At 42.8% G+C, this 51,855-nt stretch carries 35 protein-coding genes; 12 read left to right on the top strand and 23 right to left on the bottom strand.

The window, feature by feature from the left end:
* Window positions 1-169 precede the first annotated feature (169 nt).
* A complete protein-coding gene (locus H5185_RS05575; protein WP_259396175.1) occupies window positions 170-1,633 on the top strand; it encodes a DEAD/DEAH box helicase in 1,464 nt (487 codons plus the stop codon).
* A gap of 96 nt (window positions 1,634-1,729) precedes the next feature.
* Here the strand turns inward: H5185_RS05575 and syd are convergent, their stop codons facing one another.
* Window positions 1,730-2,380, bottom strand: a complete 651-nt coding sequence (gene syd / locus H5185_RS05570) for a SecY-interacting protein (protein ID WP_182741567.1) — start codon at window positions 2,378-2,380, stop codon at window positions 1,730-1,732.
* Between the two features lie 54 nt (window positions 2,381-2,434).
* Between syd and queF the strand changes: the two genes are divergently transcribed.
* Entirely contained in the window at window positions 2,435-3,292 is an 858-nt protein-coding gene (gene queF / locus H5185_RS05565) for an NADPH-dependent 7-cyano-7-deazaguanine reductase QueF (protein WP_124016962.1), read from the top strand.
* A 383-nt stretch (window positions 3,293-3,675) separates the two neighbouring features.
* Window positions 3,676-5,199, top strand: coding sequence for a S10 family peptidase (locus H5185_RS05560; RefSeq protein WP_182741566.1), 1,524 nt, complete (start codon window positions 3,676-3,678; stop codon window positions 5,197-5,199).
* Here the strand turns inward: H5185_RS05560 and H5185_RS23275 are convergent.
* The gene (locus tag H5185_RS23275; RefSeq protein ID WP_273059385.1) at window positions 5,196-6,056 is read right to left on the bottom strand and encodes a 4'-phosphopantetheinyl transferase superfamily protein; all 861 of its coding nucleotides are present in this window, start codon (window positions 6,054-6,056) and stop codon (window positions 5,196-5,198) included. The genes H5185_RS05560 and H5185_RS23275 overlap by 4 nt on opposite strands.
* An 804-nt stretch (window positions 6,057-6,860) precedes the next feature.
* Between H5185_RS23275 and H5185_RS05550 the strand changes: the two genes are divergently transcribed.
* The 6 genes from H5185_RS05550 to H5185_RS05525 are packed head-to-tail and all read left to right on the top strand — an operon-like array spanning window position 6,861 to window position 25,612.
* On the top strand, window positions 6,861-7,742 hold the full coding sequence (locus tag H5185_RS05550; protein ID WP_182741565.1) for a helix-turn-helix domain-containing protein: 882 nt from the start codon (window positions 6,861-6,863) through the stop codon (window positions 7,740-7,742).
* A complete protein-coding gene (locus H5185_RS05545; protein WP_182741564.1) occupies window positions 7,726-15,561 on the top strand; it encodes a type I polyketide synthase in 7,836 nt (2,611 codons plus the stop codon). Before H5185_RS05550 ends, H5185_RS05545 begins: the two co-directional genes overlap by 17 nt.
* The gene (locus tag H5185_RS05540; RefSeq protein WP_182741563.1) at window positions 15,558-17,744 is read left to right on the top strand and encodes a PfaB family protein; all 2,187 of its coding nucleotides are present in this window, start codon (window positions 15,558-15,560) and stop codon (window positions 17,742-17,744) included. The genes H5185_RS05545 and H5185_RS05540 overlap by 4 nt, the downstream gene beginning before the upstream one ends.
* A complete protein-coding gene (locus H5185_RS05535; protein ID WP_220494414.1) occupies window positions 17,741-23,650 on the top strand; it encodes a beta-ketoacyl synthase N-terminal-like domain-containing protein in 5,910 nt (1,969 codons plus the stop codon). Before H5185_RS05540 ends, H5185_RS05535 begins: the two co-directional genes overlap by 4 nt.
* 20 nt (window positions 23,651-23,670) lie before the next feature.
* Window positions 23,671-25,299, top strand: a complete 1,629-nt coding sequence (gene pfaD, locus H5185_RS05530; RefSeq protein WP_182741562.1) for an eicosapentaenoate synthase subunit PfaD — start codon at window positions 23,671-23,673, stop codon at window positions 25,297-25,299.
* A gap of 55 nt (window positions 25,300-25,354) precedes the next feature.
* Window positions 25,355-25,612 (top strand): hypothetical protein, encoded by a 258-nt coding sequence (locus H5185_RS05525; RefSeq protein WP_124016955.1) that lies wholly within the window; start codon window positions 25,355-25,357, stop codon window positions 25,610-25,612.
* A gap of 149 nt (window positions 25,613-25,761) precedes the next feature.
* On the opposite strand, the gene H5185_RS05520 is transcribed toward H5185_RS05525, so the two are convergent.
* Entirely contained in the window at window positions 25,762-26,454 is a 693-nt protein-coding gene (locus tag H5185_RS05520; RefSeq protein ID WP_182741561.1) for a fumarylacetoacetate hydrolase family protein, read from the bottom strand.
* Between the two features lie 400 nt (window positions 26,455-26,854).
* Between H5185_RS05520 and H5185_RS05515 the strand changes: the two genes are divergently transcribed.
* Complete coding sequence (locus tag H5185_RS05515) at window positions 26,855-28,891, top strand: methyl-accepting chemotaxis protein (RefSeq protein WP_259396171.1); 2,037 nt, start codon at window positions 26,855-26,857, stop codon at window positions 28,889-28,891.
* Window positions 28,892-29,346: 455 nt separating this feature from the next.
* On the opposite strand, the gene H5185_RS05510 is transcribed toward H5185_RS05515, so the two are convergent.
* The 4 genes from H5185_RS05510 to H5185_RS05495 form a co-directional block, all read right to left on the bottom strand.
* Complete coding sequence (locus H5185_RS05510) at window positions 29,347-30,930, bottom strand: PAS domain-containing methyl-accepting chemotaxis protein (protein ID WP_182741560.1); 1,584 nt, start codon at window positions 30,928-30,930, stop codon at window positions 29,347-29,349.
* A gap of 507 nt (window positions 30,931-31,437) precedes the next feature.
* On the bottom strand, window positions 31,438-32,454 hold the full coding sequence (locus H5185_RS05505; protein ID WP_124016952.1) for a succinylglutamate desuccinylase/aspartoacylase family protein: 1,017 nt from the start codon (window positions 32,452-32,454) through the stop codon (window positions 31,438-31,440).
* The gene (gene rimK / locus H5185_RS05500; protein WP_182741559.1) at window positions 32,454-33,359 is read right to left on the bottom strand and encodes a 30S ribosomal protein S6--L-glutamate ligase; all 906 of its coding nucleotides are present in this window, start codon (window positions 33,357-33,359) and stop codon (window positions 32,454-32,456) included. The genes H5185_RS05505 and rimK overlap by 1 nt, the downstream gene beginning before the upstream one ends.
* 3 nt (window positions 33,360-33,362) lie before the next feature.
* Window positions 33,363-33,794, bottom strand: a complete 432-nt coding sequence (locus tag H5185_RS05495) for a RimK/LysX family protein (RefSeq protein WP_124016950.1) — start codon at window positions 33,792-33,794, stop codon at window positions 33,363-33,365.
* Window positions 33,795-34,260: 466 nt separating this feature from the next.
* On the opposite strand from H5185_RS05495, the gene H5185_RS05490 reads away from it, so the two are divergent.
* Together H5185_RS05490 and H5185_RS05485 are read left to right on the top strand one after the other, a co-directional pair.
* Window positions 34,261-34,932: a DUF2461 domain-containing protein gene (locus H5185_RS05490; protein ID WP_182741558.1), complete on the top strand. Its 672-nt coding sequence runs from the start codon at window positions 34,261-34,263 to the stop codon at window positions 34,930-34,932.
* Between the two features lie 169 nt (window positions 34,933-35,101).
* Complete coding sequence (locus H5185_RS05485; protein ID WP_182741557.1) at window positions 35,102-36,478, top strand: RsmB/NOP family class I SAM-dependent RNA methyltransferase; 1,377 nt, start codon at window positions 35,102-35,104, stop codon at window positions 36,476-36,478.
* 95 nt (window positions 36,479-36,573) lie between these two features.
* Here H5185_RS05485 and H5185_RS05480 read toward each other — a convergent pair whose 3' ends face one another.
* The 16 genes from H5185_RS05480 to H5185_RS05405 form a co-directional block, all read right to left on the bottom strand.
* A complete protein-coding gene (locus H5185_RS05480; protein WP_124016947.1) occupies window positions 36,574-36,972 on the bottom strand; it encodes a DUF2802 domain-containing protein in 399 nt (132 codons plus the stop codon).
* An 88-nt stretch (window positions 36,973-37,060) separates the two neighbouring features.
* Complete coding sequence (locus H5185_RS05475; RefSeq protein WP_124016946.1) at window positions 37,061-37,555, bottom strand: chemotaxis protein CheW; 495 nt, start codon at window positions 37,553-37,555, stop codon at window positions 37,061-37,063.
* A gap of 2 nt (window positions 37,556-37,557) precedes the next feature.
* The gene (locus tag H5185_RS05470) at window positions 37,558-38,616 is read right to left on the bottom strand and encodes a chemotaxis protein CheW (RefSeq protein ID WP_124016945.1); all 1,059 of its coding nucleotides are present in this window, start codon (window positions 38,614-38,616) and stop codon (window positions 37,558-37,560) included.
* On the bottom strand, window positions 38,600-39,394 hold the full coding sequence (locus tag H5185_RS05465) for a ParA family protein (protein WP_124016944.1): 795 nt from the start codon (window positions 39,392-39,394) through the stop codon (window positions 38,600-38,602). The genes H5185_RS05470 and H5185_RS05465 overlap by 17 nt, the downstream gene beginning before the upstream one ends.
* Window positions 39,395-39,440: 46 nt before the next feature.
* Window positions 39,441-39,893 carry a membrane anchored protein in chemotaxis locus gene (locus H5185_RS05460; protein WP_310741658.1) on the bottom strand — a complete coding sequence of 151 codons (453 nt, stop codon included), beginning with the start codon at window positions 39,891-39,893 and terminating at the stop codon, window positions 39,441-39,443.
* On the bottom strand, window positions 39,886-41,079 hold the full coding sequence (locus tag H5185_RS05455; protein ID WP_124016943.1) for a chemotaxis response regulator protein-glutamate methylesterase: 1,194 nt from the start codon (window positions 41,077-41,079) through the stop codon (window positions 39,886-39,888). The genes H5185_RS05460 and H5185_RS05455 overlap by 8 nt, the downstream gene beginning before the upstream one ends.
* Window positions 41,080-41,106: 27 nt before the next feature.
* A complete protein-coding gene (locus H5185_RS05450; protein ID WP_182741556.1) occupies window positions 41,107-43,320 on the bottom strand; it encodes a chemotaxis protein CheA in 2,214 nt (737 codons plus the stop codon).
* A gap of 15 nt (window positions 43,321-43,335) precedes the next feature.
* Window positions 43,336-44,073 carry a protein phosphatase CheZ gene (locus H5185_RS05445; RefSeq protein ID WP_124016941.1) on the bottom strand — a complete coding sequence of 246 codons (738 nt, stop codon included), beginning with the start codon at window positions 44,071-44,073 and terminating at the stop codon, window positions 43,336-43,338.
* A 13-nt stretch (window positions 44,074-44,086) separates the two neighbouring features.
* Window positions 44,087-44,470, bottom strand: a complete 384-nt coding sequence (gene cheY / locus H5185_RS05440; protein WP_011919599.1) for a chemotaxis response regulator CheY — start codon at window positions 44,468-44,470, stop codon at window positions 44,087-44,089.
* A gap of 44 nt (window positions 44,471-44,514) precedes the next feature.
* Entirely contained in the window at window positions 44,515-45,234 is a 720-nt protein-coding gene (locus H5185_RS05435) for an RNA polymerase sigma factor FliA (protein ID WP_182698022.1), read from the bottom strand.
* Window positions 45,227-46,108, bottom strand: a complete 882-nt coding sequence (locus tag H5185_RS05430) for a MinD/ParA family protein (RefSeq protein WP_259396172.1) — start codon at window positions 46,106-46,108, stop codon at window positions 45,227-45,229. Before H5185_RS05430 ends, H5185_RS05435 begins: the two co-directional genes overlap by 8 nt.
* Before the next feature lie 4 nt (window positions 46,109-46,112).
* Window positions 46,113-47,498: a flagellar biosynthesis protein FlhF gene (gene flhF, locus H5185_RS05425; RefSeq protein ID WP_182741555.1), complete on the bottom strand. Its 1,386-nt coding sequence runs from the start codon at window positions 47,496-47,498 to the stop codon at window positions 46,113-46,115.
* Between the two features lie 29 nt (window positions 47,499-47,527).
* Window positions 47,528-49,627, bottom strand: coding sequence for a flagellar biosynthesis protein FlhA (flhA, locus tag H5185_RS05420; protein ID WP_124016938.1), 2,100 nt, complete (start codon window positions 49,625-49,627; stop codon window positions 47,528-47,530).
* A 137-nt stretch (window positions 49,628-49,764) separates the two neighbouring features.
* Window positions 49,765-50,898 (bottom strand): flagellar biosynthesis protein FlhB, encoded by a 1,134-nt coding sequence (gene flhB / locus H5185_RS05415; RefSeq protein WP_182698020.1) that lies wholly within the window; start codon window positions 50,896-50,898, stop codon window positions 49,765-49,767.
* A gap of 9 nt (window positions 50,899-50,907) precedes the next feature.
* On the bottom strand, window positions 50,908-51,711 hold the full coding sequence (gene fliR, locus H5185_RS05410; RefSeq protein WP_182698019.1) for a flagellar biosynthetic protein FliR: 804 nt from the start codon (window positions 51,709-51,711) through the stop codon (window positions 50,908-50,910).
* Between the two features lie 3 nt (window positions 51,712-51,714).
* Window positions 51,715-51,855 (bottom strand): flagellar biosynthetic protein FliQ (locus tag H5185_RS05405; protein ID WP_182741554.1); only part of this gene is annotated, 141 nt, incomplete at its 5' end.

Here is a 51,855-nt window from a genome sequence, read left to right as displayed (position 1 = left end):
CCATGACCAATCTTCGTTACATTGTTAGGCTCGCTACTTTATTCAGAGCCCTAGGTTCATCTGGTGATACAGATGGTTCACTCAAAAGCGGTGAACAGCGCTTCATACGACCTCACGTCGCACGCACCAACTTGAGTTACAACAATCGAAGTGGTTAAAGCGCGCTTATCTGTTTTTTATTCAAGGATCAATAAACCAATGGCACCATCAATGGCATGCATTAGATACCATTAACAAACGCACCATTGAACGTGAAACACTTGCTTCTGACTATCTCAATGCACTTAAAAAAAACAACTTAAAAACATTAGTCAGCCAACACCGAAAGTCTCTTCAAGCATTTAACCAAGCAATACGCAGTCGAACCTCCAGTAAACAACTCGCCCAGTTTGCGAAGATTGAATATGCCAAGTTATTTGCTGCATTTCCCATCTGGTTGGTGAGCTTAAATAGCCTGCACAAAGTATTACCGCTTAACAGTGAAATGTTTGACTTAGTGATTATTGATGAAGCCACGCAATGCAATATTAGCAGCTGTTTACCGGCCTTATATCGTGCAAAACGGGCACTAATTGTTGGCGATACCAAACAATTAAAACACTATTCATTTTTAGCCAGAGCTAAGCAGAATCAATTATTAAGTAAAAATAATGTGCCTGAAAACAACCAGAGCGCCATCAGTTATCGAGATAATTCTATCTTAGATTTAGCCCTAAAAACCTTAAACACCGATAAAGAGCTGGCCTTTCTAGATGAACATTTTAGAAGTAAACCTGAACTCATCCATTTTAGTAATCAGTCTTTTTATCATTCAAGATTAAAAGTCATGCAACACCGACCTTGTACTAGCTCAGGCCATTTGCACCTTCATCGACTAAAGGGGATCCGCGACACATCCGGCGTAAATCATCAAGAAGCACAATGCATCCTAGCTGATATTCAAGCTCAAATAACAACCGACAATAACACTGGCATAGCCCACAGTATCGGAGTCATCTCACCTTTCAGCGCTCAAGCAGAACAGATTGCCGCACTGATTGAAAAGCATATTCCTCAAGCCGATATCATTAAACACAATATTCGCGCTGCTACGCCGTTTGGTTTTCAAGGTGAAGAACGAGATATTATGTTGATTTCGTTTGCAATTGATAATAACAGTAAACATGCAGCAGCCTACCTAAACAAGGCCGATGTATTTAATGTCACCATTACCAGAGCACGTCAAAAACAGTCGTTATACCTGTCAATTGATGACTCACAATTGCCAGAAAATAATCTACTGCGGTGCTATATAGCATCAATGACCACTTTTCATGCCGAGCATAGCGTCACCTCAGAAATAGACGCATTTCAACAACAAATCATTGCAGCATTACAAGAGCAACAAATAGAAACATGGCCGGGTTATGCCATTGTTGGCACAGAAATAGATATTTTATGCCGTTATGCTAACAAGTACCTTGCCATCGATCTTATTGGCTTTCCTGGACCATGGGCTAATTTTTTCGAACTGACAACCTACAGGTTATTTGAAAGAGCAGGAGTTGAAATATTGCCATTAAGCTATGGTCTGTGGGTTGTCGATAAGCAAGCATGTATTGATAAAATAAAGTCTACGCTGTTATTACCATGATAAGAAAAGCTAAGCGGGGATGATTTATAAGATTAAACCACTGTGGATGCATTAAGTATTGAAACACTCAAAAGAGCATTTCAATACTGCTGATGGTTATTTTTTACGTAAAAAATGTCGTCCCATGGTTTTGATCCGCAGCCAGATCCCAGGATGCTCAGCAACAATCTCAACTTCTTCTATGGGTTTAACTGGTGGGGTTATTAACGGAGAGAGTTGCTGCAGAAATTCTGTTAATGATGGTGCAATCTGAGTAGTTTGTTTTTCGCCTGGTATTTCTATCCATACGCTGCCATCATCATTGTTTACAGTTAGCATTTCGTCACCATCACCTAACACGCCGATAAACCAAGTTGCTGGTTGTTTAAGCTTTTGCTTCATGATCAAATGACCAATTACATTTTGTTGCAAATTTTCAAAGTCAGCTTGATTCCACGCTTGGATTAATTCACCTTCGCCAAACGATGCAGTAAACGCCAATGGCGCTGAAAAATATTGCCCATAAAATGCATGAATATCTTGGTGTAACTGAATATTTAATGCATGCTCTACATTACTAAAGTCGCCTGTATCATCCCGTTTAACAGGTTGCCAGAATACGATTTTATCGTTATTCGCATCAAATGCACCTTGAATACATACCGAATCCTCGCCCAAAGGATAATAGCGCGGAAATTCAGATAGGGTATCTTGATAAGAATTAAGATATTTTTTAATGAAGCAATCTAATGCAGATGAACAAGACACTTAAGCCACTCGTAGTTTATAATAAAACCATATTTTGACACGGAAACCGATTAGATGACACACAATCACGACCCTTATAGTGACGCTGCAGCATTAAAAGGCCTAACATTAGGCCGTGCAACTGCTTATCAAGCTGAGTATGACGCGTCACTGCTGCAAGGGGTTCCTCGTAAACTTAACCGAGATGCTATTGAATTAAGCGGTGAACTGCCTTTTCATGGTACCGATATTTGGACAGGGTATGAATTGTCTTGGCTTAATGCCAAAGGCAAGCCTATTGTTGCTATTTTGGAAGTTCAGTTAGATATCAACAGTGTCAATTTGATTGAATCTAAGTCTTTTAAACTGTACTTGAATAGTTTTAACCAAACTAAATTTGACAGTGTAGAAGCCGTACAAGAAACCTTAAGCCGTGACCTAAGCACTTGCGCCCAAGGTGAGCTAAGCGTAAAAGTCATTGAGCCTAAGTTTTTTAATCTTGAACGTATCATTGATTTACCGGGTAGCTGTATTGATGAGCTAGACATTGAAGTTAATGAGTACGCCTTTAACCCAGATCATTTATTAGACAGCACAGATGCAGATAAGAATGTCGCTGAGACACTAAATTCTAATCTATTAAAATCTAATTGTTTAATCACCTCACAGCCTGATTGGGGCAGCGTGATGATCCGTTATCAAGGCCCTAAAATTGACCGTGAAAAACTGCTGCGCTACTTAATTTCTTTCCGTCAGCATAATGAATTTCATGAACAATGCGTTGAACGTATCTTTGTCGACTTAAAGAAATATTGCCAATGCACTAAGCTAACCGTATATGCACGCTATACCCGCCGTGGCGGCTTAGACATCAATCCTTATCGCAGTGATTTTGAAAATCCACCAGAGTCGAACCGTCTAGCAAGACAGTAATTGCTTTTGAACTGACTGCAAAAAAGCCTTTATCTTTGATAAAGGCTTTTTTAATTAATCTACCGATCTTTTTAAGCCATACGATCATTCTTCGCCATTCTCAGTGAGGTATTAATACTTGCACTAGGTTCTTTTTAATAACACTTTTCGAGCAGTACTCAATGTCATTAAGCCTAGGTTTAAATGAATATAAGGCCTAAATCGATCGGTATATCATGAGCATAATACCTTCTACACACATTGATAATACACATCACAAACATCACTTAATATGGCACAAACTTTTACAATATAGCCTTGTTGTTCGCAACACATTTGAACAATCGCTATGCTAATCTGCAGTCTACTCGACCACAAATGACTAACATAACCAGAGAGTTCTTATGCTCAAATCACTTTTACATACAGGTTTAATCGTGCTTTTTTTACAAAGCGCCTGCATCTCATCAAACGCTTTTGCTAACGATATCAGACAAATACCCATTGATGAAAAAGTAGTGACCGAGCATAAAGCGAAGATCAATGGTAAAACCATCCCCTATAAAGCCACGACAGGAACTCAACCCGTATGGGATGAAGAAGGTCATCCGACCGCGACCTTGTTTTACACTTATTACCAACGTACTGACGTTAAAGACGACACTAAAAGACCGTTAATTATTTCATTTAATGGTGGCCCAGGATCTGCCTCGGTGTGGATGCACATTGCCTATACTGGACCTAGAGTATTAAATGTGGATGACGAAGGTTACCCACTACAACCTTATGGCGTCAAAAATAACGACAGCTCAATACTGGATATTGCCGATATCGTTTACGTTAATCCTGTTAACACCGGTTACTCAAGAGTATTGCCAAATGATGAAGGCAAAATGCCTTCAAAAGATGAGCAACAAAAAATGTTTTTTGGAGTAAAAGCCGATATAAAATACTTAGCAGAATGGGTCACCACATTTGTGTCTAGAAATGAACGCTGGCGCTCACCTAAGTATTTAATTGGTGAAAGTTATGGTACTGCAAGGGTTTCCGGTTTAGCCCTTGAACTGCAGAACAATCAATGGATGTATCCTAATGGGGTTATCTTAGTCTCACCCACAGATCTTGGTATTGAGCGAAATGGCCCTGTAAAGGCAGCTAATCGCTTACCCTATTTTGCCGCTGCAGCTTGGTACCACAAAGCACTTGATACTGATTTACAGCAACAAGATTTAACACCGATTTTAGCTGAGGTAGAGCAATTTACCTTAAATCAATATCTACCAGCACTCGCCAAAGGCAGTTTTATTGATCCAGATGAAAAGCTGCGGATTGCCCAACAAGTTGCTCATTATTCAGGGCTTAGCCTAACGGATGTACTGCAAAGTAATTTAGATATCGACACTGATTACTTTTGGAAATCCTTATTGCGTGACCGCAAGCAAACCATAGGCCGTTTAGATTCACGTTATACCGGTATCGATGAAAAAGTCGTTGGCGCAAGTCCTGACTATAATGCAGAGCTTACCTCTTGGCTTCATAGTTTTACTCCAGCAATTAATGATTACCTGCGTACCGAACTGAACTATAAAACTGATATAAAATACAATATGTTCGGACCAGTTCATCCGTGGGATAGAAGCGGTAATAAAACCGGTGAAAATTTACGCTTGGCAATGGCGCAAAACCCATACCTCAATGTGATGATCCAATCCGGTTATTATGATGGTGCAACTAATTATTTTGATGCTAAATACACCATGTGGCAGCTTGACCGCAGTGGCTTAATGAAAGACAGGTTATCATTTAAAGGCTATCGCAGTGGCCACATGATGTATCTTCGTCACGATGACTTAAAGCAATCAAATCAAGATTTACGCCAATTTATTAACTCCACATTACCAACAGAACAACAAGCGGCAAAATACTAGTCGTGTGAAGAAGGTATTAATTGCGCCAACGAAATTATCGACATCGTTGGCGCTTTTATGTGCAGCAAAGACTGAGATTGCATATCACCAATACACACGCTGAAGCGGTAATATGGGCTCAATCGGCCAAAGTAAAACTGCCATTGCGGCTCGTGATAATCGAGCGCTGAAAAATGGATATAATCACTGGCTGCGATAGTAGGATATTGATCATTAACAGCTTCAAACACGCTATTAGCAGCAAATGTAAACCCAAAAGAGGTTAACGACTGCGCCAGCCCTTTGCCTGTTGCTTTAATAAAGGCCTCTTTCAACGCCCATAAATCAAAAAAACGTTGGCGTTGTAACTCAAGCGGCAATGCCATCAAATCTTCTATTTCAACAGCAGAAAAGTAGTGATTCAAAATAGCTTCTATTTTGGTACTACTGCGTTCACGCTCAATATCAACACCAAATGACAAGGCTGTTTCAGCGGCATATGCTTGCTTATTACTGACAATGCCGATCATTAGCCAATCGCCGCTATGGCTCAAATTAAAATGCAGCCCAGTTTGAACCAATAAGTCTTCGCTAAGCGCCGGTTTACCCTTAGCACCATAGCTAAAACGCCACTCAAAAGGTTTTAGATCACTATGAAGTGACATAATAGCCCGAAGCGCTAAACGCACTTGTAAACCAGTATTGCGCGCCGATTCACTTCTGTAACGACTAACCTTAGCAACCTCGTCATCGGTTAACCAATTTAAGGCTAAACCAGCCTCGTAATCTGCAGCACAAAGCGCACCATCCAGTGGCACAAAATAAATATGTGGCTGAAAAAGCGGCTGAGATGAGTTTATAGGAGATGAAACAGACATTAAAACAAACAAGGCTCTATTAAAGGTTAATACCGTTAAATTACCTCAATAAGCTCGATTCAGCGAGGAATTTGTCAAACTCCTTGTATCACGGCGGTTACAAGTCAGCATAGTTAACCTGATAATCGTTATGTTAACTTTTACTGTTGATGATTAGTGCTAATTCATCAACAATCATCACCATAACCACACCATCGAAAGCTTGAACATTTATGCGCATAGTCAGCCTAGTCATTATATTACTGTTATCGTTATTCAGCTCAAACGCTGCATTTGCCCAATGGCACCATCAGCAAAGTGGCGATTAAATCAAGCGAACTCAATAACCCCAAGTTAGAGCGTCAATTAACCTTAGTGTTGCGTTCAATTAACTTCCCTGCCGAAAGTATCGCTGTAATGACCACCATCTGAGCCATTGATTTCTTTCCAAGTTAATTGGCTTTAAAAACCGATAAAATTGTTCCAAAGCCGGTAATGGGACTGCTCGTTAGCGGCTTTTTACTCAAATAATATACCGTTTAATTGACGGCTAAATAATTGCCAAAATAACGCGGTTTCAGGGCAATTACAGCGACGATGTAAGCATTGAAACATAGCCTTAATAATCGTTTTTACCGCTCAGATCTTGTTTTTAGTCTCGGGTGATTGTATCGGAGTGAAACCTCAGGTAATCTGCTTTGTGCTAAAAAAAGCATAAATGGATATTTGGACTCATTTTTTAGCTTATTTAAGTATGAATTAAGTAAGTATGGGTAAGTTTAAATGCGCTAAAGTCCCAATAGATTATTTGGAATACCGGTCTAGATGACAAAAAAGATAACCACACATTTAGCACCTGAACTATTGAAGAGTAAGCCTCGTCCAAAATCGGTTTATCACCGTAATGCGACTACGACGCCGGAAATGCGTCAATTTATTCAGCAATCCGATTATAGTGTCAGTCAATTATCCAAAATCCTCAATATTAGCGAAGCCACCGTTCGTAAGTGGCGTAAACGTGAATCCATCGATAACACGCCAAATACCCCGCACAAACTCAACACAACACTCTCTCCGATGGAAGAGTACGTGATGCTGGGCTTGCGTTATCAATTAAAAATGCCTTTAGACAGGTTATTAAAAGTTACCCAAGAATTTATCAACCCTAATGTATCCCGGTCTGGCCTAGCTCGCTGTTTAAAGCGCTTTGGAGTATCAAAACTCGACGAGTTTGATACTCCTTTTGTGCCAGAAAAATTTTTCAATCAGCTGCCTATCACTCAGGGAGCCGATATTCAAACCTATACCGTTAACCCGCAAACCTTAGCCGACACTTTAGCCCTGCCAAGTCCAGATCCGGACAACGTCGTGCAAGTGGTGTCGTTAAGTATTCCGCCTCAATTAACAAAGCAGCAAGCCTATTCTGTTTTGCTTGGCGTTGATTTTAAGTCTGACTGGGTTTACCTCGATATTTATCAAGACAGCCATACCCAAGCGAGTAATCGCTATATAACCCATGTCTTAAAGCACGGGCCATTTCATTTACGTAAGTTATTGGTTCGCAACTATCACACTTTTCTTGCTCGTTTTCCTGGAGCAAGTCAACCAGCCGCAGTATCTACTAGCACCATTGATGCAGCTGGATCCCAACACCAGATAACTGAACCTCAGTTATCAAACGGAGACTCATATGAGCCAATCCAGTAATAAAGATAAGCGTTTAAACAAACGCTTAAAAGATATGCCAGTCGCTATTGTCGGCATGGCGAGTATTTTTGCTAACTCACGTTACCTAAACAAGTTTTGGGATTTAATCAGCGAAAAAATTGATGCCATTATCGACGTTCCAGAAACCCATTGGAACGCTGAAGATTACTACAATGCCGATAAATCAATGGCCGATAAAACCTACTGTAAACGCGGTGGTTTTTTACCCGAAGTCGATTTCAATCCAATGGAATTTGGCTTGCCACCGAATATCCTCGAACTGACAGACACCTCACAACTCTTATCTTTAGTGGTCGCCAAAGAAGTGCTGGCCGATGCAGGTATTGATGCGCAGTACGATACCGATCGCATCGGTATTACATTAGGCGTCGGCGGTGGTCAAAAAATCAATCACAGTCTCAGCGGTCGTTTACAGTACCCTATACTCAAAAAAGTATTTAAAAATAGTGGTCTAAGCGACGCAGACACTGAGATGTTGATCAAAAAGTTTCAAGATCAATATATCCACTGGGAAGAAAACTCATTTCCAGGCTCACTTGGTAACGTGATTGCTGGGCGTATTGCTAATCGCTTTGATTTAGGCGGCATGAATTGCGTGGTTGACGCAGCATGTGCAGGTTCTTTAGCGGCGATGCGCATGGCGATAACCGAATTAGTTGAAGGCCGCAGTGACATGATGATCACCGGTGGTGTGTGTACCGATAACTCGCCATCTATGTACATGAGCTTTTCAAAAACACCGGCATTTACCACTAATGACACCATTCAACCTTTCGATATCGATTCTAAAGGCATGATGATAGGTGAAGGCATTGGCATGATGGCGCTTAAACGTCTTGACGATGCTGAGCGCGATGGTGACCGAATTTATGCTGTTATTAAAGGGATTGGCTCATCATCTGATGGCAAGTTTAAAAGTATTTATGCCCCGCGCCCAGAAGGCCAGGCTAAAGCATTAAGACGCGCTTATGATGATGCGGGTTTTGCACCGCACACGGTTGGCTTAATTGAAGCCCATGGAACAGGCACTGCCGCTGGCGATGTGGCAGAGTTCAATGGTCTAAAATCGGTGTTTACCGAAGATAATGATACCCAACAGCACATTGCTCTTGGATCAGTAAAATCACAAGTCGGCCACACTAAATCGACCGCTGGAACCGCTGGGGTCATTAAAGTTGCTTTGGCTTTGCATCATAAAGTGTTGCCACCGACCATTAACGTCAGTAAGCCCAATCCTAAATTAAACATTCAGGACTCGCCGTTTTATTTAAACACCGAAACCCGTCCATGGTTACCTCGTACAGACAATACGCCGCGCCGCGCGGGTATTAGTGCCTTTGGTTTTGGTGGCACCAACTTCCACATTGTGTTGGAAGAATACCGCCAAGAACATGTTCGAGGCGATAAATATCGTCAACGTTCCGTGCCGCAAAGTCTACTAATCCATGCTGAAAATAAAGCTGCATTACAGGCTCAATTAACAGCCCTGCAAACTGAAGTTAAGGCTGTTGATACCACACAGCAAAATCGTCAAGAAATTGTGTTGGCTGATTTTGGTAAACGTTTTGCCTTAACGACCATAGCCCCCAAAGCCGCGCGCATAGGCTTAGTGGTGGCATCATTAGCTGACTTAACCATTCAGCTGACTCAAGCGCTGGCGCAATTGAGTTCGAATACTGCCGACAGCTGGCAATTGCCTTCTGGCACCAGTTATCGCTCAGCAGCATTAATTCATCCTGAATCGGCAAGCCATAAAGTGGCGGCATTATTTGCCGGACAAGGGGCGCAGTATCTGAACATGGGCGTCGATTTAGCCTGTTTTTATCCAGAAATGCGTCAACAATTGATGCAAGCAGATAAGGTATTTGCGCAACATAAACAAATGCCACTATCGCAAATAATGTACCCTACCCCGGCTTTTGAAGCCGAAGATATTGCCGCACAACACGCAGCATTAACCAATACTGCCAATGCCCAAAGTGCTATTGGTGCAGTGAGCATGGGCCAATATGCATTATTGACTCAAGCAGGTTTTAAAGCAGATATGGTGGCCGGTCATAGTTTTGGTGAACTGTCAGCATTATGTGCTGCGGGGGTCATTAGCCAAGCTGATTACTATCAATTGGCCTTTGCTCGTGGCCAAGCAATGGCGGCAACGCCTAAAGATCAAGATGCTGGCGTGATGTACGCCATTATTGTCCCCGCTCAAGCTGCTGACCAAGGTGTTGAAAAGCTTGAACAGTGCATTAGTGCTTTTGAGGGCGTCAAAGTGGCTAATTACAATGCACCAACCCAACTGGTTATTGCAGGTCCAACAGCATCATGTACCTTAGCGGCACAAGCAATCACCGCTGAACTTGGTTTTAAAGCAATCGCCCTGCCGGTTTCTGGCGCATTCCACACGCCATTAGTGGCCCATGCGCAACAACCCTTTGCTGCGGCCATCGATAAGGTTAAATTTGCTAAGCCAAAACTAAGCCTTTATGCCAATGGCACAGGTAAAGCACATCCAAATGATCCTAAAGCAATCAAGGCAGCATTTACTGATCATATGCTGCAGTCAGTTCGTTTTAGCGAGCAATTAACCGCTATGTATGACGCTGGCGCACGAGTATTTGTTGAGTTTGGTCCTAAAAACATCCTCCATAAATTGGTTGAGGCGACCTTAGGTAACAAAGCCGAATCAGTCAGCATAGTGAGCTTGAACCCAAATCCTAAAGGCAATAGCGACACTCAACTGCGTCAAGCAGCGTGTCAGCTTGCGGTATTAGGGCTGGCATTAACCGAGGTTGATCCTTATCAAGCGCCCATCGCTGAACTTGCAAAAGTGTCACCGATGAACGTCAAGTTAACTGCGAGTAATTATATTAGCGCCACCACCCAAGCCAAAATGAACAAGTCGCTGCAAACTGGCACAGTTACCAGCAAAACAGTAGAAGTACCGGTCGAGAAAATTGTGGAAAAAATTGTGGAAAAAGAAGTGATTAAAACTGAATACATTGAAGTGCCTGCAACATCAGCACAAGCGCCAGCCTCTGCGGTTGCCGCACCTTTGGCGGCAACGACGGCTGTAGCGGCTAAACCAGTTAGCGCAAATGTGCCTGCGTCGGCCGATAGTATCGGTGCATTTTTTGCTGCACAGCAACAAACGGCGCAATTACATCAGCAATTTCTAGCCATACCACAGCAATATGGCGACACGTTTGCTCATTTGATGACAGCGCAAGCACAAATGGCATCATCGGGATTAGCCATTCCTGAAAGCTTGCAACGTTCTATGGAGCTGTTCCACCAGCATCAAGCACAAACATTGCAAAGTCACAGTCAATTTTTAACGCTGCAAGCGCAAGCAAGTCAAGCTGCATTAGCCATGTTACAAGGGCAAACACCAATGCCAGCAGCGACGTCAGCACCAGTAGCTGCCGCATCGATGCAGCCTGCATTTGTGCCCCAAAGCCAAGTTGCTCAGGCCACGACGACGCCTTCGACTGTGGTAGCTCCTGTTGCTACTCAAGTTCAACCAGCTCAAGCGGTTCAATCTCAACAGACTGCCAGTAAACCAGTCCAGGCTCCTGTAGCTCAGCAAGTGAGTTCGCTTGCAGTTTCAGCCCCAACAGCAGGACTATCGCAGCAACAAGTGTTAGACACTATGCTCAATGTGGTCGCAGATAAAACCGGTTACCCAACTGAAATGCTTGAACTTGGCATGGACATGGAAGCCGATTTAGGTATCGACTCTATCAAACGCGTCGAAATTCTCGGCACAGTACAAGATGAGCTGCCAGGCTTACCTGAGCTGAGCCCAGAAGATTTAGCCGAGTGTCGCACCTTAGGTGAAATCGTTAGCTACATGCAAACTAAATTACCTGCTGCTAATGCAGTTAGTGTTGCGTCTGCTGCACCAGTTGCGGCAAACACTGCAACTGCATCAACTGGCTTAACAGCTGAAAACGTCCAACGCACCATGCTCGCTGTGGTTGCCGATAAAACCGGTTACCCTACTGAAATGCTCGAACTTGGCATGGACATGGAAGCCGATTTAGGTATCGACTCTATCAAACGCGTCGAAATTCTCGGCACAGTACAAGATGAGCTACCAGGCTTACCTGAATTAAGCCCAGAAGATTTAGCCGAGTGTCGCACCTTGGGCGAAATCGTTAGCTACATGCAAACTAAATTACCTGCAACCTCTGCGTTGCCAACAGTTGCGGCTGCAACGGTTAACTCAACGGGCTTAAGCGCAGAAAGCGTCCAGCGCACCATGCTCGCCGTAGTTGCCGATAAAACTGGCTACCCTACTGAAATGCTTGAACTTGGCATGGACATGGAAGCTGACCTCGGTATCGACTCCATCAAACGCGTCGAAATTTTAGGCACAGTGCAAGATGAGCTGCCAGGTTTACCTGAACTCAGCCCAGAAGATTTAGCTGAGTGTCGCACTTTGGGCGAAATCGTCAGCTACATGCAAACCAAACTGCCTGCAGCCATTACAGTGGCACCAGTAGCAACCGTCTCTTCATCTTCATCTACAGCACCAACAACGGGCTTAAGTGCTGATACGGTATTAAGCACTATGATGTCAGTCGTCGCCGACAAAACCGGTTACCCTGCTGAAATGCTTGAACTGAGCATGGACATGGAAGCCGATTTAGGTATCGACTCAATCAAACGTGTTGAAATTCTAGGTACAGTGCAAGATGAGCTGCCAGGCTTACCTGAACTCAGCCCAGAAGATTTAGCTGAGTGTCGCACTTTGGGCGAAATCGTCAGCTATATGCAAACCAAACTGCCTGCAGCCATTACCGTGGCACCAGTAGCAACCGTCTCTTCATCTACAGCACCGACAACGGGCTTGAGTGCTGATACAGTATTAAGCACCATGATGTCAGTTGTCGCCGACAAAACCGGTTACCCAGCTGAAATGCTTGAACTGAGCATGGACATGGAAGCGGATTTAGGTATCGACTCAATCAAACGGGTCGAGATTTTAGGCACAGTACAAGATGAGTTGCCTGGCTTACCTGAGCTTAACCCAGAAGATTTAGCCGAATGTCGCACCTTAGGTGAAATCGTCAGCTACATGCAAACCAAATTGCCTGCAGCGACCTCAACCGCGATTGCGGCTGTCGCCCCAGCATCAACGGCAAATAAGGTTGAGGTTAACACCGCAGCATTACCGCCACACAGCGAGGTAGCGCTAAAAAAGTTACCCGCGGCGGATAAACTCGTAGATTGTTATTCAGCGAAAAACTGTATTGTCATCACAGATGATGGCCATAACGCCGGTTTACTCGCTGAAAAACTCACTGCAAAGGGATTAACCGTCGCCGTTATTCGTAACCCACAAACCATCAGCGTAGCGCATTCACCATTAAGCAGTGATATTAAAAGCTACACCTTGAGCAGCATTGATGATGCGAACATTGCTCAGGTGATTGCCGATATTAAAGCCGACTTGGGCGCTGAACATGCCATTGCAGGTTTTGTTCATTTACAGCCGCAAACGCTAGTAAATAATCACCCATTAATGTCGTGTACTCTTGCTGCAAAAGCCGCTGTCGACAACGCGTTCTTATGGGCTAAGCATCTTCACCCAGAATTTGCTAAACCAACGTCTTCGCGTCTGTGCTACTTTACCGTGAGTCGTTTAGACGGCGGGTTTGGCTACTTAGATAATGACCAATTAGCCACAGCGGAACTGAATCAAGCGGCCTTGTCTGGGCTGAGCAAAACCTTAAGCCATGAGTGGCCACAAGTATTTTGCCGCGCCTTAGACATTAGCAATAATATTGATGCTACAAGCTTTGCCGATGCCATCGTTGCTGAGTTGTTTGATATCGATGGTGCCAATGCAAGCGGAGATCGCATTAATGAAGTGGGGATTAGTCAGCAAGGTAGAGTAACCTTAGTCGCCGCCAATGCCAGTGAGCAGTTTGCACCAGCAACGCTTGATGGTAATGACACTATTTTGGTCACCGGCGGCGCAAAAGGGGTAACGTTTGAATGCGCCCTCACCTTAGCCAAACAATGCCAATCGCATTTTGTGTTAGCAGGTCGTAGCCAATATTTTGGCAGCGACTTACCGGCTTGGGCACAAGGCAAGCAAGCCGCTGAGTTAAAAGCCGCGGCCATTGCTTATATTCAATCGCAAGGCAATAAACCCACGCCAAAACAAATTGATGCATTAGTGTGGCCAATTAGCAGCAGCCTAGAAATCGATGCTGCGTTAGCCGCTTTCAGTAAGGTCGGCGCCAGCGCGCAATATGTCTCAATGGATGTCAGCGACGCCACAGCGGTAGCCGCCAGCCTTAACAGCCTGACGAATGCTAAGGGCGACTCGTTAACCATTAATGGCGTTATTCACGGCGCCGGGGTGTTAGCCGACAAGCATATTCAAGACAAAACCTTGGATGAACTTAACCGCGTTTATCACACTAAAGTGACCGGGCTTGCAAGTATAATTAATGCACTCGACCCACAACAGATCAAGCTGATTGCCTTGTTTTCATCGGCTGCTGGTTTCTACGGAAATACCGGACAAAGCGATTATGCTATGTCGAATGAAATCCTCAATAAAACCGCCCTTAAACTGGCACACACCTTAGCGCATGCTAAAGTAATGAGTTTTAACTGGGGCCCTTGGGATGGCGGAATGGTCAGTTCGGCATTAAAGAAAATGTTTGTTGATCGCGGTGTTTACGTGATTCCATTACAAGCAGGTGCCGAGTTATTTGCCCACAGTTTATTAAGTCAGCAAGGCGCACAATTGCTTATTGGCTCTGATATGCAAGGTTCATCAGAACAGGGTAATGCTGTAAAAAAGCTTAATGCGGACGCTTTGCTTATCGCCAAGGGTTCGCTGACGTTTGCAGCTAAGACACAGTTCTCTGATCTTATCAGTATGACGGTGACTCGAGTCTTAACCCCGGCTGAAATGCCTTTTGTTAGCGATCATTGTATTGCTGGTAATCCGGTATTGCCGACAGTATGTGCCATGCAATGGATGCGTGATGCAGCACAAACCTTATGTCATGTGCCTGTCAGTATTGCTGAATATAAATTGCTTAAAGGGGTTATTTTTGACACCAATGAGCCACATTTGCTGCAACTGGAACTAACGCAAACTGTCGCTGGGATCAACGCGCTGATCTCATCTCGTTTGTTAAATGAGCCAAGTGCAGCGATGAAACCGCAATATCAAGCAACATTAGTGATCAATAGCGCCGTCTTGACTGATGATATTGCCAAGCCCGTGATTGATACAGCGAGCCTGACAAAGTGGTCGCATATAGCGCCATTGAGCTCAGGGGTTGAACTGTATCAAAACGGAACCTTGTTTCATGGCCCGCGTTTGCAAGGCATTAAGCAAGTCTTGGCATTTGATGATGCTCAGCTCTTGTGCCAAGTGCAATTACCGCAGATTAATACCGCTGACTGTCAACATTTTATCCCGTCATCGGCATTAGGTGGCAGCCAAGTTTTCGCGGAAGATTTACTGCTACAAGCCATGCTGGTATGGGCCAGACTTAAATACGGTGCAGCAAGCTTACCGTCATCTACGGCTGAATGCGTTACCGCTTGGCCATTTGCCAGTGGTGATAAAGGCTATATTCAACTGGATGTTGTTAAACACAGCGGCAGAATGTTAATCGCTAACGTGAGTTTATACCATCAAGATGGTCGCTTGAGTTGCCAAATGCTCAACGCTAAAGTGACTATCAGTAAAAGTTTGAATGGGGCCTTTATTCCACATCAAGCGGCTACTGGTGTGTCTCACCACAGCAAGGAAACAGTGTGACGGTATTAAGCAACATGGCGCTAAACACGATGAGTGAGCGTATTGCAAAGCAACAAACTAAGCCTATGCGATTAGCTTTGTTGCTTTGCAAGCCTAATATTGCCTCGATTAATGAACACCTGATCACTGTCGACACTCATAGTGTCGACGGCTTTGCGTTGGCGTTATTGCACGCTTGCGAACACCTATCGTCCACCAGCAATGATATGGTCAACATTAGCGATCGATTGTGGATTATGTCTGGGTTAATTGCGGCTAAAAACGGTATTCATGCGCATGCTTATATCAATGGTATTGCGCTGAGTAACAACCAAACTGAAGCGGTAACACTTGCCCTTAAGCATGCAAAACGTCTGCATGCTCAGCCACAGATAGTCGCGCTAGATGGCTGTTATAATTTTAGTGCAAGTTCTGATGGCAATGCCACTAATGATGCAGTGACGGATCTAGCTAATGATTCTAGATCTGAGTCAGCTCCTCATGCAAGTGCGCCCCATACGAATGAGACGGCACAAACAGCACTGACGGCAATGGCCAACCTAGTCGAGTCTATCGCGAGTCGCTGTATACCAGCCCAAGACAAGGCTAACGGTCAATATTGGTTTAGCGCATTTCACCAAAGCCGAGTCGCAGCTTTATGTTATCCAACCGCATCAGGTATTCAGGCAATCATCCTTACCCAAGGTCGTGCACTTATCGCCGCCAAGCCGTTAATCAGTACTCAACGTTTATGGCTGCCGCTTAGCGCCGCTTCATTGGCGCAATTGCACACTAAGCTGATGGGCCTTTCTTCGCAGTTACACTCAGCCATTAACGACATAAGCTTACTCGAGCTTATCAAAACCAGTTTGTCAGATTATCAAACAGATGCACCGCTAGCCCTAGTCTTAATGGCAGCCGATCGCCGCGCATTAGTACAAGAAGTCAGCGCGATGATGACCATAATCGCCACTCATCAGCAGCATGATGTGAATAGTCATACGCCGATAGAATATAAAACGCCTGCGGGCAGTTGCTTATATTCAGCGCCGCTGGGTCATAATGGCTTGAGCTTTGTTTATCCTGGCGTTGGTACAGTGTACCCAAACATGCTTAGTCAAATAGGGCTGGTTTTCCCAGATTTGTATGCTGAACTTGAAAACCAAGGTGACATGCAATCGATGTTACAAACGGATTTTATCTATGCGGCAGATAAAAATAGTGCCGCACAGATGAGCCTGAGCCAATTAGCCATTGCCGGTGTTGGCGCCAGTTATCTGTTAACCAAGCTGTTGCAGCAAGAATTTGCCGTTGAGCCTCGTTTTGCTTTGGGTTACTCCATGGGTGAAGCGGCCATGTGGGCGAGTTTAAACGTATGGCAAACACCGCATAGCATGATTGCAGCCACGCAAAACAGCAGTATTTTTACCCAAGATATTTCTGGTGAGCTCCGCTGTGTTCGCCAACAATGGCAATTAGCCGATGACGAAAACATTGTATGGAATAGCTTCGTTACTCGAGCCAGCATTGACGAACTCGCGCCCCATTTAGCCAATTACCCTCGGGCTTATATTGCTATTATTCAGGGTGATACCTGTGTTGTTGCCGGCTGTGAAAACAGTTGTAAAGCCTTACTAAAACAAGCTGGTAAACGCGGCATTGCCGCTAATCGCGTCACCGCAATGCACACGCCTGCGGCATTGAACATCAGCGAATCAGTAAGGCAATTTTATCAACAACCATTAGTAGAAAACTTACCAAGCCAATTGCAGTTTATCTCCGCAGCAGAGACTCAGCCTGTTGTATTAACCTCACAAGCCATTGCAAAATCGATTGCCGATACTTTTTGTCATCAGCTCAATTTTACTCAGTTAATTCTTAATGCTCGAGAGCAAGGCTGTCGACTATTTGTTGAAGTAGGTGCCGATCGGCAAACTACCACCCTAATTGACAAAATCAATGCGCAGAGTAGCAATAGCGTCTCAGCGATGGCTATTGCCGTCAATGCTAAAGGTGGCGATGACGTCACCAGTTTACTTAAATGCCTAGGGCAACTAATTGCTCATCGAGTGCCCATGTCATTAAGCCCTTTTATTCGCAGCCTTGACGCTAGCATTAATAAATTATCCCAGCAGGCGGCATTAGCCGACGGCTCATCCCTCATTTGTTATAGTGAAACATCATTAGAAGGAGAACCTCATTGAGTTCTCAAGCTACCCCTAAAATAGCCATTGTCGGTTTAGCCAATCAGTATCCAGACGCGGATACTCCCGCTAAATTTTGGCAAAACTTATTAGACAAAAAAGATTCGCGCAGCCAAATCAGTGCCAGCAAACTCAATGCTTCACCGAGTGACTACTTGGGTGTACAAGGCGAATCGGACCGTTTTTATTGCGATAAAGGCGGCTACATTCAAGACTTTCACTTTAATCCTCAAGGTTATCGCATTGAGCCCAGCGCATTTAATGGCTTAGACGATAGCTTCTTGTGGGCAACCGACACAGCACGTAATGCGTTAACGGATGCTGGTATTGGCCTTGACGATAGCTTGCTTAAACGTACCGGTATTGTGATGGGAACCTTATCATTCCCTACGGCTAAATCTAATGAACTGTTTGTACCTCTGTATCACAGCGCGGTCGAAAAAGCCTTACAGACCAAGCTGCAACAGCCAAACTTTAGCTTACACTGTTTCAATAATAGCCTTAACAATAGTTGTGATCAGCCACAAGCTAATCACGCTGCTACCGCTCAACCGGTTAACTTAGGTAATGGTGCCATTGCCCATAATGCCTCGAAAATTGTTGCCGATGCTTTGGGTTTGGGCGGTACGCAGCTGAGTTTAGATGCAGCCTGTGCTAGCTCGGTTTACGCCTTAAAGCTCGCCTGTGATTACTTGCATACCGGCAAGGCAGATATGATGTTAGCTGGCGCTGTGTCTGGCGCAGATCCATTCTTCATCAATATGGGCTTTTCGATATTTCACGCTTATCCAGACCATGGAATTTCAGCGCCCTTTGATCGTAACAGTAAAGGCTTATTCGCCGGCGAAGGTGCGGGTGTATTAGTGCTTAAACGCCTTGAAGACGCTGAGCGTGATGGCGACCATATCTATGCTTTAGTCAGTGGTATCGGTTTATCAAACGACGGTAAAGGTCAGTTTGTGTTAAGCCCAAATAGCAAAGGCCAAGTACTAGCATTCGAGCGCGCTTATCGCGATGCGGCAGCAATAGACCCAAGTATTACCCCTGCCAGTATTGAAGTGATTGAATGCCATGCCACGGGAACGCCATTAGGCGATAAAGTAGAATTAACCTCAATGGAACGCTTTTTTGAAGATAAACTTCAAGGCAGCGCGACGCCACTGATTGGTTCAGCCAAATCTAATCTAGGCCATTTACTCACCGCTGCAGGCATGCCTGGGATCATGAAAATGATTTTTGCCATGCGCCAAGGCGTGTTGCCACCGAGTATTAATATCAGCTCCCCCATCACCTCCCCTAACGGCTTATTTGGTCAAGCGACTTTGCCAAATGATGTGCTTCCATGGCCCGATAAAGTCGGCAATAAAGCCCGCCATGCTGGCGTATCAGTATTTGGTTTTGGCGGTTGTAACGCCCATTTACTGATTGAGTCCTATCAAGATCAGGCAGGCATAAACCATGCTGACAGTAAACGCTCTCAGCTTAGTCGCAGCAAAATAGTCAGTACAGAAACGCCAATGCACATTACCGGCATGGCAGCCCACTTTGGTCAGTGCAGCAGCATCAATGCGTTGGCTGATAAAATCATCAATAAGCAACCACTGTTTAGCCCATTGCCCAATCAACGCTGGAAAGGCTTAGACAAGCACCCTGAGTTATTGGCTCAATATGGCATACATCAGGTGCCACAAGGGGCGTATATTGATCAGTTCGATTTTGATTTTTTACGTTTCAAAGTGCCGCCTAATGAAGATGATCGCCTCATATCGCAACAACTGTTATTAATCAAAATAGCAGATGAAGCCATTGCCAATGCCAAGCTAACGCCTGGCAGTAAAGTAGCCGTGTTGGTTGCCATGGAAACCGAACTTGAATTACACCAATTTCGCGGTCGAGTTAACTTACATAGCCAAATAGCGCAAAGCCTTAATGCCCAAGGGATCCAGTTATCCAGTGCTGAATATGCCAGCCTTGAAGCAATTGCGATGGACAGTGTTTTAGATGCCGCCAAGCTAAATCAATATACCAGCTTCATTGGTAACATTATGGCGTCACGGATCTCCTCATTATGGGATTTCAATGGCCCGGCATTTACCATTTCAGCTGGTGCACAGTCAGTTAATCGTTGTATCGATGTGGCGCAAAACTTATTTGCTCTTGGCTCGCTACAAGAGCCTTTGGATGCCATCATCATCGCCGCGGTAGATCTTTCCGGCAGCATTGAAAATATGTTATTCAATACTGCCAAGCTTAATGCTAAAGGATTAAGCTCAACCGACTGGAAAGTAGGTGAAGGCGCTGGCGCGATAGTGTTGCAACAAACTAATGCTGCGCATCCTGAGCTTGACAGCTATGCCAGCATAGACAGTATTGATTTTGACTCCTTATCACAACGCCCGGCCAATATTGCAGCAGATCTTATCGAATTAAACCAATCGCCTGAATGCATATTAACAACTCAAGGCCAACAGTTTGTCCAAGGATTAACTGATGCTGCAGCGATCAACTCAGCGCCGTTATTGAGTAAAGCACAAGATATTCTCGGTCACACCTTTGCCGCTTCTGGCATGGCCAGTTTACTGCACGCTTTAGTACAAAGCCGCCATATTGATAAATCGGCCATCAACGCCAGTGTATTCACCAGCAGCGAAACCCAATACTCACAGGTTAATCTGTCTGTTTCGGCGCCGCAGCAACACGCATTACGTACTCGTCTGAGCAATAATTTGACGCAACAATTAGCCACAGGCAATAAGTTAAGCTTAATTAAGCAAGTTAGTTTAGGTGGCCGAGATATCTATCAACATATTATTGATAGCTCACTTGAAGGTCTCGACAGCATTGTGGCTCAATGCGCCAATATCACAACAATGGCCGACAGCAATCTAGATCAATGTGCTGATACCACTTCAGCAACAGCTAAAACCATTGACATGACTAAGTCAAAAACCACCTGTGACAGCAGCCACTTTAGTGTCAATCATAGCGAGCATATCGCCGAGTCTCTTATGTCAGAAAACACCGTTTCAACAGCAGAGCAACCTAAGGTTGCCAGTGTGACAAGCCCGACCATACCGCCAGCACATTTAAGTGCATTTCAGCAAAATCAATGGTTAGCGCAGCAAGCGCACTTAGCCTACTTATCCAGCCGAGATGCGGGGTTAAAAGTCGCCGACAATTTATTACGCTCACAATTAGCCGGTTTCGCCGGCCAGCAAATCTCTTATGTGTCACAGGCTTCACAGCCTGCTGTAAATGTAGATCCTATCGCCTCAGCTGCTGTACCTGTGGAATTAATTCAACCTAATCATGCTTGTGTGCCAGCTTACACCGCGCCGATCCCAGCGAATAAACAGTGTATTTGGAATTATGCTGATTTAGTTGAATATGCCGAAGGCGATATCGCTAAGGTATTTGGCCCAGATTATGCCATCATCGACAGCTATTCTCGTCGAGTAAGATTGCCCACCACAGATTATTTGTTGGTGTCGCGCGTCACTAAACTTGATGCGACCATGAATCAATACAAACCTTGTTCAATGACCACAGAATACGACATCCCAGTCGATGCGCCGTATTTAGTCGATGGTCAAATCCCTTGGGCTGTAGCAGTAGAATCGGGTCAATGTGATTTAATGTTGATCAGTTACTTAGGCATCGATTTTGAAAACAAGGGCGAACGGGTTTATCGTTTATTAGATTGTACTTTGACTTTCTTAGAAGATTTACCTCGTGGCGGTGACACGCTGCGTTACGATATAAAAATCAATAACTTTGCTAGCAATGGCGATACGTTATTATTCTTTTTCTCTTACGAATGCTTCGTAGGCGACAAGATGATCCTCAAAATGGATGGCGGCTGCGCAGGCTTCTTTACCGACCAAGAACTGGCCGATGGTAAAGGGGTTATTCAAACTGAAGATGAAATAAAACGTCGTCAACAAGTGCTCAATAATCCAAACAAACCGACCTTCACGCCATTACTACACTGTAGCCAAACGGCATTTGATTATGGCCAAATTCATCATTTACTGACTGGCGATATTGGCAGCTGTTTTGGCGGCGAACATGTCGCCCACCAGCTACAAAATGGTATGCAAAAATCGCTTTGTTTTGCCTCAGAAAAGTTCTTAATGATTGAGCGTGTTAGTCAATTACAAACTCAAGGTGGTGCTTGGGGCTTAGGCTTACTCGAAGGTCATAAGCACATTGCGCCAGATCATTGGTATTTCCCTTGTCATTTCCAAGGCGACCAAGTGATGGCCGGCTCGCTAATGGCAGAAGGTTGTGGTCAACTATTACAGTTCTTTATGATCCACATTGGCATGCATACTCTCGTCGAGAATGGCCGATTCCAGCCTCTGGAAAACGCCTCACAAAAAGTCCGCTGTCGTGGCCAAGTGTTACCACAAACCGCCGAACTGACTTATCGCATGGAAGTGACTGAAATAGGCATTCATCCTCGCCCTTACGCCAAGGCTAATATTGATATTTTACTTAATGGCAAAGTTGTGGTCGATTTCCAAAACTTAGGCGTGATGATTAAAGAAGAGGCTGAATGCACGCGTTATCCACTTATCTCGTTAAACGCAGCAAACACTAGCCCTGCCGTTGATTCATACGCTAGCAGTAAAGTGATTGCCAGCAAAGCGCCATTAATGGCGCAAGTTCCAGATTTACATGCCCCGAGTAACAAGGGCGTTATTCCGCTAAAACACCTTGAAGCGCCCATCGTAAGTGCTGATTCAAAGTATGCTAATCGCGTGCCTGATACCGTACCATTTACGCCATACCATATGTTCGAATTTGCCACAGGCGATATCGAAAAGTGCTTTGGCCCAGACTTTAGTATTTATCGCGGATTGATCCCGCCACGCACGCCTTGTGGCGATTTACAGTTAACCACGCGCGTGGTTGAAATTAACGGTAAGCGCGGCGAACTGAAAAAGCCATCATCGTGTATCGCAGAGTACGAAGTGCCGGCAGATGCTTGGTACTTTGCAAAAAACAGCCATCAAGCGGTAATGCCTTACTCAGTGCTAATGGAAATTTCACTACAACCTAACGGTTTTATCTCAGGCTATATGGGCACCACTCTTGGCTTCCCCGGGCAAGAGCTGTTTTTCCGTAATTTAGATGGTAGCGGTAAATTATTGCGCCATGTGGATTTACGCGGTAAAACCATAATCAATGACTCAAAGCTATTATCAACCGTCATCGCTGGCAGTAACATTATTCAAAGCTTCACCTTTGAATTAAGTGTTGATAACGAGCCGTTTTACACTGGTAGTGCGGTATTTGGTTACTTCAAAGGTGATGCGCTAAAGAACCAGCTTGGTATTGATAATGGCAGGATCACCCAGCCTTGGCATATCGATAATAATGTCGCGGCAGACATTAGCGTCAACTTACTGGATAAACAGTCGCGAGTATTTAATGCACCAGCGAGCCAACCGCATTATCGCCTTGCGGGCGGCCAGCTTAACTTTATCGATAAAGCCGAAATTGTTAACACTGGTGGCAAATACGGTAAGGGCTATCTTGCTGCGTCACGCACGATTGACCCAAGTGATTGGTTCTTCCAATTTCACTTCCATCAAGATCCGGTTATGCCGGGTTCATTAGGTGTTGAAGCAGTGATCGAGTTGATGCAAACTTACGCCATCTCTACAGACTTAGGTAAAGGTTTCACCAATCCGAAATTTGGTCAAATATTGTCGGATATTAAGTGGAAATATCGCGGTCAAATTAATCCGCTTAACAAACAAATGTCACTTGATGTGCATATCAGTGCAGTAAAAGATGAAGACGGTAAGCGCATCATAATAGGCGATGCAAACCTCAGTAAAGATGGTCTACGCATTTATGAAGTCAAAGACATCGCAATCTGTATTGAAGAAGCTTAGGCCCAAAAGGAATAATAATAATGACAACACAAGTGCACAACGAAAAGCTTTCTCCTTGGCCATGGCAAGTTAGCCAGCAACACGTTAGCTTTGATCAAACTGGGATGAACAAAAAGCTCAAAGATTTATCACAAGCGTGTTATTTGGTTAACGACGCGCAACAAGGCTTAGGCGTGGCGCAACAAGCTCAAGTGGTGACCGACGCAGTTAATGCACCTAACACTTTACCTGTAAGCGCTTTTGGACCTGCACTGGGTACCCAAAGTTTAGGCGACAGTAATTTTCGCCGCGTGCATGGGGTAAAATATGCCTATTATGCTGGCGCGATGGCTAATGGCATTTCCTCGGAAGAATTGGTTATCGCGTTAGGCCAAGCGGGTATTTTATGTTCGTTTGGCGCTGCTGGGTTAATTCCATCTCGAGTTGAACAAGCGATAAACCGCATCCAAGCCGCGCTGCCCAATGGGCCATATGCGTTTAACTTAATCCACAGCCCAAGTGAGCCAGCGCTTGAGCGTGGCAGTGTTGAGCTATTTTTAAAACATAAAGTGCGCACGGTTGAGGCCTCAGCCTTTTTAGGCTTAACCCCGCAAATAGTCTATTACCGCGCAGCAGGCTTAAGCCGCGATGCTCATGGTGATATTCAAATCGACAATAAAGTGATTGCTAAAGTTAGCCGCACCGAAGTCGCGATTAAGTTTATGCAACCAGCACCCGTTAAAATGCTGCAACAACTTGTTGATGATGGCCTCATTAGCGCAGAGCAAATGGAACTGGCACAACTTGTACCAATGGCGGATGATATTACCGCTGAAGCCGACTCTGGTGGCCATACCGACAACCGTCCATTAGTGACGTTACTGCCCACTGTTTTGGCGTTAAAAGATGAAGTGCAAGCGCAATACAAATACAAAACACCTATCCGTGTTGGCGCGGGTGGCGGTGTGGGTACACCCGATGCCGCGCTGGCTACGTTTCATATGGGCGCAGCCTATATTGTCACCGGATCAATTAACCAAGCCTGTGTGGAAGCGGGGGCTAGCGAGCATACGCGCAAATTACTGGCAACGACCGAAATGGCCGATGTGACTATGGCACCCGCTGCTGATATGTTCGAAATGGGGGTCAAGTTACAAGTGGTCAAGCGTGGCACATTATTCCCGATGCGAGCCAACAAGTTGTATGAAATTTACAGCCGTTATGACTCAATAGAAGCGATTCCAAGTGACGAACGCGAAAAACTTGAAAAACAAGTATTCCGCTCAAGCCTAGATGATATTTGGGCTGGTACTGTCGCGCATTTTAATGAGCGCGACCCAAAGCAAATTGAACGTGCTAAAGACAATCCAAAACGTAAAATGGCCTTGATTTTCCGTTGGTATCTTGGCTTATCAAGCCGCTGGTCAAACTCTGGTGAAGTCGGCCGTGAAATGGATTATCAAATTTGGGCAGGCCCAGCATTAGGCGCATTTAACGCTTGGGCTAAAAATAGTTATTTAGATGACTACAGCCAACGTCATGCAGTAGACTTAGCGAAACATTTAATGCATGGCGCAGCTTATTTGGCCCGAGTGAATTTATTGACGGCGCAAGGCGTTAGCCTTCCAGTAGCATTACAGCGTTGGCGCCCAATTGATCAAATAAAATAGCTGTTCAAGTGGATCTCGGTTCATCGCGAGATCAGCTACAAAGATAGGAACTAAGATGAGCGATACCCAAAAACTCGATTTCTCAGCGATTAATGCCCCTACATTGGCGTCATTTAATCAACAAAAGAATCTGATTAAGCGCATGCTTAAAGGTAATAATGCCACTTGCAGTGATTGCAATAAACCGCTAACACTGCAATTGCCGCCTAACACTAAACAGGCCAAACCTGCAGCTAAAGCCCCTGGGATTTATTGTGCTAAAGGTTGCACCGATATCGAGCTAGACATGGAAGCGGTAGCGTTAATGAAATAGTACGCATAAAGCAGTACTCATTGAAAAGACAAATGCGTAAGTACTCGCCAACAAAGACCAATAAAAAATGACCACCTTTAACAAGATGGTCATTTTTTTCGCGCTTTATCTATTTACATGCAGCACTATCGCCATGTCCAGTACTAAGATTATTGAGCAAGCCACTGCTTGAGGATCATTGGCTTACCACAAAGCTGTTCAAGCGAATGAGCACCCGAGAGTGCAGTCTCAAACTGACTAAATGGCACATTAGGCCATAAACTGATCGTAAATTGCGTATCAGCAGTGACAGCTCCCACACCTTTTGGGGTTCCCGTCATAACAATATCACCATCATTTAAAGTCATAAACTCACTAAGCGCATTAAAAATGGCTCGAGGCTGATACATCATTAATTGCTGATGCCCAAGTTGGGTCACGACATTATCAATGGTTAACTGAAAACACCAATTATCCATGCCCGGAGTGATTGGAATAAATTGACTAAACAGGGCTGAGCTATCAAAGGCTTTTGCTCTCTCCCACGGTAAGCCTTGTTTTTTTAATTTACCTTGGAGTTCGCGTTTAGTCATATCTAACCCAAGGCCAACTGCACCAAACTGACCATCTGCCATCATAAAACACAACTCGGTTTCATAATGCAACACTTCGTCCTTATAGCTTAATAAGTTCTCAGTAATCGCTGAATTAGGCTTAAGAAATACCACCATATCATCGGGTACTTCATTGCCTAATTCATCAATATGCTCAGCATAATTTCGCCCAATACATATCACTTTCGACGGCGTAATATTTTTCTGTTGGCCACTGGCTTGTATTAGCGTTACCGATTGTTGACTCACATTAACCTCGAATGGTTTCAAAATAATGATAAAAAATATCGATTTAGCGATATAAACAACTACACTTTTTAGACTTAAAGCAAAATACTATTGGGTGTCTAGTGAACATAAAGATAGCCTATCAATCTTGCTGCTAACTGACGATATAGATGTTGAACAGTAGCCATATAAACTTAACAAGGATATACACATCTTGATTACAAGCTAGGTATTGCTTACTTATAAACAATGAAATACTACTATAAAAACAAAGATATATTTCTATTTTTTGCATAAGTGCATTTACATTTTTTTTACAACGTTCTAGTCTAGAGTCAGTCTTGATCAGACAATAAACAAGCAATAGCACATATAAATATAGTATGAATGACGTCAGGTAAATAACAATAAGAGAGACCAAATGGCCATGTTCGAATTCACTATTAAACAAAAAATAGCGCTAGGTTTTTCCTCAATAGGCTTATTACTGCTTGTTGGAAGTAGTTTTTTTTATGGTTCCCTAAATCAAATTCAAACAGCAAATAATAATATTGAAACCTTAGCCGTCCCGGTACAAAATCAATCGAACGGGTTGCAAATTACCTTATTAAAAATGGCAAAAACAGATAGCCTAGCTTATTCACAAACAGGTAATGACAATATTAATCTCAGCTTTACACAATTTAATCAGTTACAGCAAGAATTCGATAACGTATTAAGCACACTATTAGTTAAAGTCGCCGATCAGCCGACGATGCAACAGGCGTTAACCAAAGCCAAAAATGCTTATGAGCAGTACATTAAGCAATCTCGCACTATGTTCAACGCAAAACTCGAAATAGAGCAAACTCGCGCCACTTTCACCACTTTAAAACAACAGTTCGACGATGCGCGCATCAGCGCCAGTAATAACATGATTGATTTAGAGCTTATCGAAGCACCAGAAAATGAGGCCTCATTATTAGAAGAAGTGGTTGGTGGTGGAGTACGTATCGATGACATGCTATTTACTCTGGGTAATACCATGACAGAACTCGGTCGATTAACCTCTACCGATGCCGTAGACATCCACAAACAAGATGTTGCCATGTTATTAGGTAATATTAGCGTCAATGGCAGCTATTTAACTCAACAAGCTGAACCCTTAGGTGCTACGGCGCTATTTGCAGAATTTAACACTCACTTGCAAGCAATTAAACAATTTACAGATGAGCCTGGTAACTTGTACATCGCGCAACAAAATGTCATCAATAAGCAACTCTTGGCAGAGCAAAGTCACCTGCAAGCCAACACCTTTTTTGATACGACTAATCAGCAGTTAGATCAATTAGTCACACTCGCTAACGAAAGGTTCCACCTATTGCAGATGGTGGCCGTTGATGAAGTGACGACAGCACAAACATTAGCAATTTCAATGGCAGTGATATTTGTATCGATGGCAATATTTATTTATTACTTTACCTCAAAAGCCATGTTGGGCCCTCTACAAGCAATAAACATCGCATTATCGCGAATTGCGGGTGGCGATTTATCGCAACGATTAAGCAAACGAAATAATGATGAATTTGGCGAATTGATAGACAACACTAATAAGTTATCTGATGATTTGACCCAGTTATTACAAGCGATTAATAGTGATGCCCATCAATTAGATGAATCCGCTATTCGCTCACAAGTACAAAGCGAAAAAATATCTCATTCAGCTTCACAACAGATTGATAATATTAGCCAAGCCAAACAGCTTGCCGAACAAATACATCACAGTTCAACTCAGGTTAATCAACAAGCTTCTGAATCAGAGCAATATATCAAATCCGCCTCTGTCCAAGGAGGACAAATAAAAACCATTGCCGATGATAACCGTATCCGTATTGAGACCTTATCAAGTAGCTTGCACGACTCAGTTAAGATCATGACAACGCTTAGTCAGCATAGCAACAATATTGGCGGGATTTTAACAACGATTAGTGCTATTGCAGACCAAACCAATTTACTTGCGTTGAATGCAGCCATTGAAGCAGCCAGAGCGGGTGAGCATGGTCGCGGCTTTGCTGTCGTTGCTGACGAGGTACGTTCATTAGCCTCTAGAACTCAATTATCAACAGCCGAAATTCAAACCATGATAGATGCATTGCAGCAAGAAACCACAAACGCCGTTAAGGCGATCACCCAAGGACAAAACCAAGCCAGTGAATGTGTAGAACAAAGCCAATCTTTACATGATGCGATTGAAAATATAGAAACCGCATTAAATACCATTAGTGGCATGAGCCAAAATATTACTCACGCGGCCAATGAACAGGTTAATTACAGTCAACAAATAGAACAAACAATGACTCAGACTGCAGACTCAGCGCAACAAAATGCCCAAGAATCGGCATCAATGACAGAAAGAAGCCAGCAACTAAACCAATTAGCTCATTCACTGACGACCTCAGTAGAACGCTTTAAACTATAACCATTAAGCGAATAAAAACCTGAGGAAAAGCAAGAGGAACGGTATCAATAACTCAATAAACTATCAGCTAGATCCATTAGCTGATCCACTGACTTCATGCACCAGTACAGTGGAACGTTTTATACCATCATGATTAAGCGAATAAAACCTGAGGAAAAGCCAGAGGGACGGTATCAATAACTCAATAAACTATCAGCTAGATCCATGAGCTGATCCACTGACTTCATGTATCAGTGCAGTGGAACGTTTTATACCATCATGATTAAGCGAATAAAAACCTGAGGAAAAGCCAGAGGGGCGGTATCAATAACTCAGTAAACTATCAGCTAGATCCATGAGCGGATCCACTGACTTCATGTATCAGTGCAGTGGAACGTTTTATACCATCATGATTAAGCGAATAAAAAGGCCAAAAACGTTCAAGTTTCTGGCCTTTTTGACATCTGCTGTTTAATTTATTTCTTGCCTATGGCCCCAACCGCAAAACGTCTGATAATTGATCTAACCATCATTACGGATTCACCTAACTCACTACTATTATGTAAGGATTTTTCTGATGATATTTTAGTTATCTCTGCTGAATCAGCAATATCAATAATTTGCTGATTAATGTGTTCTGCGACAGCGCCTTGCTCTTCTACAGCGGCTGACATATCCAAGGTAAGTTGGGTAATTTGCTCAACTGATTGATTAATCGACGCTAATGCATTACGAGTCTCATCGACAATTTGAACACCTTTACTCGCCGCTTGCTCGCCCCTAAGTGACACTTGGACAGCGTTACTGGCACGTTTGGTTAACACACTGACAATACTGTGAATTTTATCGGTTGATTCGCGAGTTTTAAATGCCAGAGAGCGGACCTCATCAGCAACAACACTAAATCCTCGTCCTTGCTCACCTGCCCTTGCTGCCTCAATGGCCGCATTTAACGCTAGTAGATTAGTTTGATCGGCAATACTGGAGATAATACTGGCGGCTTGACCAATCTCATTGGTGGATTCCGATAACTCGCGAACGGTAGTCGCAATATCAGCAACCGAGAGATTTAATTCATCAATAGACTGTTTGGCTTGATTTGCAAGTAGAGCCCCTGCACTCACATTGTCTAATGCATCTTTAGCACTATCAGCATTACGCTCGACATTAGCAGAGACCTCTTGTATCGCTGTAGACATCTCTGTAATGGCTGAAGCAATTTGTTGTATTGATGCGCTTTGAAGACCAACAGCTTTAGCGGTTGACTCTGCTTCAACTTGGGTATGCTCAACAATACCATCTAAAGATCCTGCTGCATCCTCGATCCTTGTCATAGCGGTACGACATCGAGCAATTTCACAACCAAGAGCTAATTTAGCCTGTGCTTTGGCGCCAAAATCAGCAAAGTAGGTTTCTGCGACAGTGCGATCGGTAAACGAATTAGGATTGAGTGTGACGACTTCTAGCCAGTCTTGCTGTTGTTTATAGCCTAACCATGCAGCTGATAGAGTGAGTGTGATTAAACTTATCAAGCCAGGGATCAGCCCCCAGAACTCAAAGAGTACCATTGACAAAACAAACATAGGTAACCAAACGGGTAACAACTTAAGTACTTGATGTGTTATTTTAGCATGCAGTGGCCTTGGGGACTTATTGGCCTTAATCCTGGCATAAGCAGCCTCTGCTCGAGCAATTTCTGCAGGTAATGCCGTTATCCTGACGGACTCATATCCTGCTACTTTATTATTTTCAAACACTGGGGTGACAAATGCGCTAACCCAATAGTAATCGCCATTTTTTCGACGATTCTTAACCAACCCCATCCATACTTTACCAGCTGAAATACAGGCCCACATCTCTTTGAACACTTCACTTGGCATATCGGGATGGCGAACGAGATTATGGGGTTTTCCGACTAACTCGCTTTTTTCAAAGCCGCTGACTTCAACAAAGGCATCATTACAATAAGTGATGTGGCCGCGTAGATCAGTTCCTGAAATTAAACGAACTTCATCGTCGAAGTAATATTGCTTTAGAGTAACGGGTTGGTTATTGCGCATGGACACTAAATCCTTTTAAATGTATGGAAAATAAGCATCCATTAAGATTATCTTTGACACCAAAGGTGCAAAGATAACAATTTCGTTTAATGAGCTTGTTGGTTGATAACATCACTGTACTTAACGAGATATACACTTATTTTGATAAGTCATTATAAGTTTGGTATGTATCTGAAAATTGTCAATTAATTAATTAACTATCTGTAAAATAATATTGGTCGATTTATTACCAAGCATTACTCTCGTCGTTTTAAACTTAACCTTGATTGGCTTATCGTGAAGCGAGTTGAAAATGAGCTGAATTCAGGATACTTAGCCTAAAACAGTAAATCCAAGATTAGGTTAATCATCCTGTTGCGAGTTTAAAACACATCTTTATCTATAAACTTAACCCGAGCTTCGTCATCACCAAGGGTTAAGTTATCTAATAACATAGTGCTAATAATCGCTTTATACAGCTTGACTAACAATCCAATTAAACTCTCAAAGGGTTTCTATTCAAGAACGTTATTCAGCGTACTCTTGCATAAAATCATCAAGATTATCGTTAATAACTTCTATTTCATCACCACTAAATTGTGCAATGTGAAACAAGCCCTCACCTTCATTGGTGACCGGAATATTGCTGTTGCCAATAATAATCCCATCTGTTGGGGCCTTTAATGGTATCGGCTCGCCGCCCAGAGGGTTAACAATATTGGCTAACACTTGGCCTTTAGATACTCGCTCACCCAGTTTAAATTTGATATTCACCAGCCCATCAGATTCACTGCGTACCCAGTAACTGCGACTTGCATTAACACTGGTGGTTTTAGTGTTAATTTTACCTTTGGTCATACCTAAACAACGCATCACATTGATAACGCCATTTACGCCAGACTTAATCGACATATCGCTAAAGCGCAGTGCTTCACCAGCCTCATATAAAATACAAGGAATATTAAGGCTGTTAGCATAACCGCGCATTGAACCTTCACGTGCTTTAGAAGACATTATGACTGGTGCTCCAAAAGCATTAGCCATATCGAGCATCATTGTATCGTCGGTATCACAGCGGATCTGCGGTAAGTTATCGCGATGAATTGCGCCAGTATGTAAATCAATAATATGGGTTGCACGTTTAACTAAAATACTGCTAAATAAATGCGCTAAACGGCTGGCAAGCGCACCTTTAGCTGAGCCCGGAAAACAGCGATTTAAGTCACGACGATCGGGTAAATAGCGAGATTGTTGAATAAAACCAAATACGTTAACGATAGGGACAATGAGTAAGGTCCCGGTTAAGGTTTTAGCATTCACACGACCGAGCAAGCGTCGACATATTTCAATGCCATTCAACTCATCACCGTGGATCGCTGCGCAAACCAATAAAACAGGTCCCGCTTTAGTGCCATGAAACACTTCAACGTGCAGATCCATCGGTGTATCGTTATACAGTTTTGCTGCGGGCAATTTAACACTTTGTTGAGTGCCTGCCGGTACGCTAACATCACCGATAACAAACGGTTCGTGCTTTCTTGCCATTAACCAACTCCTTTCGTTTTCGAGCTAGTAGATTTAACATTTTTTTCAATAAACTGAATGATCTTTTCCGCAACATCAATACCAGTGGCTTTTTCGATGCCTTCAAGGCCCGGAGATGAGTTAACTTCCATCACTAATGGACCGTGCTTAGAACGTAGAATATCTACACCCGCAACGTTTAGCCCCATCGTTTTAGCAGCACGTAATGCCGTTGAACGTTCTTCTGGAGTGAGCTTAACAATGCTAGCAGAACCACCACGGTGTAAATTAGAACGAAACTCACCTGGTAATGCTTGGCGTTTCATCGCCGCAATCACTTTGTCACCAATCACGAAACAACGGATATCAGCGCCACCAGCTTCGGCAATATACTCTTGCACCATGATGTTGGCTTTTAACCCCATGAAGGCTTCAATAACCGATTCGGCGGCTTTACGGGTTTCAGCTAATACCACACCAATACCTTGAGTGCCTTCAAGTAACTTAATCACACAAGGAGCACCACCGACCATGTCCAACAAATCGGGAATATCAGCAGGCTTACTGGCAAAACCGGTCACCGGCAAACCAATATTCTTGCGAGATAACAGTTGCAATGAACGTAATTTGTCCCGAGAACGTGTAATGGCGACAGACTCGTTTAATGGGTGAGTGCCCATCATTTCGAACTGGCGTAATACCGCGGTGCCATAAAAGGTCACTGACGCGCCAATTCGCGGAATCACTGCATCAAATTTTGGCAGCTCTTCACCGCGGACATGAATACTAGGTGCATTCATGTTGATGTTCATGTAACACTTTAATGGATCGACAATTTTGATCACATGACCGCGAGCTTCAGCAGCTTCTCTTAAGCGACTGGTCGAGTATAAATTCTTATTTCTCGACATTATTGCAATATGCATTTGTTATTCTCCTGCTAAAAATGATTCTGCTGAATTAACCAAAAAACGCCCTTCTAACGCGCGACGACCTAATAACATCCTAAATTTCATGTGATCTCTATTGGTCAATGTCAGTTCGATGTCAAAAAGTTGTGTACCGATAAGAATGGGGGTTTTTATCACGTAACGTTTGGTTACATGGCCGCCGGAATCACTGACATCTCGGCGATCAAATACTTGAAACTCACACACGACTTCTCGGTCAGAATCCTGGTCAGGATGCAGCCAGACTCGAACCCATTTTTGGTTATTTTTTTGAAACGGTTTTATTTTGAACGCATGCAAACAAGATGTTTTTGCGCCAGTATCCACTTTGATTTTGACTCTTTCGTTGCCAATATCAGGAAAAGTGCCCCACTCACGCCAACCCACAATACCGAGGGAATGTTCAGTCATGGTCAATCCTTTCTTGTAGAGGAATTATTCATTCCAAAGTGTAATCTTTAAATAAATTAGTGTTTGAATAGATAGCAAAATCGGTTTAACGTCTTGCACTAGCCAACCAATATATGTTGTTGATTAAAGATGAACCACAAGGTTTACATCAATAAACCAGCCTTTGAAGCGATTTTAACACCAACACTTTATTTATATCAAATTAACATTTAAAGAATAATGAAAAAAAATTTCTATCTCAGTAAGTTACAATGGATATAAGGTAATTTAAAAAGCATCAAAATATTATGTTTACTCTAGATAAAACACCAAAAAACACCGCGTTAATATAGAGATGTCAACATAAGGTATTCAATCTTAATAGTTTAAATAAATCCTAGCCATGTCACTTACTACAGACATTGTTTAACATACTAGTAAAATTATAACATTATAATCTGCATCGCTATTGTAAAAAGGTATCGTCATGTTCAGTCAACTTAGTTTCGATTTTTTAAACACTCTAGCAGCCAATAATGATAGAGAATGGTTTAAAGCCAACCAGCAACAATACGAAGATCAGGTTAGAAGCCCTGCATTACAATTTATAGAAGCCATGCAAGGACCCATTTTAGGCTTATCACCACGATTTGTTGCTGTGGCTAAAAAAGTCGGGGGTAGCCTAATGCGCCCACAACGCGACAGTCGCTTTAGTAAAAATAAAACGCCTTATAAAACCAATGTGGGTATCCAGTTTAGACACTTTCAAGCAAAAGATGTGCATGCGCCTGGATTTTATGTCCATATTGCCAATGATGAATGCTTTATTGCGGCTGGAATTTGGCATCCTGAATCAAAAACGCTCAATGCAATTCGCCATTGTATTGATGAAAACCCTAATGCGTACCAAAAAGCATTAGCGCAATTGAGGCAGGCTGGATTTGAATTAACAGGCGATAGCTTATCCAGACCGCCACGCGGATTTGATAAACATCATCCCATGATTGACGAGCTAAAACGTAAAGACTTTATCGCCATAAAATCCATTAGTCCTAAGCAAGTATGCCAGGCTGATTTTGTCGAGTTTTGTGCGCAAGAATATCAGCATACTCGCGCATTAATGGCTTACTTATGTTTTGCCCTAGAGCTAGATTTTTAGTCTTTAAGCACCATAACGACACATTAATCATGGTGTTGTTGAAAATATTAACTCATTTTTACGCTATTATAGTTTTAGCTCATTATTTAGATAAGCCGTGTTAAACTAGCAAAAAATAGTTTCCGGTGCAGCACTCTGTTAGTTGCTGCACCTATTACCAGGTCAATTCATGAGCCATAATATTTCCGCCATGTCTAACACAACACCATCAATTGAGACATCTGCGTCCGAAATCGCTGCGATCACGCCAGCACATAAACGCGCCTTAAGTTACTCGACAACGATTGAAACACTCTTCAATCAAGTGATGAACACCGGCATGCCAGCCGATAGAATCATTGGCCAATATTTTCGCGAGCATAAAAAACATGGCTCTAAAGATAGACGAGTGATCCGTGAAAGTTTGTTTGGTTTATTTCGCTGGTGGGGTTGGTTAAGCCAGTTAGAGACCAGTCATAAACACAGTACATGGTTCCAAAAATTAAGCGCTTGTGCAATGTTAGAACAACACCCATGGCATGATGTCACTGGTGCTTGGAATGATTTTGCTGATTGGCCTCAAACCCGCGCAGATCAAACTACCCTAGATAATCAAGCCACATTAAAAGATAAATTAGCCGCTTATATTGCTTTAAGCGCGATAGAAAGTTGTCAAATCACTCAGTTATTACCCCAATGGTTTTGGCAACTTTGTCCAGTAGATAGCACAGAGCAATATGCGCTTGTTAACGCAATGACGACTCGCCCCCCCATTTGGGCTCGGGCACAAACATTATCAACAGCCAAATTAATTACGTCACTTAAACAAGCGGGTGTTGAAGCTAAAACCAGCGGCTACTTTGCCGATGCCATTAGTCTAGGGCATAAAAGTATTAATCTAAATGAGATAGAGGTTTATAAACAAGGTCATCTTGAAATTCAGGATTTAGCCTCACAAGTTATTGGCCAAATTTGCCAGCCAAACAATCATGAAAAATGGTGGGATGCGTGCAGTGGTGCTGGCGGTAAATCCCTGCAATTGCATTCATTAATGTCACAGCAAAGCACAGAATTCAGCGGTAACATTACGGCATCAGATATTCGCCATAAACCTTTAGAAGAGCTGCGTAAAAGAGCTAAACGTGCGGGTTTTGAGCATATCAGTGTCGCGCCATGGAAAGGAGAGGCATTGCCTGTCGATGCTAATGCTTTTGACGGTGTATTAGTTGATGCACCCTGCAGCTGCACTGGCACTTGGCGTCGAAATCCTGATATGCGCTGGCTTGATGATGCTAGCGCGATTACAGACAAGCCTATGCTTCAATTAGCAATTTTACGACGAAGCGCTGCTGCAGTTAAATCGGGCGGTAAGTTGGTTTATGCCACCTGCTCTTTATCACCAAGTGAAAATGAACAGATTGTGAAAGACTTTTTATCAGCAACGTCTGAGTTTGAACTTGAACCAGTCATACATCCTTTTACTGGGCAGCAATTTGATATGTTAACGATTTGGCCTCAACAAGCCGATAGTGATGGGATGTTTGTTGCTAAGATGCGTCGTAAATAGCACGCTGACTCAAACACTAATGCCAAATAATGCTCCACTAAAAAGCCATCTTTCGATGGCTTTTATATTATGGTTCACAGACAAACACTATTGAGCTATTTTCTGTGCAGCCGCAGTATTAATTCCGCTTCAGCTTTTGGCAATTCACACTCTTGCATTAACTCTTCAATACCGGCCCCAAGACCGACCATTTTAAGCGCACGCGAGTATAATTTAGCTTGTGGGTCTTGCTGGCTAGCTTCTTCAAGCATATCAGACTGTTTAGACAGTTTTTTTTCTAGTTCGACAACTCGCCTACCGACACCAATAGTACCACTGCGTAATTCGTGTAATTCACGCTTAACAGCTTCACGCTGACGGTCGCTTTCTTTAACCAACACAGTCAGGGCATCCACTTTAGTTTTTAATTTACTCGACTGTTTTTGCAAGTAAAGTACTAAAACAAGACATGCAATCGCACACACTAAAGCTGCAATTAGAAATTCATCACCCATTAACATACCTATGTTGCTATTACTCAAAAGCACTAAGCCAAACAAAAAAGCCAACAGTGATTCGGTTGGCTTTTCGATTACAACACGACTAGATTTGAGTTAATTCAACCCACTCATCGTCAGATAATAGTTTATCTAAATCAACCAAGATTAATAACTCGTTGTCGCGATTACTCACCCCTTGAATAAATTTAGCACTTTCTTCCGTGCCGACATTAGGAGCGTTATCGATTTCAGAACGGCGCAAGTATACGACTTCAGCCACGCTATCAACTAAGATACCAATAACTTGTTTTTCTGCTTCAATAATCACGATACGAGTCGAGTCGTCTAATTCTGCTGATTGTAAGCCAAAACGTGAACGAGTATCGATAACGGTAACTACGTTTCCGCGAAGGTTAATAATCCCTAACACATAATCAGGAGCACCTGGCACAGGAGCTATTTCGGTATAACGTAATACTTCCTGAACTTGCATTACGTTAATACCATAGGTTTCATTATCTAATTTAAATGTTACCCATTGTAATACTGCATCGTCTTTACTTGCAGCAACCGCTGCTACACTTCTAGAATCGCTCATAGTTAACCTCGGTCAATCGAATCCTGACAACCTAAACCTGCATCAAGCATTTTGATTAATGCTTGAACATGTAAAATGCCACACATTTGTTGTTTTACTACCCCAGCAAGCCAAGGACGCTTACCCGGTTTTTCACGCCAATTGACGTGGGATTTATCTATTTTAACGGCGTTAACTAACGATTCGCACGTTAGTCCCCACTGACTATCTTCTAGCATAACAAGATATTGATAATTTACCGTTTGTGCTAATGCTGGAGAATATTTTTCAGGCATTACCCATGCACATGTATCAACCACATTAATTTTAGTATCTCGGTGGGTTTGCACCCCTTTAAACCAAGAGGGCCTACCAATAAGATGGTTTATCTTGTCAATTTTAATAATCCCCCCCAAGCTCACTAGTGGTACCGCTAACGTTAACCCTGCAACATTAAAGAATAGCACCTGAAACTCATCATCAAGTACTTCTTGTAAATCATGGGTGATACTCGGTGGTTGATGCCCAACCTGAGTTTGTGGTGGCGTTTGCACTTGCTCCGCCGAATTCATCACCAACTCTTCATGCTTAATAATAGCGTCTTTTATAACAGCATGTGAACTTTCGTTATTATTTATATCGACTAACGGCTTGATTTCTTTATCCGTTAGCTCTATTTCTTGTGTTTTTGTATTATTAACGACTGCTTTAGGCTCAATATCACTAATTGCCTGACGAACACGTTCAGCGCTATTTTTGATCTGTTGCGATAAATCTGTTTCAGCACTAGGTGTAGATACTGCTGATAATAATTTTTCAAGCGCCAGTTTATCTACACTGGTTGTCGGCTGGGCATAATCCCACTGGCTCGCAACAACAGATGAAATCTTAGACAAAGTTGGTGGTGAATAATGAGCTGATGAAGATGCGGCTATTGTGGTGGTATCAGCCAGCTTGTCCTCGATAATATTTAGCGATTTAGTAGTAATATTATTAGCAGGATTCACAGGAATCGACTCTGACGATTCCTGTAGTAAAAGACTGAAATAATCAAAAACAGTTTCATCAACCGATTTTGACATGGTTAAACTCCTGAGAAAATAAAAAATCCAGCAGACGATTGTAAGCTTTTACACCTCGGCTACTGGCTGAATAATGTGATGCTGGTAAATGAGCCAAGCTTGCATCTCTAAATTTAGTGTCCACAGGAATCACATCACTTGGCCAAAGTGATGAACCATATTTATCCTGCAAAAATTGTAGTGCGATAGGTGAGGCTTTAGTTCGCTTGTCATACATAGTCGGTAATACTGTGAAGCTATATCGTGTTTTCTTGGAGCGCCCCATGATTTCCATGGTTTTCACCATACGTTCAAGGCCTTTTATGGCTAAAAACTCAGTCTGAACCGGTATAATAATGTGATGACTTGCAGCTAATGCATTAACCATTAGCACCCCTAAAACAGGTGGGCAGTCAATGATAGCCACATCATATTTATCTTCAAGTAGCGCCAATAAATTGCGCAACACCAAGCCCATACCTTCCTGATGACCTAAGGATCTATCCAGTGTTGCTAACGCCATATTAGCAGCAATAATATCCAGTCCCTCTATTTGAGTAGGGATGACATTCTGTAATATAAACTCTTGAGTCAGTGTCTGGTGATTCAAAAAGACATCATAAAGCGAACATGGCACTTCATCTGAATCAATACCTAAGTAATAACCCAATGAAGCATGAGGATCAGTATCAATCATAAGCACTCGTTGACCACGCTTAACCAATGCTCCGGCTAAACTGGCTACTGTGGTTGTTTTACCGACACCACCTTTTTGATTCGCTACCGTCCATACTTTCAAAAAAAGCCTCTCAACTCATTATAATGATGCTGTTATGGAATATTGACTACTGCTTGTGTTGTGTATCATCACGGGTTGTTACACGGATCCCACCGTTAGGTAAACGGATCACCTTAACCCCTTGAGCATCTTCTGACACTATGATTTCTTGATTATTGCCTTCACTAACAACTTCGGGATGCTTAAGTTTAGTGGGCTGATCGTCATCTAAAGCTCCAGGTCCAAACAACACACTTTTAGCTTGCTCTTGTCCTGCGGACGCAACAATTGCTTGAGTTTGTTCAGGATGCTGAGTTAACCAATTAGCAATATTAGCAGCTTGCTCCTCAGGAACCATCAAAAGTACTTGAGAGTCGGTTAAACGAGCCACATCTTGCTTTAATAGTGTTATCTTTTTATTCGCATCAACATACAAACCCGCTAGTACTAAGATGGCAATAAAACACAGAAAAAAAACCAGCATGTGCTTAGTCTGTAAGGAATAACTCGACTTAGCCACGACTAGACTCTTTTAAAATAGCTTCAGCAATATTATCCAACGAAATAGAGTGAGTCGAGATACCAGCAGATGCTACAGCTTGTGGCATACCATATACCACGCAGCTTGCTTCATCCTGCGCCCAAATAGTGGCACCAACAGACTTTAACATTCTAGCCCCTTCTCTACCGTCGGCCCCCATCCCAGTCAACACTACAGCCAAAACATCTCCACCAAAAGCTTTAGATGCAGACGCAAAAGTAATATCTACACTTGGCTTATAATTCATTTCAGGGGTACCAGGAACAACTTTAAGTCTACCTGTAATACCATTTCGCTCAACCATAAGCTGCATACCACCGGGCGCTAAATAAGCGCATCCAGGGCGCATAACATCCCCATTTTCAGCCTCTTTTACATCAATTTTACACAATGTATTTAAACGTGCTGCAAATGCAGGAGTAAATGCTGCAGGCATGTGCTGGATCAATACAATTGGATGAGGATAATTAGCAGGAAAAGCGGTTAATACTTTCTGCAAAGCCACTGGTCCACCAGTTGAAGTCCCGATAAGTAATACTTTGTATTGTTTACCACTAGCCCGAATAGACGATATTGATGAACTCGTGTTATTTGGAGTATGGCGATCGGGAGATGCACTAGAGTGGGTTGCCGCAGGCGTTGGAGTTAAACCGCTGCTAAATGGACGACGAGATGAATAGGTATCCGAAGCGGAAACCGATGTTTTACGAGGTTCAGGTGATGATGAAGTCGATAATGAACTTGATGCTGAACTTGGGCGATATACTCTGCGTCGCCCCAAAGCTTTAATTCGCTGCTGCAGTAACAGTATTGCATCGTCTTTATTGGTCGCAATATCTTCAAAGCGTTTTGGTAAAAAATCTAATGCGCCGGCTTCTAACGCATCAAGTGTCGCTTTGGCACCATCATGAGTTAATGATGAAAACATTAAAATTGGAGTGGGGTTAGTAGCCATGATTTCACGCACAGCAGTAATACCATCCATCACTGGCATTTCAATGTCCATGGTAATGACTTGAGGCTTTAACTTTGCAGCCATTTCAACAGCTTCTTTACCGTTAACAGCAACAGCAACGACTTCGAGATCAGGATCTTTATTAACAATCTCACTGACTCGACGTCGAAAAAAGCTAGAATCATCTACAACTAATACTTTTATGGCCATTGAATTCCTTAAATAATGGAACTTTTTTTATTTTTTGCTTTTGGCGTAATGTTTCAGTAGTCCTGGCACATCTAAAATAAGTGCAATACCACCATCTGATGTAATTGTTGCCCCCGCCATTCCTGGCGTACCTTGTAACATACTGCCAAGTGGTTTGATGACAACTTCTTCTTGCCCAATTAATGCATCAACAACGAAACCGATTTGCATCGTACCAAGTTGAACAATCACAACATGGCCATGCTTCTTATCACCATGCTTAAATGTCGATTTCTTACTGTGCAACCAATGTTCTAGATAAAATAATGGCACGGCTTTATTACGGAAAATAACCGTTAATTGACCATCGACAATATTGGTTTTGGTTAAATCTAAATTAAATATCTCATTAACACTCGATAATGGCAGAGCGAAAACTTGATTAGACACATCAACCATCAAGGTTGGCATGATAGCCAAGGTTAACGGCACTTTAATTTCAAGTGTGGTGCCCTTACCTTTCATCGAATCAATGTAGACAGTACCATTGAGTTGATTTATGCGGGTTTTCACCACATCCATACCCACACCACGGCCTGAAATGTCTGAGATTTCAACTTTAGTTGAAAACCCTGGAGCGAAAATCAGATTATACGCTTCGTTATCAGTCATTCTCGAGGCGGCATCTTCATCGAGCACACCACGACTTATCGCAATTTGTTTTAGCTTTTCAGGATCCATGCCAGCGCCATCATCCTCAATTTTCAGCAGGATGTGATCACCTTCTTGGCTAGCCGATAAGGTAATAGTACCGGTTCGGGATTTACCATTTGCTTCACGAGTCACCGGCATTTCAATACCGTGGTCGACTGAGTTTCTCACTAAGTGGACCAAAGGATCGGCTAAAGCCTCAACTAAATTTTTATCAAGATCGGTGTCTTCACCAATCATCACTAAATCAATTTCTTTATTTAATGTACGCGCTAAATCTCGAACAACCCGTGGGAAACGACCAAATACTTTCTTGATAGGTTGCATGCGCGTCTTCATCACCGCACCTTGTAAATCAGCGGTCACCAAATCAAGGTTAGCAAGTGCTTTTGACATTTCCTCGTCTTCACGATTAATGCCTAAGCTCACCAGTCGATTACGGACTAATACCAATTCACCAACCATATTCATGATTTGATCTAAACGAGCGGTATCTACGCGAACTGTGGTTTCACCTTGTGGCACAGACGACGCTTTGACTGGGGCTTTATCTGCTAAGGGTTCAACTTTTGGCACAACGGCTGGAGTCGATGGCATAACTGGCTTAGCAACTGGAGTCGGAGCGGGTTTTGCTGCCGGTGGAGGAGTAACCACTTTAGCAGATTCTGCAGCAACCGGAGTTGATTGCACTTTCGCTACTGGGGCAGTGCCTTTACCGTGTAATTCATCTAAAAGACGTTCAAACTCATCGTCGGTGATTTCATCTGAGTCTACTGCGGGTTGAGCAACTGGTGTACTTGCAGGTTTAGCGGCAACCACTGGTTCGTCTTTGGCTTTAAATGAACCTGAGCCGTGTAACTCATCTAAGAGTGCTTCAAATTCGTCATCGGTAATTTCGTCACTGCTTTTTGCTGGTGCTGGTTTTGAGTCAATATTGTCTTTCTTTATTGCAGAAGATTTAGATGCAACAGGACTGTTACCTGAACCGTGTAAGGCATCAAGCAAGGCTTCAAATTCTAACTCATCAATTTCATCAATGCTGCCAGAATCAGACGTTTCTGCCGTAAAAGAACTCACATCTTCAATAACTTCAGGCTCGTTAACCTCAACTACATTTTCGATAGGTTCAAGTTCTGCAGCCGACATCTCTGAGGGTAATGGCGCACCTGAGCTTAATAATTTGAGTTTCGCAAGTAGCATTGGATCGGCAGGGTCTTGTTCTTGTCCCTGTTGAGTTTGAGCAAACATTGTATTAATGGCGTCGACCGCTTGCAAAATAATATCCATTAATTCTGCATTTACGCCACGTTTTCCGGTGCGCAATAAATCGAACGTATTTTCAGCTTCATGACACACGTCAACCATCGGCTTTAAGCTTAAAAAACCAGCTCCGCCTTTGACAGTATGAAATCCACGGAAAATAGCATTAAGTAAATCACTGTCATCAGGATTATTTTCAAGGGCAACTAGCTGCTCTTGTAGAAGCTCTAAAATCTCACCAGCTTCAATTAAAAAGTCCTGGAGTATCTCTTCATCAACATCAAAGGACATTAAATTGACTCCTAATTAGAAACCCAGACTTGATAGCAGATCGTCTACTTCATCCTGACCTGTCACCACATCTTCACGCAGTTCTGCATTCATGATGGGGCCTTCTGCTTCTATTTTATTATCGTTTATCGTTGGCGATGACTCAGTAATATGATCACCAAACACCGTTAGCATTGAAACTAAATTACTTTCTACTTCACGAACTAAATCAATCACTCGACGGATCATTTGGCCAGTTAAGTCTTGGAAGTCTTGCGCCATTAAAATTTGATTTAATAGCTCTCGAAGACGATTACAATCATTTTCACTGTGTAACATAAACTGCTGAACATCATGGCAAAGTGATTTAAACTCACCCAACTCGATGTCACGACGCATCAATTTATCCCACATTGGCGTTACTGATTGAATATTACTGATAATGGTATCGGCCAAAGGTAGACATTCTTCAACTGCATCCATGGTTTTATTAGCAGCTTGCTCTGTCATATCGATAACGTAGTTTAATCTTTCTTTAGCATCCGGAATTTCGGTATTGGCTAATTCAGATAAACGGTTATCAATTTGAAAATCTTTTAATGCACTATGAAGTTGTCGAGTTAACTTACCCACTTCTTCAAAAAGCTCACGCTGCAATGGTGTAGCAAGCTCCCTGATGACGTCATCAGCTTTATCTTGCTGACCTAAGGTAAGCAATTCAACAAGTTCTTGGGCCTGTTCGAGAGTGATTAACCCCGATATTGATGCCTGCATGACTTATCCTTGCTTATGCGAGTCGTTCAAAGATTTTATCTAACTTTTCTTTTAACGTTGCGGCGGTGAAAGGCTTTACCACATAACCATTTACCCCAGCTTGCGCTGCAGCAATAATTTGTTCACGCTTGGCTTCTGCGGTTACCATCAATACGGGTAAATGCTTTAACGAATCATCTGCACGGATTGCTCTAAGTAAATCAATACCTTGCATTCCAGGCATGTTCCAGTCTGTTACTACAAAATCAAAATCGCCTTTTTGTAACATAGGTAGGGCTGTTGAGCCATCATCTGCTTCTTGGGTATTATTAAATCCCAAATCTCGCAACAAGTTCTTAATGATACGCCTCATTGTTGAAAAATCGTCAACAATAAGAATCTTCATATTCTTGTCCAAGGTTTCCTCCGGTGAGCTGACACTCGTTTGCTCTAAATAAGTTATTATTCTTGTGTCCAATGCTTGAGTTTAGCTTTTAATCTGAGCATTGCCTGACTTAATATCTGGCTTACACGCGATTCACTAACATCAAGGATGGCACCGATTTCTTTTAAATTTAATGCTTCGTTGTAATATAACGACAACACTAACGCATCTCTTTCTGGCAATGTCTTAATTGCTTCAACCAATGCAGATTGGAATTGAATTTCAGCAAGCGAGTCAAAGGCCTCATCTGGCGATTCATTATCTGTGATTAACACATCTTGCGAAACACCAAGATCTTCTATGCCTATGATTTTACCAACAGAAACATCATTTAAGATATGATGGTACTCATCGAGCGACATTTCAAGCTTTTCAGCAATTTCAGTATCATAAGCATCACGACCAAGCTGTTGCTCTAATTCATCAATTACTTGTGCAACTCGACGATTATTACGGTGAACTGAGCGTGGAACCCAATCACCACGACGAATTTCATCTATCATCGCTCCACGAATTCTAATGCCAGCAAAAGTTTCAAACTTAGCACCTTTGCTGTTATCAAATTTTGATGAGGCCTCAAGCAACCCCATCATTCCAGCTTGTAACAGGTCATCAAGTTGCACCGATGCTGGTAATCTTGCCAGCATATGATGAGCAATTCTTTTTACCAACGGTGCATACTGTTCAATGATAGACGTTTTGTTATCGAACTGAGTATACGCTGCGGCTTTATTCACCCGTTCTTCCTTCTTGTATCGGCTTACGTTGTACAAGACGTTCAACAAAAAATTCTAAATGACCACCGGGTTGCTGTGGCACAGGCCAAGTCATAATTTTATTGGCTAATCCGTGGTAAGCAATGGCTGAAGGTGATTTAGGATAAGCCTCAACGACTAGTTTTTGTTTACGAACTGCTTTACGTAAATTCTCATCAAAGGGAATGGTTGCCACCAACTCCAATGCAACATCTAGAAATCTATCTGTCACTTTACTGAGTTTAGCAAATAATTCCATACCTTCTCGTAAACTACGTACCATATTTGCCACAATTTTGAAGTGGAACACACCATGTTCACGACTTAGTATCTTAATTAACGCATAAGCATCGGTAATCGATGTTGGTTCGTCACAAACCACAATTAATACATCTTGTGATGCACGAGAAAAACTCAGCACCATATCTGATATACCGGCAGCAGTATCAACAATTAAAATATCAAACTGAGTCCGCATTTCACTAAATGCACGGATCAAGCCGGCATGTTGTGCTGGTGTCAATTCAACCATCGCTTGTGAACCTGATGTAGCAGGAACAATACCGATACCTTTGGGTCCGCGTACAATGATGTCATCTAATTCGGCATCACCTGACAAAACATGAGATAAATTTTTCTCAGCACGTATCCCGAGCATCACATCGACATTGGCTAAACCTAAATCGGCATCAAGTACTAATACACGTTTGCCCTTTTCGGCTAATGCTACCGCAGTATTAATTGACACACTTGTTTTACCAACTCCGCCTTTACCACCGGATACGGCAATTACTTTAACTTTATCGTTATTTGGATGATTCATCATACGTAAACCACTTGCTTGATCCCGAGTCATATCTTTACTCAAATGCATAGGCTGTGTCATTAGACCACACTGTGTCTTGTGATAATTGTTGTTCAGTTTCATTTAACGCCGCGAGAGCTTTCTTGGCTAGCTCTAGTGTATCTGCGACTTTCATGTCCTCAGGAACACGTTGACCGTCAGTAACATAGCTTAATGGTAACTCATTTTGAATCAATACGCTCAATGCACCTGCAATTGATATTGATTCATCTAATTTTGTTAAAATCGCACCCGCTAATGGAATACGTTTAAAATGTTCTACAGCATCTTGTAAGACACGGCGCTGGCCTGTCGCTGACAAGACTAAGTAACTCCGAATGGGGATCCTACTATTTGCCGTCAAATTATCAAGTTGCTGATATAAGCGCATATCTCGCTGCCCCATACCGGCGGTATCGATTAATACTAACTTACGATTCCTAAATTGATAAAGAATTTGTTCTAATTCGGCTAAATCATGTGCTTGCTTCACCGGACAGCCCATTATTTTGCCATAAGTTGCTAATTGCTCATAGGCACCAATACGATAATGATCTGTGGTAATCAATGCCACCTGCTCGGGGCCATGATGGGCAGCAAATCGAGCTGCTATTTTAGCTAAAGAAGTCGTCTTACCTACACCTGTTGGGCCAACAAAAGCGACCACACCACCACGTTTGACAATATCATCACCTTGGTTATCGAGTAAGTTAGCTAAGCTTTGCGGTAGCGCTCTTACCAAGTCGGCTGGCGTATAATGTTGACTCAATCCTGCTAGTTTAGCAGCAACTGCAGGAGAAAACTCTGCGGCAATCAATTTACTTTCAAGCATAGCACCAACTGGATCGGTACGCTTTTTTTGGTCTTTCATTAACGATGACACTTGATGAGTCAATAAGTTACGTAATGAAGCCATTTCTTCACGTAACGCGTCCATATCATCAGATTGATTTCTATTGGTTTTTTTAGCGTGTTCAGGCGCGACCGGCGCTTTTAACGTCGATGTAGGCTTAGCTGTCTTTGCCCCTTGTAATTGACGCGCCCACTCAGGTAATTCAGGTTCATCTTGGCGAACAGACATCTGTTGTTTCATGCGATTATGCTGTTTTTCAAGCAATGCTTGAAGAGAATCTGCTTCCGGTGGCGGATTTACCTTAGATTGAGCTTTCATTACAGGCTTAGCGCCTATTGAGACGCGATCCTCACTGACATCCATAAAGCTAGTCGTTGGCGCTTGCGATGCAATAGAAGCCTTAGGTTCATCATAATCGACTGCGGCGACAATTTCGATTCCACCTGCTACTTTTTTATTTGACATAATGACAGCGTCAGAGCCTAAGGTCTCTTTTACTTGAGCCAATGCTTCGCGCATATCTTTGGCAAAAAATCGTTTAATTTTCACTTATGCACCTCAATAAACTGACGTTATCACTATTGGCCAACAGCAGAAACAATTCTAATTTGTTTCTCATCGGGTATTTCTTGATAAGAAATCACTCGTAAATTTGGAATAGTGTATTTAACAAATCTGGACAGCGTTGACCTCAACATACCAGAGGTCAATAAAATGGCTGGTTGCCCTACCATTTCTTGCTTCTGTGCAGCATCTAACAATGACTGCTGCATGCGTTCTGCAAGGCCGGGTTCAATATTCGGTCCTTCACCGCCAGTCGCCTGCATAGACTTATGCAACATTTGTTCCAACTCTGGCGCCAATGTAATGACAGGTATTTCAAGTTCAGGCCCAGAGATTTCTTGTACTATCATGCGTTTTAGCGCTATACGCACTGCTGCAGTTAAGACTTCGGTATCATTACTCTTGGTGCCGTACTCTAATAATGTCTGCACTATGGTGCGTAAATCACGAACCGAGACACCTTCGTTAAGTAAGTTTTGCATGACTTTAACAACCGAACCCAACGGCATAATATCAGGCACAAAACCATCGACTAATTTAGGCGAGTTCTTGCTCAGCATATCCATTAACTGCTGCACTTCTTCATAACCTAATAGTTTGGCTGCATTATTACTCAATAACTGACTAATATGCGTTGCCACAACCGTTGCGGTATCGACGACGGTATAACCTAATGTTTGTGCATGTTCACGTTGTTCTGGTGTGATCCACACCGCCTCTAAACCAAAAGCGGGGTCTCGGGTGTCAATACCGTCAAGCTTACCGTAAACCTGACCAGGATTGATCGCTAGCTCACAATCATGTCTAACTTCAGCCTCACCTACCACCACACCCATTAAGGAAATACGATATGCATTTGGCGATAAGTCTAGATTGTCACGAATATGCACCGCTGGCACTAAAAAACCTAATTCTTGTGACAATTTTTTACGCACACCTTTAATTCGGCCTAATAACTCACCACCCTGAGACTTATCAACCAATGGAATTAACCGATATCCCACTTCCAGACCGATAGTATCAACATGGCGCACATCATCCCAACTTAACTCTTTAGGTTCTTTATCTCTAGCTTCTACTGGCCCTTTGGTCGCCAGTGTCAGTGCCGCTTGTTTTTTGTCAACATTCCGCTTGTAGACAAAGTACGCTGCACCAGCAGTAATAAATGCGAAGGTCAAAAATGCCACATGAGGCATTCCAGGCACAATACCCATGATAAACAGTAACCCAGCAGCAATGGCTAATGATTTGTGACTGTCAAACATCTGACTAAACATCATTTGGCCCATATCACCAGATTCATTTTGACGCGTTACCATTAACGCGGCTGCAATTGATAATAATAAACCGGGAATTTGCGCAACCAAGCCATCACCGATGGTCAGCAAAGTATAAATTTCTACTGCACTAGAAAAATCAAGGTCATGCTGAACGATACCAATCACAAAGCCACCGAGTATATTGATGACAAGAATCATAATACCGGCGATAGCATCACCTTTAACGAACTTTGAAGCACCGTCCATCGCACCATAAAAGTCGGCTTCACGAGTCACTTCAGCACGGCGAATACGCGCCTGGTCTTGGGTTAAGGTGCCAGCATTTAAATCAGCATCAATGGCCATTTGCTTACCCGGCATAGCATCCAAGGTAAATCGAGCACTCACCTCAGCAATACGCCCCGCACCTTTAGTTACCACAGCAAAGTTAATGATAATAAGAATAATGAACACCACTAAACCAACCGCATAGTTTCCGCCAATAACTACAGAACCAAAGGCTTCAATCACTTTACCCGCAGCATCACCACCATTATGACCTTCGAGCAATACAATACGGGTGGAGGCAACGTTAAGCGCGAGTCTTAATAAAGTAGCAACCAGTAAGACTGTCGGAAATGCAGCAAAATCAAGGGGTCTGTCTGAATAAATAGCAACAAGTAACACAACTAATGCTAACGCGATATTGAATGAAAATAGGATATCGAGTAAAAAAGCAGGAATGGGTAAAACTACCATCCCAAGCGCAGCAAGTACCAATAAAGGTGTACCGATACCTTTAAATGTCGATGGTCTTATTTGTTTAAACTGCCCGAAAGCTGCTTTTGCATCCATAGAGGGGAACCCTTTGTATAGTCTATTGCGAAATACTATGTTTTTATTTGACGCTAATAAATCTACAAAGCAAAAACTAAGCCACTATTAGTTATAGCATCATTCATAATGTCGCGATTTGACTGATATAGGGTTGATTAATGTTTTAAATCATCAGGAATAGGTTGATTAATAGGAATGGGTTTAGGCCGACGACCTTTGCCTTTTTGATATTGTCTTAGCTGAAAAACATACGCGAGTATTTGTGCTACTGCAGTAAATAGGCCTTCTGGAACTTGCTGGTCTATTTTAGTTGTGTGGTAAATAGCACGGGCAAGTGGTGGAGCAGAAACAATAGCAACATTATGTTCACGAGCAATTTCACGTATTTTAAAAGCAACATCGTCGACCCCTTTAGCGATTAAAAAGGGGGCAGAAGAACGACTTACATCGTATTTAACCGCCACAGCATAGTGCTCTGGGTTGACCACGATAACATCAGCATTAGGTACCTCAGTCATCATGCGTCGTTGCGCCAGCTCTTGCTGCATTTGTCTTATGCGGCCTTTAACTTCAGGCTTACCTTCAGTGTCTTTATATTCATCTTTTACTTCTTGCTTGGTCATTTTTAACTGTTTGTTATGATTCCAAATTTGAAATGGCACATCAATAACAACAATCAATAGCATAGAGCTACACAGTAAAATAAACATCCAAATCAACAAATCTAAGGCGTGATAAACATTACCAGGAAGATGATCGCTAGACAGAGTCAAAATATCATAGAAATAAAAACTAAGAAGGAAATATGCAGATAACGCTACCACAGAAAATTTAGCGATACCCTTTGTAAGTTCAACTAAGGCTTGAGTACCAAACATGCGTTTAAAGCCACTCATCGGATTCATTTTACTACCTTTTGGCATAAAGGCTTTGACTGAAAAAGACATACCGCCTAAGGCAATATTCCCCAGAAAAGACACGAATGCCAATAAAGCAATAAAGCTGATCAACGGCCAAGCAAGCTCATTGCCAACAACGCCCCAAACCCGAAACATGGAATTAGTATCAAAAATTTGATCGCGTTCCATTGAAAACACTTGCTTCATAATGGTGTAGAGACTTTTGGCGATAGCAGGTCCTGTCATCGAAAACCCTATCGATGCAGCAAGCAATACAGCTGCAGTACCTAACTCTTTAGAGCGGGCGACTTGACCTTTTTCACGCGCTTGATCAAGTCGCCTCCCTGTAGGTTCCTCGGTGCGTTCTTGACTGCTATCATTTTCTGCCATCTATGCTCCCTAAAAAACCACTGAGCCATCAATTTGACATTGAAGTAGCAGTAGATCACACATTAGCAGCTGTGCAGCTAACCACACCTCATCAAAATGCGCCATGATCGGGGCTAGCGTTAACCATAAAATCAATAAACCGCTAACCATAGTGACCGGAAAACCAATCGAAAAAATATTTAATTGCGGCGATGCACGAGTCATCACACCAAAGGATAAATTGATTAGTAGTAAAGCAATAATCGCAGAAATCGACATCGTTAAGGCTGAGCCGAACATGAAACTGCCCCAATCAGCAAGGGCACGGTAATTAGCAATTGATATGCCTTGATTTGAAATTGGAATCGTTTCAAAACTGGCTACCAACATCCGCAACATCAATAAATGTCCATCTACGGCTAAAAAAATTAATGTGGCGAGCAATAGAAAAAAGTTACTCACTACGGGTGTTTGCTCACCGGATCCTGGATCTACCATAGAGGCAAAACCTAAACTGGTTTGCATACCAATAATTTGCCCCGTTAACACAAAAGTTTGCATCACCATTAAGGTGACAAAACCCATAGTGACCCCGATCAAAATTTGCTGAGCAATCACAAAAACGGAACCTAATGCCATTAGCTCGATATTTTCAATAGGAGGCAGCATAGGCGCAACGGCCATAGTTATCGCAACAGATAACATCAGCCGAACTCGAGCGGGTGTAGTATTTGCGCCAAACACAGCCATTACCATCAACATGGATGAAATACGAAAAAAAGGCAAAAGATAGGCCGCAATTGTTTGACTGATTTCATCAAACAAAATATCCACAACTTAACCTATAACCTGTGGGATGAGGTTGACCATCTCATAGAAGAAATCCATCATAGTTTGCACTAGCCAGTGGCCTAAAAACATCAATGCAAATAAGGTCACGAGTAAACGTGGTAAAAAACTTAAGGTTTGCTCGTTAAT

The organism is Shewanella sp. SG44-6, from assembly GCF_014164185.1.
GTDB lineage: Bacteria > Pseudomonadota > Gammaproteobacteria > Enterobacterales > Shewanellaceae > Shewanella > Shewanella vesiculosa.
This window is presented reverse-complemented; position numbering and strand designations above follow the sequence as displayed.

What these genes read in the sequence shown, in the direction of transcription:
- queF (WP_124016962.1), top strand. Translation starts at nt 2,435, where the DNA reads ATGACACACAATCACGACCCTTATAGTGACGCTGCAGCATTAAAAGGC.
- H5185_RS05560 (WP_182741566.1), top strand. Translation starts at nt 3,676, where the DNA reads ATGCTCAAATCACTTTTACATACAGGTTTAATCGTGCTTTTTTTACAA.
- H5185_RS23275 (WP_273059385.1), bottom strand. Translation starts at nt 6,056, where the DNA reads ATGTCTGTTTCATCTCCTATAAACTCATCTCAGCCGCTTTTTCAGCCA.
- H5185_RS05550 (WP_182741565.1), top strand. Translation starts at nt 6,861, where the DNA reads ATGACAAAAAAGATAACCACACATTTAGCACCTGAACTATTGAAGAGT.
- H5185_RS05545 (WP_182741564.1), top strand. Translation starts at nt 7,726, where the DNA reads ATGAGCCAATCCAGTAATAAAGATAAGCGTTTAAACAAACGCTTAAAA.
- pfaD (WP_182741562.1), top strand. Translation starts at nt 23,671, where the DNA reads ATGACAACACAAGTGCACAACGAAAAGCTTTCTCCTTGGCCATGGCAA.
- H5185_RS05525 (WP_124016955.1), top strand. Translation starts at nt 25,355, where the DNA reads ATGAGCGATACCCAAAAACTCGATTTCTCAGCGATTAATGCCCCTACA.
- H5185_RS05515 (WP_259396171.1), top strand. Translation starts at nt 26,855, where the DNA reads ATGGCCATGTTCGAATTCACTATTAAACAAAAAATAGCGCTAGGTTTT.
- H5185_RS05510 (WP_182741560.1), bottom strand. Translation starts at nt 30,930, where the DNA reads ATGCGCAATAACCAACCCGTTACTCTAAAGCAATATTACTTCGACGAT.
- H5185_RS05505 (WP_124016952.1), bottom strand. Translation starts at nt 32,454, where the DNA reads ATGGCAAGAAAGCACGAACCGTTTGTTATCGGTGATGTTAGCGTACCG.
- rimK (WP_182741559.1), bottom strand. Translation starts at nt 33,359, where the DNA reads ATGCATATTGCAATAATGTCGAGAAATAAGAATTTATACTCGACCAGT.
- H5185_RS05495 (WP_124016950.1), bottom strand. Translation starts at nt 33,794, where the DNA reads ATGACTGAACATTCCCTCGGTATTGTGGGTTGGCGTGAGTGGGGCACT.
- H5185_RS05490 (WP_182741558.1), top strand. Translation starts at nt 34,261, where the DNA reads ATGTTCAGTCAACTTAGTTTCGATTTTTTAAACACTCTAGCAGCCAAT.
- H5185_RS05485 (WP_182741557.1), top strand. Translation starts at nt 35,102, where the DNA reads ATGAGCCATAATATTTCCGCCATGTCTAACACAACACCATCAATTGAG.
- H5185_RS05480 (WP_124016947.1), bottom strand. Translation starts at nt 36,972, where the DNA reads ATGGGTGATGAATTTCTAATTGCAGCTTTAGTGTGTGCGATTGCATGT.
- H5185_RS05475 (WP_124016946.1), bottom strand. Translation starts at nt 37,555, where the DNA reads ATGAGCGATTCTAGAAGTGTAGCAGCGGTTGCTGCAAGTAAAGACGAT.
- H5185_RS05470 (WP_124016945.1), bottom strand. Translation starts at nt 38,616, where the DNA reads ATGTCAAAATCGGTTGATGAAACTGTTTTTGATTATTTCAGTCTTTTA.
- H5185_RS05455 (WP_124016943.1), bottom strand. Translation starts at nt 41,079, where the DNA reads ATGGCCATAAAAGTATTAGTTGTAGATGATTCTAGCTTTTTTCGACGT.
- H5185_RS05450 (WP_182741556.1), bottom strand. Translation starts at nt 43,320, where the DNA reads ATGTCCTTTGATGTTGATGAAGAGATACTCCAGGACTTTTTAATTGAA.
- H5185_RS05445 (WP_124016941.1), bottom strand. Translation starts at nt 44,073, where the DNA reads ATGCAGGCATCAATATCGGGGTTAATCACTCTCGAACAGGCCCAAGAA.
- H5185_RS05430 (WP_259396172.1), bottom strand. Translation starts at nt 46,108, where the DNA reads ATGACTCGGGATCAAGCAAGTGGTTTACGTATGATGAATCATCCAAAT.
- flhA (WP_124016938.1), bottom strand. Translation starts at nt 49,627, where the DNA reads ATGGATGCAAAAGCAGCTTTCGGGCAGTTTAAACAAATAAGACCATCG.
- flhB (WP_182698020.1), bottom strand. Translation starts at nt 50,898, where the DNA reads ATGGCAGAAAATGATAGCAGTCAAGAACGCACCGAGGAACCTACAGGG.